Below are 54,474 nucleotides of genomic sequence, written 5' to 3'. Positions count from 1 at the left end.
CGCGTCTACAACGAGGCGAACATGCCGCCGTGGTCGCTGCCGGCGGCGGCGACGCAGATGGGCTTTTTAAGCCGCTCAAAGGACGGCACGCCGGATAACGCGAACGCGCTGCGCTTTGAAGACAGGGCGGGCGAAGAGCAGGTGTGGATCCAGGCGCAGAAGAATATGGATACCAACGTCAAAAATGATGAAACCTGCACGATAGGCGGCAACTCGACCTTACAGGTTGGACAAACCTACAACGCTAAGATATTCGGCTCCTGTTTTAACACCACGCAGTGCGAACACTATGAGCTGGTCGGCTGGGATTACACCATCAAAGCGGACGGAAGAGCGCAGCTGGTCTCCAGCAAAAGCATCAGCCTCGTCAGCGGCGACAGCAGCATCACCCTTGATGCCAACGGCACCATCTCAATAAATTGCAATAACATCCAGATCAACGCCCAGGAACAGGGCCAGATCAACACCGGCGGCACGCTCGATCTGAATATCAACCAGCCGGGCAAAGCGGCGCCGTCAACGTCCACGGATATTGCCAGCGAAATCAAAAAAGAGCTCTTCGGCAAAGGGAACAGCGCATGACACAGGAATACTGGCTAACGGAAGGAAAGCTGCGCCTGCCGGAAACTACTCAGGACCAAAGCATCACCATCCTCAGATTGCCGCAAACGCGCGCCACGCTGGTCGTGACCCGCGCGTGGGAGATAAAACCAGGCGAAGAAGAAAACTACCTGCAACAGCAGCTGGCGAAGGTCAGGCGCGATATGAAAAAGTTCGCTGCACAAGCGCCGCAGGAAACGCTTTTCGGCGATTTGCCTGCACGAGAAGTCGCCATGCGTTTTGAAAACCAGGGCGTGGCGGTGGTGCAAAGATTGCTGATAGTCAAAATGCCGACCCATTTGCTGACGCTAACCTTTAGCCGTGCAGGCTCTTTAGAGGCGGATGCGCTGCTGGTCTGGCAGGAGATAAAAAAAGGGTTTATTCCTGCTGCGGGCGTGGAGGCCTGAGTCATGTCGAACCCGATCGCAGCTCGTTTAGACGATCCTTTAGTTCATAGCTCCGCGCTGGCCGACCTTGTCGGTGGCCTGGCGGAAGGCGCTGTCTACACCGGCATTCTGGTTGGCGCCAGCCTGCTGTTCGCCGCTAACCCGCTGGCTGGAATCGCCGTCGGCGCAGGCCTGGTGATTGGCGCGATGGCCTCCGGCTACCCTGAAAAACTCGGCAACATGGCCAGCGAGGCCGTAGATGGCCTGTTGGATATGCTGGGCATGCGCGGGCCGCCGGATGCGGTTATCACCAGCGGCTCCGATAACGTAAAGATCATGGGCAAACCGGCTGCCCGCGCGGCGGGTACGGTAAATCGCGACTGGCTGGCCGCGCCTCATCAAGAGAGCGAAAGCGAGCCGGGCCTGAAGGATATCGCCATGGCCGTGGCTGGCGGCATCGCTTCAACCCTTCGTCATCCGGGCGAGGCGGTCAGCGCCGCGCTGGACAAAGTCAGCCATCTCAGCGCCGCTTCCGTAGGTAGCTGGCTCGGCGGTGTCTGGGACGACCTGGTGCAGCCGACCGTCGCCAGCGCCAGCCCCTACGCCACGCCCGCCGACAAAGATACCGTCGCCTGTAGCAAAGGCCATCTGGCGGAAAACGCCAATTTCCTGGCGGAAGGGTCAAAAAAAGTCTTTATCAACGGCCATCCTGCCGTGCGCAACGGCGACCGCAGCACCTGCGAAGCCACTGTTCAGGTTAGTGAAAATCCCCGCGTACGCATCGGCGGCGACAGCATTGTGGTGCGCGATATCCGCAGCGGCAAAAACATGCTGGCTTATGCTATCGGCGGCCTGCTGAGCGGCGGCATCGGCAAAGGCGGCCAAATGCTGCTTAAGCAGCTGTTCACGCGTATAGCGGCAAGGCGAGCGCTAAGACAGATCGCCTGTACCATCACCTTCGAGGCGGGCGCGGCAGCAGCAGGCGCGATAGCCACGGCGGCCATGCAAAGCGCCCATCCGGTTAACTACGCGACCGGCGCTAAGATCCTGGCAGACCAGGACGACCTGGATTTTGTGCTGGAAGATCGTATCTCGCTTTACTGGCAGCGCATCTATCACAGCCGCAACCTGACCTCCGGCATGTTCGGCACCGGCTGGATGATGCCGTTTGAAACGCGCCTGATCCGCTTTCAGGACGAGCGCGGCGCCTTTCAGTTAGCCTGGCGCGACATCACCGGCCAGGAGCTGGGGCTGGGAGAAATCGAGCCGGGCGACGTAGTCCGCTTTGATGAGGATGGCTTTACGCTCTACTGCTCGCTACAGGGCGTGTTTGTGATGCAAACCGCGCAGGGCGAATTCCATCTGTACGAGCCGGATCCGCTGCGCGAAGGCGAATGGCGCATCAAGCGTATTTACGACCGCCACGAAAACTGCCAGCACTTTAGCTGGAACGAAGCCGGGCAGCTAATCGCTATTTCGGGCGATAACGAGGCGCTGGATATCCGGCTCAGCTATGAGCCGCTGCATAACAGAGTCACGGCGATAGACCAGGTAGTGGGTAAAGAGCTGCACCCGCTAATGCGCTACAGCTACAACTCGCAGGGCCAGCTGATCGCCGTACAGGATGCGGACGGCGTCGTAACGCGCCGCTTTAGCTGGGATCGCGCCAGCGATTTAATGGCGTCGCACAGCTATGCCACCGGCATGAGCGTCGACTATCTGTGGCAGCCAGGCAGCGATCCGCGCTACTGGCGGGTTTATGAATATCGGGTGCTTGATGAGAGCCAAAACTGCCTTGAGCACTGGCTGATAGACGCTGACGAAGAGGCCCGCCGCGCTACGGTAACCCGTTTCTCCGGCGGCAGCACGCAGCATCGCTGGGATGAGCTGTGCCGGATTACCGACTACGTAGACAGCTATGGCGGACACTGGTCATATCGCTGGGCGGAGCAGGGCGATTTGCTGATGGCGACGCAGGCGCCAGGCGATCGGCTTTGGCAATATGATTACGACGATCGCGCCAGGCTAACCATGGTGCGCGATCCTGCCGGGCGAACCTCAACTACCGTCTGGCATCCTTCCTATGCGTTTCCGCTGAAAGAGGTACAGCCCGACGGCGCGGCGTGGGAATACCAGTATAACGATGCCGGAGACGTGGTAGCCGTAACGGATCCTCTCGGCGGTATAAGCCGCTTCAGCTGGAACGACCAGGGCGATCTGCTTACGCGTACCGACGCGCTGGAGAATACCCATCGCTTCTGGTGGAACGAACGCGGCCAGATACGGCGCGAAGAGGACTGTTCCGGCTATCAGAGCCACCGCCGCTATGACGAAGCGGGCAGACTGGTGGGCAGCACGGATGCGGAAGGCAACACCACGGGCTATTGCTGGAGCAAAGCGGGCCGCCTGCTGGTGCTGACGCGGCCTGACGGACGCAAGACAGAATATAAGTACGACGAGCACGGCATGCTGGTCGGGGAAAACATCGACAGTTTCACGGAACGTCGCGTGACGCGCAACGTGCGCGGGCAGATAACCAGCGAGACAGATCCGGCGGGGCATATTACCCGTTATCAGTACGATCGTCTTGGGCGGCTAAAGAACCTGGTAAACCCCAACGGCGACCGCTGGCAGTTTGATTATGACAACGGCGAGCGCCTACTGGCGCAGACCGACTATGCCGGACGCAGGAAAACCTACGGCTACGACGCGCTGGGCCAGGTAACGGAAATCGTTCAGCATCCGCTGGCCGCGGAAGATGAGCCCTCCCGCACGCGGTTTGAATATGATGTGGTGAACCGCCTGACGGCGAAAACCACGGCGCAGCACCGTACCGAATACCGCTACGGTCTGCGCGGCGTGGAGATCAGGAAAATGACGCTGGCGGCGTGGCAGCAGGCGCAGGCGGAGGGTAAAGAGGCCGCAGCGGAAGTCCTGACCTTTACCAGCGACGCGTTGGGCAACCTGCTCAGCGAAGAAAACCACGGCGGGCTGTTTGCGCACCGTTACGACGCGCTGGGTAACCTGGCGGCCAGCACGCAGCCGGACGGGAGCGAGCTGAGCTGCCTGCGCTACGGCAGCGGGCACCTGCTGCAAATGAACCTGAAGCTGCACGGTATACAGCAGGAAATCGCAGGCTGGCAGCGCGACAGGCTACACCGCGAAGTGGATCGCACCCAGGGCCCGCTGCATCAGGAAACGCGCTACGATCCGGCGGGGCGTATCGTGATGCGCCGCAGCGGCTTTCCCGACAGGGCGGGCGTGGTGCTGGAGCGGCGCTACAGCTGGGACAGCCTGGATGTAATACTGCAACAGCTGGTGGCGGACGGCGTGCTGGCGGAAAACGAGCGGCAGCGCTTTGGCTACGACGCGGCAGGCCGGGTCACGGCAGGAATACGCGGCAGCAGAGAAGAGCACTACAGCTGGGACGCCGCCGGAAACCGGACGGAAAAGCCGGGCGAAACCCTGTGGCGCAACCTGCTGCTGAGACTGAAAGGCGCGCGCTGGGAATATGACGGCTTTGGCCGCCTGAAGCGGCGAAAAGCCTCGTCGGACGAGGCGGAGCAGTACTTCAGCTATGACGACGAGCACCGCATCAGCGAAGTACGTTTTGAGGGCCACAAAGAATTCAGCCGGGCGGAATACCGCTACGATGCGCTGGGGCGGCGCACGCAGAAAATCCTGCACCGCCACGATAAAGAACCCGAGGTAATCACGTTCCAGTGGAGCGGGCTGCGAATGGTGGGCGAGAGCAGCAGCCTGAAGCCCAAATGCAGCACGCAGTATATCTATAATGAAGGAGGCTGGGAGCCGCTGGCGCGGGTGGACAGCACGGGGAAATATTCAGAAGTATTCTGGTACCACACGGAGCTGAACGGCCTGCCGGAGCGCATGACCGACCACCGTGGCGATGTAATATGGCGCGGGCGTTTCTCCCTCTGGGGCGAAACGGAGTATGAGAACAGTGGCGTCTCGCTGAATGTGCCACAGAACCTGCGTTTTCAGGGGCAATACCTGGATCGTGAAAGCGGGCTGCACTACAATCTGTTCCGGTATTACGATCCCGCAGGCGGTAGATTTACCCAGAGCGACCCGATTGGGCTGGCGGGCGGGTTAAATACCTATGCCTACGTGGGCGATCCGCTAACCTGGGTGGATCCGTTGGGGTTAAAGGGTTGTTCGACAACGCTAGGAAAAAACATGATGGAATCGATGGGCTTACCACGTTCCACGACCTGGAAAGGATATCAGGCTCATCATATATTGCCAAAAGAACTAGCCGACCATGCTGCACTCAAAAGAATTAATTATTATATTGACGATGCGTCTAATGGGATTTTTCTTAGGAAAACAGATATCACAACCAGTACAATGTCTCGACATCAAGGTAATCATCACGGCTACACTGATGCCATCAGAGATGCTCTGGATGGTATAAATTTAGATCAATCAAAGCAGGGGATTGCCAGAGATATTGCAAATCTGCAAAATAAAGCAAGAACTGGTATGCTAAATGGTTTTCCATTAAGATCAAAGGATATGTACAATTCTGATATTTTTGGAAAAGACTTAGGTCAGATTGGTAGGGAAAAAGTTTATAATCTTTGGTCTGATATACTTAGGTGACAATATGTTGAATGAAAAAGTAAATTTTTTTATGGAGCCAGCGTTATTTGCAGATAATGCCGTTTTTTTATCAGGAAATAAAAGCGACATTATTGGTTACCCATCTATTGCAAATAAAGATGAAGCATTGTCTTTGTTGTTTGATCAGGATGTTCCTGAGGGGTATTTTATATGGAGTGATTTCTTCTCAAGTAAAATATCCGATCTACTGCTTCATGAGGATTACCGGGAATCACAAGATGAAATAAGAAAAAACCTATTGGTAAATAACAATGAGCGGGTAAAAGACAGCATCAGAAAAAGAAAGGCTTTTCTTGTAAAAAAGAAAAACGGGCTCGTAGAAAACGAAAATTATGAGGGGTTTATTAAAGATGTATCTGATGAATCCATTTACATGCTAAACATGGTGGCAACGCAAAGATATATATATGGTGAAATCAAAGAGTCTTTTCTTGAGCAAGTTTTTTCAATATATAAACATGGGGTTATGCCATGCGGTATATTGAAAGAAAAAGAAAAGATTGTTGTATTTAATCCAATCTCTCTTAGAGAGTAATGATATTATCTGCAGTTAGGTGAGGTTAAATGCTTCACCTTTGATATTTCAAGGGTGTTCGAGTAGAAAATATGCAAATTATATTGGTATCAAAATATATGCTAATTAACGCATTTAGCTGCCTTTGGTTATTTCGCTGGATTGAAAGGCTTAAAATTATGATGAGTTATAATTTCTTTTAAATCTTAGATGTTTTAAGTGCTCATTGAAATAATTGAGCTTTAAATTTAAAATCACGGTTATTACATAGAAGGTATGATGGCTAAATCTTGTCAGGATTTCTATGTCATGGAGTATTTACCTGATGATGCAGGTTCTCCGCATTTTATGGATAAAAACTGGAGTCCGGAATTACCGGATTATGATATTTTCACATCACCGCCTGAAGAGCATAGTTTTTCAGAAAACTATAGATTAAAAGCATCAACTGAAGAACTTGATTGTGACTTTTCATTCATAGATAACCTCGCATCTTCGGTTTTTATTGAATTATGTAATAAATATGGGGTAAGTTATCTTTGTAGAAACCTGAACATCTCTTTGCTTAAAAGAAAAAAACCAGAAAAAGAGTACTTTCTTTTTTATTTAACAGATTATATTGAAATTCTTGATAAAGAAAAATCAAAATATATTATTTCTCAGGATATTTATACAGGGCTGCCTGATACAACTGATTCAAGAGGGCTATCAAAAACTTATTATGATGAAATAAGTAATTTTGTAATTAAAAAAGATTTGAAAAAAGATCTTTTCTTTTGCCAGGAGCTTTCCCGACCCGTTTGTTCTCTTAAATTTAAAGAGGATTTTGAAAGCCGAAACCTTAAAGGAATTGAATTTATAAATATAGATGATAACTTTAAATACAATGCCTGGCAAGGTTGGTGACATATTGAACGTGATTTGAAAGAGACACAGCCATGACAACATTTATCCGGGGGCTTCTGTAACTTTCTTCCGGATTTTTATAGGCTGTTATTTTATTTACCTCCAACGGCGAGCGCCTGCTGGCGCAGACCGACTATACCGGACGCAGGAAAATCTACGGCTACGACGCGCTGGGCCAGGTAACGGAAATCGTTCAGCATCCGCTGGCCGCGGAAGATAAGCCCTCCCGCACGCGGTTTGAATATGGATTTTGGTAAAGGATCATGATTGTTGATTCACCTGTTTATGTCGACGGTAATCTTATGAATGGAGGTTATAACTTGATCGATTTTAGTACTGCAATTTTATCTTACCGTTCTGTTGGTAATGTTTTTTTAAATGAAAATATAAGTATTTATATCGATGAAATGTATTCTCGCTTCAATGTTGAGGTGAAGAAATATGCTCTACCTGATGGGGATGAACGGATAGCTTATTTTCTTGACAGTACTATGACTATTGCAACAAAATCAGATGGTATTATATTTTCGGTTGGGTGTAATAATAAATATAAAGGTGGGTATAAAAAAATAATATATCCTGGAGACACTATAGGTAAAATAATCAATTTTACTGAAAGACAGCGTATATTTAATGGTTCTCTGATCATTGATAACGATTTTGGAATATCTTTCATCTTACCTGCTCCTTATGATGAAATAGCGGATAATCTAAATGATCTTCCTCTCGGGTTAGAATTTAAAGAAATATATGTATCTGATTATTCCTCATGGAATACAGTAGGTTAAATATAAACCAGAACAGAAATATATACTTTTCATCTTATCTTATCCGGACTGTATATACAGTCCGATTAAACAAGATAAGCTGACAGATTAGATCTTGATATCTATGCAAGCTAATTACCGTTAGAGCGAAATGGTGCCTGTATTATGAATGAAAATATGATGGAAAAGATATCTGAAAATCTCAGAATTAAGTTTGATATTGTATCGTCAACTTTATCTGCCAGAGAGGAGTTGGTCGGTAAAATTAAAAAAATACATACCTGTGATAACAAAAATATATTATGGTCAAAAACTAACGCGTTTAGCATTATACCTTTTTATAATGAGCTGATGGGCTATAAGTCTGGCAAAATGCAATTCAAAAATCCACGGGCTAAAAAAAATACATATTGCTATTTTGCAAGCGATGAAAATATAGATAAAATAGTTAGCTATAACTCGAAAGGAGAGGTTGGTGACGAATCTTTTATTGTTAGAGAAAATAATGAGGTTATGGAAATTAGACGAGAAGCAAATGGCGAATTTATCGCACTTAGTCAAGTTTTTTTGGATGAACTTAAGCGCCCACTGACTGCCTACTTTGTCAATGATGAAGGAGATATTACTGGGTATCATTATTTTTATGATGGAGCGTTTATAAAAAAAATTCTAACAGTAAGCAATAACTCCCCATTGAAATTTGTAATCTTATCATGTGATTATAACACCGATGGTGTAATTGATAGAATTTATTTTATTAATAAAGGACGCGAAGTGGTTATATATCCGCGTTAAATTAAAATGCGGAAGTGGTTTTTTAATCTAATGTAACCTATGGATTTATAAAATATATGGTTGCTGGTTTTTAGTCTTCCATGATTTTATTATTAATATTGTTACGATACAATTAATTGCTGCGCTGCTCATCAGGACTAGCTGCGATTGGTGGGCGAGAGCAGCAGCCTGAAGCCCAAATGCAGCACGCAGTATATCTACAGTGAAGGCGGCTGGGAGCCGCTGGCGCGGGTGGACAGCACGGGGAAATATTCAGAAGTATTCTGGTATCACACGGAGCTGAACGGCCTGCCGGAGCGCATGACCGACCACCGTGGCGATGTGATATGGCGCGGGCGTTTCTCCCTCTGGGGCGAAACGTAGTATGAGAACAGTGGCGTCTCGCTGAATGTGCCACAGAACCTGCGTTTTCAGGGGCAATACCTGGATCGTGAAAGCGGGCTGCACTACAATCTGTTCCGGTATTACGATCCCGCAGGCGGTAGATTTACCCAGAGCGCCCCGATTGGGCTGGCGGGTGGATTGAATATCTATACCTATGGGCCTAATCCTTTAAGTTATATTGATCCGCTGGGGCTAACTACTTGTTCTGTTGAAACTCTGAGGAACGCAAGAAGAAATAACTACGCTATTTCACCTTCTCAAAGACAGGGGATTATTGATTCTATAGATAACAATAGACTTAAAAGTATTTTCTCTGAATTATATCGTCCGGGGGCAAATATTCCTGATGGAGGTACAGCAGCATCCATATTGCATACAAAAATCACTGGGCAGTTAGTAGGAGGTTCAGATCATATTGCTAAAGGAGTAAGCTATTTAGAAGCGCTGAAGAAACTTACGAGTGGTACTGGAAAATATAAGGGAGAAGTGCTCAGCAGTTCTGATAGAAGTTTGGCTAGTTATATAATGAGTGATCTAAATGAGGCCTTGAGGTTAATTCCATGATAATAAATGCTGCTGTTCATAAATTGAAAGAACGCTTTCCTGTTTTTGATGAGACTTATGACGGAGAGGATGATGTTTATCTGATGTATGGTGCCTTTGGCTCATTTTCATTAGACGTTATTAATTTATATATGCTTGATTTCACATCTCCTCAAAATTATTTTTATTGTGATTTAAAAAAAATATATAGAGATGCTGATTTGGTCGAAAATGAAATAAATAAAATATTCTTATTTATAGACGAAATGTTTTTGCTAAATGACGAATCCATGAATGATGTTCTAAATACCTGTATTTTTGAATCTCTGATGGGTAATGATTATAGTTATAATTTATCCCGTAAATACTTTAGCAAGGATACATACAACCATTACCTTGAAGTAACTAAAAGAGTTATTTAGTATTAAGCGATTTCAGGGGTTTTTTACAGTCAAGAAGCCGGAGTTATTAACTAAATCCGGCTTCGAAACGGTAATTGCAATTTTGTAATTTCCTAAACAAAGTACGTCTTGAGGGCCACAAAGAATTCAGCCGAGCGGAATACCGCTACGATGCCCTGGGGCGGCGCACGCAGAAAATCCTGCACCGCCACGATAAAGAACCCGAGGTAATCACGTTCCGGTGGAGCGGGCTGCGATTGGTGGGCGAGAGCAGCAGCCTGAAGCCCAAATGCAGCACGCAGTACATATATGGCGAAGGCAGCTGGGTGCCGCTGGCACGTGTCGACAGCATAAGAGAACAATCTGATATATTCTGGTACCACACCGAGCTTAACGGCCTGCCGCAGCGCATGATCAACGAGCAAGGCGAAGTGGTCTGGCGCGGGCGCTTCTCCACGCGGGGAGAAACAGAGCGGGAAACCGCAACAGGTTTCCAGTCGGTGCAGCAGAACCTGTGCTTGGAGCTTATTTATTGGGGGTAAATGTTACTCCTGTAAAAGCTGTTGATTTAGTTGAAAAATGGATTTTGAACAAGGGCTTATTCAATGACCGTAAATAAATTAAATGACATTTTCATAAAAATATCTGTTGCAACATTTTTCGATTTTTTGAAAAAATTAGACATTGATGAATCTCTGGATGCCAGGGATGAAGATCCTTTCGATAGTCAATGGATGGATAATTTTAACAGGCTTGAGAATGAATCATTCGATAAAGATGATTTAAATATCATCAACAAAATAAGAGAGTACGTTTTCAAAGAGTCTTTCAGGGTTGTTGAAAGTGATGAAATTTCTGCCAGAATATCAGATGACTTTGAATTAATAGCTAAAGACTTAGCCTTAAATGAAAAAAATAGTTGGCCTGTCAACTATTTATGGAAGTCGTATGAGGCTGGGATCTTTCCAGTATAATCTTTGAGAATAAGCCGGAAGCGATCCCCGTGATTCCTCCGGCTTTATTTTTAGCCGCCGACCTGGGTCAGCAACGCCAGCGCCTACTGGCGGGTCTGCTGCATTTCCCGCCGCTGTCGTGCAAGCTGCGCTGCTCGTGACGAAGCCTCGTCTCCTCGCAGCTGTCGGGGAGCAGCACCAGACAGCCCAGTCCGATCAAACAAGGCAAGCTGACAGATTAGATCTTGATAGCTACGCAAGCTAACTACCTTGAGAACGAAATGGTGCCTGTATTATGAATGAAAATATGATGGAAAAGATATCTGAAAATATCAGGATTAAATTTGATATTGTATTATCAACTTTATTTGCCAGAGAGAAGTTGGTCGGTAAAATTAAAAAAATAAATATCTGTGATGACAAAAATATATTATGGTCAAAAACTAACGCGTTTAGCATTATACCTTTTTATAATGAGTTGATGGGTTATAAGTCTGGCAAAATGCAATTCAAAGAGCCACGAGCTAAAAAAATACATATTGCTATTTTGTAAATGATGAAAATATCGATAAAGTAGTTAGCTATAACTCAAAAGGGGAAGTTGGTGACGAATCTTTTATTATAAGAGAAAACGATGAGCTTATGGGAATTAGACGAGAAGCAAAAGGCGACTTTATTGCACTTAGTAAAGTCTTCCTGGATGAACTTAAGCGCCCGTTGACTGCCTACTTTGTAAATGATGAAGAGAATATTACTGGGTATTATTACTTTTATGACGGGGATCTTATAAAAAATATTCTAACAGTAAGCAATAGTTCCCCATTGAAATTTTTAGTTTTATCATGTGATTATACCGAGGGTGGTGTAATTGATAGGATTTATTTTAATAATAAAGGGATGGAGGTTGTTATCTATTCGCGTTAAATCAATAGGTGAAAATAAAGTTTTTTGATTTAACTTGGTTTTTATGAAGTATAGTGTTGAAGAAATTTGGTTATTTATAATTTTATAATTTGTGATGTTGCGATATAAATAATCACTATGCTGCTTATCATAACCAGTTGCGGATCATGGGCGAGGGCAGCGGCCTGACTGCTAAATGCAGCGCGCAATTCATCTACGCCGCAGCCAACATATCAGCAAACCCGCTAGAAAGACAGAAAGGCAAAGAGGCGGAAGCGGAAGTACCGACCTTTGCCAGCGGCGCGCCGGACAACCTGGTATAGGGCGTGCCAGCCCATCACTGTAACCAGGCTTAACAGTCACCTTCTTTTTTCTGTGGGTTTCATCTATATTCGATACTGCTCAGGCGCTGAGTTGCTAAGGGATACGCCTGCGAGGCAGGGAAGACGGTATAAACCCAGGAACAGAGGAGAAGGAGGGACAATATGAACTATATGAAAGCGTCTTCCGCCCATACGGTTGAAGAGACTAAGTCGACAATTGTTATCGCCAGGAAAAAAGAGACCCGCTGCGACGAGTTTAATCATATCGTTGAAGCGGTGCTGGCCGAACATCCCGATGCCAAAACCCATATCGACAGCGAGAGCGGCGGCTACGACAGGATTATCGTATTAAAGTAGTAACGCGCGAGGGGGCGTAAGCCCCCTCGAGAAAACCTTCTGCCGGTTCGGGTTCCCCGCAGGCCTGCTTAATCAGCCACTTAACGAAAGCTCTGCCTTCTGATGATAAGCAGGCTATTAATCTCTTTAAAAATCAGTCGCTAAGAAATGTGCTCGGGCGCACAGATTAAGATAATTCTTAATATTTTACCCCGGTTCATGGCTGAAAGTTGTTCACTTCGCCTTAGGATTAATCTTATAATGGCCTCACTACAACAAGAGAGGTGATGTATGATCGATTTAGAACTGGGGAACTGGAAAGACTTTATCGAAGCGATGTTGACTCGTAAGTAACACATTCATAAAGAAAAGCTCGGCGACAACATCAATCAGCTTTACTTTCAGTACCCGAATAAACAAAAGGCAGCCCTCTGGCTGCCTTTTCCCATTTATGCGATCGGCTTCTCTTTTAGCGGAAAGCGTCTTCGCACCATCACAAAGAAAATCGGCACAAAGAATAATGCCAGTACGGTTGCCGCGATCATACCGCCCATTACGCCCGTTCCCACCGCATGCTGGCTGCTCGAGCCTGCGCCGTTGCCGACAGTCATGGGCAGCACGCCAAAGATAAAGGCCAGCGAGGTCATCAGAATCGGGCGCAGGCGCTGGCGAGAGGCTTCCAGCGTTGCTTCCAGCAGGTCGCGGCCTTTGCTGTTCATCTCGTTGGCGAACTCCACAATCAAGATGGCGTTTTTTGCCGAGAGTCCTATCACCGTCAGTAGCCCAACCTGGAAATAGACATCGTTTTCCAGCCCGCGCAGCCAGGTTGCTGCCAGCGCGCCCACTACGCCCAGTGGCACAACCAGCATTACCGAGAAAGGCACTGACCAGCTTTCATAAAGCGCGGCAAGGCAAAGGAAAACCACCAGCAGAGATATGGCGTAGAGCGCAGGCGCCTGCGAGCCGCTCATCCGTTCCTGGAACGATGCACCTGTCCACTGTACGCCGAACCCGGTTGGCAGTTTGCTGACCAGTTGCTCCATGATATCCATCGCTGTACCGGTACTGACGCCTTGCGCCGCTTCACCAACAATCTCTACTGCCGAATAGCCGTTATAACGTTCCAGGCGCGGCGAACCCGTTTCCCATCTTGTACTGGCGAAAGCAGAGAAGGGCACCATGCCGCCGCTGCTGTTGCGCACATACCATTTATCGATATCGTCCGGCAGCATGCGGAAAGGCGCGGCTGCCTGTACGTAGACTTTTTTCACGCGACCGCGATCGAGGAAATCATTAACATAGGTCGAACCCCAGCCGGTAGTAAGCGTATCGTTGATATCATCTACGGAAACGCCGAGTGCCTGAGCTTTGTGCTGATCGATATCGACACGCAGCTGCGGCGTATCGTCCAGGCCATTGTGGCGCACGCGAGCCAGCGAAGGATTGTTCTCTGCCATCGTTAATAGCTGGTCGCGTGCCTGCATTAGCGCGTCATGGCCCATTCCTGCGTGATCCTGTAGCTCCATATCAAAACCGGCGGAATTACCCATACCGGTGATGGCTGGCGGGCTGCTGGCAATAACGCGGCCTTCGCGGATCTTTTTAAAAGCCTCGGTAGCGCGTTCGATAATAGCGAACGAACTGTTTTCCGCGCCCGGGCGATCCTGCCAGTCTTTCAGCCGCACAAACATACGCGCCACGTTCTGGCCGTTGCCGCCAGGCCCGGCGCCGATAGTGGAAAACACCGAGAGCACATTATCTTTTTCCTGCGTCAGGTAGTACTGCTCAACCTTATTCACGACCTTATTGGTCTGTTGCAGCGTCGAACCCGGCGGCAGCTGTACCTGAGTGGTAAAGACGCCGCGATCTTCCAGCGGCAGAAAAGAGGTTGGCAGATGCAGAAACAGCAGCGCCATTCCGGCGATAATCACTACATAGAGCACCAGCCAACGTCCGGCTTTCGCCACGATTTTGCCTACACCGCGCTCATAGCGATCCGCGTTACGGTTAAAAGTGCGGTTAAACCAGCCGAAAAACCCGCGCCGCTCGTGGTGTTCGCCCTGCGGCAGCGGTTTTAACAGCGTGGCGCAAAGGGCAGGCGTCAGAACCATCGCCACCAGCACGGAAAGCACCATGGCAGAAACGATAGTAATGGAAAACTGCCGATAGATAGCGCCGGTGGTGCCGCCGAAAAACGCCATCGGCACAAACACGGCGGAAAGCACCAGCGCGATGCCGACCAGCGCGCCCTGGATCTGCCCCATAGATTTTCGCGTCGCCTCGCGTGGCGACAGGCCTTCCTCACTCATTATTCGCTCGACGTTTTCCACCACCACTATGGCATCGTCTACCAGCAGGCCTATTGCCAGCACCATCGCAAACATGGTTAGCGTATTAATGCTGAAGCCGCAGGCGGAAAGAATGGCGAAAGTGCCAAGCAGCACGACGGGAACGGCAATAGTTGGGATCAGCGTGGCGCGGAAGTTTTGCAGGAACAGATACATCACCACAAAAACCAGGGCGATAGCTTCCAGCAGCGTTTTTACTACATCCTCAATAGAGGCGACCACAAAAGGCGTGGTCTCATAGGCGATTTCCGCTTTCAGGCCAGGCGGAAAATAGTGGGAAAGCTCATCGATACGTGCCCTGACAAGCTTATCGGTTTGCAGCTCGTTTGCGCCCGAGGCCAGCTTGACCCCAAGGCCGGAAGCGGCCTGGCCGTTGTACTGGCTCAGATAGTCATATTTCTCCGCGCCCAGCGCGACCTCCGCCACGTCGCCGAGGCGTACCTCCGAGCCATCCTGGTTTACCCGCAGCGTGATTTTGCGGAACTGTTCGGGCGTGGTCAGCAGCGACTGGGAATTGATCGTAGCGTTAAGCGCCTGGCGCTCTACGGAAGGCAGGCCGCCCAGCTGGCCTACGGCGACCTGGCTGTTTTGCGACTCGATCGCGCTGACGATATCAGAGGTAGTCAGCGCGTAGTTAATCATCTTATTGGGATCGAGCCAGATGCGCATGGCGTACTGCGAACCATAGGCGTCTACCTGGCCTACGCCATCGATGCGGCTCAGCGGATCCTGCACGTTACTGGCAACGTAGTCGGCAATATCCTGCTTATCCATACTGCCGTCGGTAGAGACGAAAGCCACCATCAGGATATTGGTATCGCCGGTTTTGGTCACCGTGACGCCCTGAGACTGCACCGCCTGCGGCAGCTTACGCAGCGCCGTTTGCAGCTGGTTTTGCACCTGCTGGCGCGCCTCATCGGGATTGGTGCCCGCGACAAAAGTTAGCGTAATCGTCGCCTGGCCGGTGTTGCTGCTTTGCGAGGACATATACATCAGGTTATCGATGCCGGTCATATTCTGCTCGATAACCTGGGTCACGGTATTTTCCAGCGTCTGTGCGGAAGCGCCAGGATAGTTTGCGGTAATGCGTACGTTAGGCGGAGCCAGCGCGGGGTATTGCTCAACGGGCAGGGAAAAAATGGCCAGCGTGCCGGTCAGGCAGAGCAAAATCGCTATCACCCACGCAAAAATGGGGCGATCGATAAAAAAATTCGCCATTGCAGACTCCAGGCAATTTCAGGGAAAGAGGCGACCGGCAGACGCCGCACGCGAAGCGTTATGATTATTTGGATCCTTTCACTTTACCCGGCCCCTCAGAGTGAATCGTGGAGAAATTGAGGATTAAGTGTAAATTATCGTGCGAAATCGTGGGGATTTTGTCCGGCAGCACAGTTATTTACTCTCAGCGGCAAACCGTAGCGAAACCCGCGTACCGCCATATTCTGTCTGGCCAATCTCCAGCGTTGCGTCGAGGCTTTTAGCCCGCTCCTGCATGATAGCCAGCCCATAATGACCCGGTTTCGCGCCGGGCTGGCTAAACCCCTGGCCGTTATCATTCACCTCAATCTGCAAGAGTTTTTCATCTGGTCGCGCCACGCGCACCTCAATCTCGCTGGCTTGCGCATGGCGAATGGCATTCAGCAGCGCTTCACGCACAATCTGAAGAACATGTACCTGCTGGTGGGCATTAAGATGCTGCGGCGGCGCGTCGCCAGTCAGATGGATTTTCGCTTCCGTTTGCGGGCGAAGCTGCGCGATAACCTGAGCAAGCGCGGTGGCTAAATCAGCTGGTTCAATCGACAGGCGGAAAGTGGTCAGCAGTTCGCGTAGCTGGCGGTTGGCTTCGGCAAGCGCGGCATCAACCTCGCTGACGATAGCTGCCGGAGCCGACTCCTTGCCGACTATCCGCTTCAGGCGCGTCATCTGAATACGCAGATAAACCAGCGACTGCGCCAGCGAATCATGTAGTTCCCGGGCGATAGTGGCACGCTCTTCCATCAGCAGCAGATGACGCACTTTTTCTTCCGCTTCGTCTAACTGTAGCGAGCGCGCCAGCATGCTTGCTAATCCTTTCATCAGTTGCGGTTCGCTGGCGCTGGCCTGCCAGCGCAGCACGCCGCCGATGGTTTGCTCCAGCGGCAAACTGTGCCAGGCCAGAGCCGTATCTTCCTGACCAACGGACAGCTGCCAGCGAGGCGGAGCGCTCAGGGCTACGGCCGATAAATTCTCATGCTCCTTTGCCAGCGCCAGCGCACGGGAATAGGCTTTATCGTGGCCGCGCAAAATCTCCGAGCACTGATAAAGTAGCTTCAGCCTGCGGTTCGCCTGGCGCAGATGGGCGGTTTTCTCTTTGACCGCCTGCTCCAGCCACAGGTATTGCTTTTCCAGCTCGCCCGACATCCGACAGAAGGCTTTGGCCAGCAGCAGGATGGCGATAAAACTTAGCAGGCAGGCACCAACCACCAGCTTCATTTTCAGCTCTGCCCAGCGCTGTAGCGCCAGCACGAAACTATCTATCTGCTCAACATAGAGCGAGACATTCTGCTGAAAGCGGCGGCTATCGCCGGTTTGCAGTTCCGGTTGCAGGCTTTGCCAGCTCGCCAGCAGCTCACGGTAGCGGGCTTTTACGCTGTCGGGCACCCAGGCATGGCGCAGCGCAAGCAGAGCGGGCGACTGAACCGAACGCTGATAGCTGGCGATATCTGCGGCCAGCGCGGCCGGATGGGCGGATGCGTCCCAGGCCAGACGGTAGCTCTGCATGCGCAGCGAACCGGCCATGTTAAGCGCTTCGGCGTCGCGCTGGCTGGCGGAAAGCGTTAGCAGCGACAAAAGCGAACAGAAAACGGCGAGCAGCACAATGGCGAACAGGGCGCGCGCCAGGCTGCGGGTAACGGAACGTTCTGACATGGAAAACTCCCTGAAAGGCGGCGCGCCGGCCATTTTGACGCTGCCATAGCGGCAGAATAGCGCGGCTGAAAAGAAGATCCCACCTTTGCAGCCCCAGGCTGCCTCTGTTAAGGTGGAGTCTATGTTTCCTGAATCGGCTTAAAATAAATGCATGGTTACAATGTGCAGAAAAAGTAACTTTAATTGACGATTCTTTTGATTGCTATTTACCTCTGTGACATTCATTTAACGCTTTTACCCTGGCTTTACCCTGGTTTTCATCCCGCAGGTCATAGTTAACCTCGTTACTATTTTTCAGAACCCGATGAGGAGTTCACTATGAGCAAATTACCCGCAATTATCGCCGCCGCTGTGCTGGCCGCCACCTCTTTTTCAACGCTGGCCGCCACGCAAGTCAGCGAAGAACAGAGCCAAAATTTGCAACAAATGGGCACGGTTTCCGTTACTGGCGTCAACGGTTCATTAGATGATGCCACCGCCCAGCTGGCGCAAAAAGCCGAAGAGATGGGTGCCAATCATTATCGTGTTATCCGCGCCGACACCCCCGGCGACTCCAGCCTGTGGAGCGGCAACGCCGAGATTTACCGCTAAGCCAGCCCTGTCCATGTAGCCTTCTCCCCAGCCAGAGAACCGACCGTCTTAAGCGGTCGGTTTTTTTCTGCGTCCTCTGATGAAAGTCACAAAACCTCACGATTTCCGCTACAGATTTTTTGCGTCGGCTTGACATAACGGTTAGGATGCATCGCCGTGATTTTCCCGTCTCCGTCAACACTATAACTACAGGATTCGGGTAAAACGTCCGGACGATTGCATGGCAACGCAATCGTTTGGTCAGCGCAATAAAAATCAGGTCGCCCGGGAACGGTAGCCGTAACACTGTGGACAGGATAATAGGAAAGAAAATGAAAGCTGATAAAAAAGCGGTTGCAGACAAGCGCGCCGCAAGACGACGTTGGTTAAATTCTCATGATTCCGGCTATCACAAAGCAATGGACAACCGCCATGTGCAGATGATTGCTATCGGTGGCGCTATTGGTACTGGCCTGTTCCTCGGCGCGGGTGCCCGCCTGCAGATTGCCGGCCCGGCGCTGGCTATCGTTTACCTGGTATGCGGCATCTTCTCCTTCTTTATACTCCGCGCGCTGGGCGAGCTGGTATTACATCGTCCTTCCAGCGGCAGCTTCGTTTCTTACGCTCGTGAATTCCTTGGCGAAAAAGCCTCCTATGTCGCAGGCTGGATGTACTTCGTCAACTGGGCGATGACCGGTATTGTGGATATCACTGCCGTGGCGCTCTATATGCACTATTGGGGCGCGTTTGGCGATGTTCCGCAGTGGGTCTTCGCGCTGGGGGCGTTAGCCATTGTCGGCACCATGAATATGATCGGCGTAAAGTGGTTTGCCGAAATGGAATTCTGGTTTGCGCTGATCAAGGTGCTGGCTATCGCTATCTTCCTGATCGTGGGCGTGGTGTTTCTTGGCAGCGGCAAGCCGCTGGACGGCAACGCGACCGGCTTCCATCTGATTAGCGACAACGGCGGCTTCTTTCCGCACGGCCTGCTGCCAGCGCTGGTATTGGTACAGGGCGTGGTCTTCGCCTTCGCCTCTATCGAACTGGTAGGAACGGCGGCAGGCGAGTGCAAAGATCCGGAAACCATGCTGCCAAAAGCGATCAACAGCGTTATCTGGCGTATCGGCCTGTTCTACGTTGGCTCGGTAGTGCTGCTGGTGCTGCTACTGCCGTGGAACGCCTATCAGGCGGGCCAGAGCCCGTTTGTAACCTTCTTCTCTAAGCTGGGCGTGCCTTATATCGGCAGCATCATGAATATCGTGGTGCTCAGCGCGGCGCTTTCCAGCCTTAACTCCGGCCTCTATTCTACCGGCCGTATCCTGCGCTCAATGTCAATGGGCGGCTCGGCGCCGAAGTTCCTCTCTAAAATGAGCGGACAGCAGGTGCCTTACATGGGGATCCTGGTCACGGTAGGCGTTTATATTGTCGGCGTCTGGCTGAACTACATCGTGCCTTCGCGCGTGTTTGAGATCGTCCTGAATATCGCCTCTCTGGGCATTATTACTTCCTGGGGCTTTATTGTGGTTTGCCAGATGCGTCTGCGTAAGGCCATTAAAGAAGGCAAGGCGGAAGACGTTAGCTTTAAGCTGCCGTGGGCGCCGTTCACCTCATGGCTGACGCTGCTGTTCCTGGTCAGCGTGCTGGTACTGATGGCGTTCGATTACCCGAACGGCACCTACACCATCGCCGCAATCCCTCTGATTGCTGTGGTTCTGGTTCTGGGCTGGTTTGGCGTGCGTAAACGCGCCCATGCCATTGCTCAAACCGAGCACGATCACGAAGAAGAAGCGGCCAAATAACGCGAATGCAGCTTCAGAAGGCAGCCCCGGTGGCTGCCTTTTTTTATATCTGCCTTTCAGATAGTTTTCGCCGCGCGCAGGCTTTATGATGGCTGACTTCCGCTTAAGGCAACGGAGTCTGTATGTCAGTCAAAGTAGAAGTGATTAAAGATAAAATCCTGTCGGAAAACTGGTTTCTCCTGCGCAACTTTACCTATGACCTCACCACTAAAGAGGGCGTGACTTTACGCCACAAACGCGAGGTTTACGATCGCGGCGATGGCGCTACCATCCTGCTCTACAACCGTGAAAAAAATAGCGTAATCCTGACCCGCCAGTTCCGTATCGCTACCTGGCTAAACGGCAATGCCAGCGGAATGCTGATTGAAGCCTGCGCGGGCCTGCTGGACGATGACGAGCCGGAAGAGTGCATCCGCAAAGAGGCGATAGAAGAAACCGGCTACCAGCCCGGCAAAGTAGAGAAAATCTACGATCTCTATATGTCGCCTGGCGGCGTCACCGAACGGCTGCATTTTTTTGCCGCCGAATACCACGATTCGCTACGGGCCACGGCGGGCGGCGGCGTTGACGATGAAGATATCGACGTGCTGGAGCTGAGCTTTCCCGAAGCCTGGGCAATGGTAAAAGCGGGAAAAATCAAAGACGGCAAAACGGTAATGCTGCTTCAGCACGCACTGATTTCCGGCTGGCTGCGGCCTGCGTAATAACGCCTTTTGCCTGCCATTAATAAGTTAAAAAGAATGTCGAATAAGTAAAAATTACTCGAAAAGGAGTACCGTTATTTTTAACTATTTAAAAGTGACTTTATTATTTATTCGGCATCTCTTCTTCGGTGGTAACACAAATATAAGTTAAACGTCTCCATTAACTGCATAATGTTTGCTGAAAAAAAAGAATACTGCGTGCGGACGCAAACGAGCAATCTGCTGGCCCGGCAGCATTTTTTGCTGTTTAATCTTAATCGGACAGGGCGCAACCGTGGTAAAAAGTGATGGCGCTCACAATATAGCATTCTGCTTAAACGGCCTGAGACGATAAGACTTTATTTTCCACCGCGAATAAGCGATTTTTCTGTCGCCTGCGGCGCACGGCTTTTCTTGTCCGATTTATCTGATTGAGCGGCCCGCTGGCAAAGGTCATGATGGAACGCAAATAAGGTTCGTCGACGCACTTTTTTATTTCCGGCGTTCGGACTATTCATGCCGGGCGGCAACCGCTATGCTTACTGCTTAACTGTCATTCGGGGATATGGGCTATCAATGCATTACTGGATAAAGTTACCTTTGGCGCTGCTTTTTTTCACCGCCGCACTGCATGCCGAACCCCTGCAAAAAAGCTTTTCTGACTGGCAGATTACCTGCAATAACCAGAACTACTGCGTAGCGCGCAGCGTGCCTGGCGTTAACGGCCTGGTGATGACCCTGAGCCGCCACGCCGGCATTGACGATCGTCCTTTTTTACGCATCGACTACGGCAGCCGCTACACCGGCAAGCTGAACGGTGCGCCGCTGCAGGACAACCTGCTGCTGGACGGTCAGCGGCTAAAACCCGATCTCAAACACTGGGATGTGCAGCCGCATCATCTCTCTACCGGCCATGCCATCTCTATTAACGAATTTTTATCGCTGGTGATGGAGGCCGATAATCTGCAGCTGCTCTATCGCCCGCGCGCCACCGTCTCGCTGCACGGGCTCAAGGCAGCGCTGCTGCTGATGGATGATATCCAGGGAAGAGTCAACACCCTGAGCGCCTGGATAAAAAAAGGCGAGCGCCCGGCAAGCGAAGTACCGCCGCCGCCAGCTTTACCTGTGCTTCCCCGCACGCCGCCTGTACCTCCAGCCCTGACGCGCGAAGAAACTACCGGCCTGCTGGATTACGGCACCTGGCGCGTCAATACCGATCGCTGCTCGCTGGATCCCCAGCGGCGACAAGTCAGCGTTGCGCCGCTTAACGACCGTAAAGCGCTGCTGCTGGTAAGCTGTGAAATGGGCGCCTATAACGTTATCGATCTGGCTTTTGAAGTGACGCGCAGCCAGCCTTATATAGCCCGGGGATTAACGCTGACGCTGCCTTTTACGCCGCCGCACCGTAGTGAAAGAAAACTGGATCTGATTAACGCCGACTATGACGCCAGCAAGGGCGAGCTGCTGACCTTCAGTAAGGGAAGAGGGCTGGGCGACTGCGGCACCGCTACGCGCTGGCAATACGATGGTCGCCAGTTCGTGCTGGCAGAATATGCCGAAGAGGGCGCCTGCGACGCCTGGCACGGCAGCGACGACTGGCCGACGCTGTGGAGCAGCAAAAGAGAGCTGCCACCGCAGCCAGACCAGACGGCGGCGAACCGGCCCTGAGGCGCGGTTTGTACCGCCGCCGCTGCCTCGCGGCAAGGCCTGTTAGCTACCGCGATAGGTAGAATAGCCATACTGGCTCAGCAGTAGCGGAACGTGATAGTGCTCGCTGGTGCTGCTGATATGAAATTCCACCGGAACTTCAGGAAAAAAGCTCTCCTGCTTTTGCTGTTTGAAATAGTCGCCGGTTTTAAAAACCACCCGGTAATCGCCTGCGGCTGCGGGCTGGTCAGGCCAGAATGCTTTGATGCGTCCATCCCCGTCGGTGGTAGCCTTATTGATAAATTTCCAGCCCGCTTCCTGTTTCTGCTCCAGCGTCACCTCAACGCCCGGCGCTGGCTTGCCGGTCTGCTGATTCAGTACGTGCACGCTCAGCAGGTTTTGTGCGGCGGCAGCGCCCGCAGAGGCAGCCAGCGCGGCGGCCAGTACGGCTGTGGCAAAATATTTTTTCATGGTCGATTCTCCTGTAGTCATCACCCTTTCTTTATAACCCGTGACCAGGGCAGCTAACCTGACGCCAGCATGACAAAAATGTCATCCTGAACGAAGCGCAGGGACAAATTAACAGGCTCATGGCAGACTGGCGTTTATGAAATTATTGCTGATTGAAGATAATCAAAAAGCCAGCGACTGGCTTGCCAAAGGCCTGCGCGAGGCAGGATTCGTCGTGGACAGCGTAACCGATGGCCGCGACGGGCTGCACCTGGCACTAGGCCAGCACTATGCCCTGATTGTGCTGGATATTATGCTGCCGGGCATGGATGGATGGCAGGTATTGCGCTCGCTTCGCACCGCCCGGGCTACGCCGGTGATCTGCCTGACGGCCAGAGATTCCGTTAACGATCGGGTTAAAGGGCTGGAGCTGGGCGCCAATGACTACCTGGTGAAACCTTTCTCTTTCGCCGAGCTGCTGGCACGCATCAGAGCGCAGCTGCGGGATAATCATCCTGCTGAAGCCGTGCTGACCGTGGGCGATCTGGTCATGGATTCCGTACGCCAGACCGCCAGCCGCCAGGGCGAAGCGGTTGCGCTGACCCGCCGAGAATTTGCCCTGCTGTGGCTTCTTGCCAGCAGAAAAGGCGAAATTGTCCCCAGAACGCTGATCGCCAGTGAAGTCTGGGGCATTAATTTCGACAGCGAAACCAACACCGTCGATGTAGCCATACGCCGTTTGCGCCGCAAAATAGACGATCCCTATGAGCCTAAGCTCATTGCTACCGTACGCGGCATGGGATATCAACTGTTATGGCCCGGAAAGCAGCATGCGTAAGCCTTCGCTGACGGTTCGGCTGACGATTATTTTCGTGCTGACGATGGCGGCGGCCTGCGCTGGCATTGCGCTTACGCTTTACGGCGCGCTGCGGCACGAGCTTATCTGGCGCGATGACACAACGCTGATTAACCGCGCGGCGCAGCTGCGCCAGCTGCTGCAGGACGGCGCTAAGCCAGAGATGCTGCCGCTCTACTTTAATCGTATGGTCGATACCCGCCAGGATATTTTGCTGATTCAGCCAGTGAACGGGCCTGGCGTCACTATTAACCACACGGGCGCTACGCTGGCTTCATCGCCTGCGCCCGGCGAGCTTCACCGGCAGCGCACCAAAGAAGGCGAGGAGCTGACTATATACAGCCTGAAGGGCCAGACGGATAGCGGCGCTGTGACCCTGACCGTAGCGCGCGTGGCGCGGGAAAGAGCCCGTATGCTGGCGCAATATCGCTGGCAGAGCCTGCTGGTGTGTCTGGCGGCGCTGGCGGCCTGCGCCATTCTGAGCCCGCTGTTCATTCGCCGTGGCCTGAAAGCCATCGGCGCGCTCAGCAAAATTACCGCCGACACCAGCACCGACAGGCTCAGCCAGCCAATTCCGCTGCATAATTTACCTCGCGAACTGTTACCGCTTGGCGAAGCCCTTAACCTGATGCGTAGCCGCCTGGCGGATGATTTTACCCGTCTGACCCGGTTTGCCGACGATCTGGCCCACGAACTGCGCACGCCGATTAACGTGATGCTGAGCCAAAGCCAGGTCACGCTGGGACAGAGGCGTACTGTGGATGAGTATCAGCAGCTGCTGGAAGGCAATATTGAAGAGCTGGAAAACCTTTCCCGTCTGATCGACAACATCCTTTTTCTCGCCAGGGCGGATCACCATAACGTAGCGCTCAGCAAAGAACGCTTTTCTCTGTCGGATATGCTGGAAGACATTACTGATTTTCTGGAACCATTGGCAGAAGAAAAAGCGCTCTCTTTTTCAGTGCAGGCGCAAGGCGACCTTCAGGCGGATAAACTGCTGTTCCAGCGAGCCATAGTTAATCTTATTACCAACGCGATTCGGCACGCGCCGCCGGGTACCTTAATCAGCATCGAGACAGAAATCTGCACGGACGGGGTCAATATTGCCATAGGCAACCAGGGCGAGCTTTTAACGGCAACGGAAAAGTTGTTTGAGCGCTTCTGGCGGGGCGACGAGGCGCGTCACAGCGCTGGCACTGGCCTGGGACTGGCGATGGTTAAGGCGATTGCGGAATTACATGACGGCGAGGCCTGGTATCGGCATCGTCAGAGCAGGAACTATTTCGGTATCAGGCTGCCAGGATAAGCTCCTGCCCGCGCAGCGCGGGCAGGAGAGGGGACTTAACTTAGTGCGGCTTCAGCAGTTTTTCCGCATGGCTGACGATGTTTTCCACCGTAAAGCCAAACTCGTTAAACAGCTTCTCTGCCGGAGCGGATTCGCCAAAGGTGGTCATGCCCACGATAGCGCCGTTCAGGCCGACATATTTGTACCAGTAATCTGCGATGCCTGCTTCCACAGCTACGCGAGCGGTTACGCCGGAAGGCAGTACCGATTCGCGGTAAGCGAGATCCTGCTTATCAAACAGATCGGTTGAAGGCAGCGAAACTACGCGTACTTTGTGGCCGTTAGCGGTTAATTTTGCTTCCGCGCCCAGCGTGATTTCCACTTCTGAACCGGTCGCAATCAGGATCACTTCCGGCGTCCCTTCGCAATCTTTCAGCACGTAGCCGCCGCGGGAAATATTTTCCAGCTGCTCTTTGGTGCGTTCAGGCTGCGCCAGGTTCTGACGGGAAAGGATCAGCGCGGTCGGACCATGATGGCGCTCAATCGCGTGTTTCCAGGCTACGGCGGTTTCCACCTGGTCACAAGGACGCCATACGCTCATATTTGGCGTCACGCGCAGGCTGGCGATCTGCTCAACCGGCTGGTGCGTTGGGCCATCTTCGCCCAGGCCAATAGAGTCGTGGGTATAAACCAGGATCTGGCGCGCTTTCATCAACGCAGCCATACGCACCGCGTTACGCGCGTACTCTACGAACATCAGGAAGGTCGCGGTATAAGGAACGAAGCCGCCGTGATGCGCGATACCGTTAGCGATAGCGGTCATACCAAATTCGCGCACGCCGTAGTGGATATAGTTGCCCGCCAAATCGTCTTTGATCGATTTGGAGCCAGACCAGATGGTCAGGTTGCTCGGCGCCAGGTCGGCGGAGCCGCCCAGGAACTCCGGCAGCAGTTTACCGTAGGCTTCCAGCGCGTTTTGTGACGCTTTACGGCTGGCGATTTTTGCCGGATTAGCCTGCAGCTCGGCGATAAATTTCTGCGTTTCCTGCTGCCAGTTTTCCGGCATGCCGCCATCCATACGGCGGGAATACTCTTTTGCCAGCTCCGGATAAGCCGCTTTATAAGCTGCGAACTTGTCGTTCCAGGCTTGCTCCAGCTTCTGGCCCGCTTCTTTGGCATCCCACTGCGCGTAAATATCCTGCGGGATAACAAAAGGCTCGTGGCTCCAGCCCAGCTGTTTGCGGGTCAGCGCGATCTCTTCATCGCCCAGCGCCGCGCCGTGCGCTTCTTCTTTACCGGCTTTGTTCGGCGAACCGTAGCCAATGATGGTGCGGCAAATGATCAGCGAAGGCTTATCGGTCACGCTCTGCGCTTCTTTGATTGCTTTCGCTACCGCCTCGGCATCGTGGCCGTCCACTTCGCTGATAACGTGCCAGTTATAGGCCTCAAAGCGTTTGGCGGTGTCATCGCTGAACCAGCCTTCCACTTCGCCATCGATCGAAATACCGTTGTGATCGTAAAAGCCGATCAGCTTGCCAAGGCCCAGCGTACCGGCCAGCGAGCAAACTTCGTGCGAAATCCCTTCCATCAGGCAGCCGTCGCCCATAAACACATAGGTATGGTGATCGACGATTTCATGATCGGGACGGTTAAACTGCGCGCCCAGGGTGCGTTCGGCGATAGCCAGACCCACAGCGTTAGCCAGGCCCTGACCCAGCGGGCCGGTAGTGGTTTCTACGCCAGGCGTATAGCCAATCTCCGGGTGACCTGGGGTTTTAGAGTGCAGCTGACGGAAGTTTTTCAGCTCTTCAATTGGCAGATCGTAGCCGCTGAGATGCAGCAGGCTATACAGCAGCATGGAGCCGTGACCGTTAGAAAGAATAAAACGGTCGCGGTCGGCCCAGGCCGGGTTAGTCGGGTTGTGGTGCAGGAAATCGCGCCACAGCACTTCGGCGATATCCGCCATACCCATTGGGGCGCCCGGGTGGCCCGATTTGGCTTTCTGTACCGCATCCATACTCAGCGCGCGGATTGCGTTAGCCAATTCTCTACGTGAAGACATATTTTTCTCCCTGATTTTTTTTGGGGAACAACTGGACGAATAAACGTCGGGCACTTTCCCCGACACGCGCCGGGGAGGCCCATCAGCGAAATTACAGTTTAGCGGCCAGGACGTCTTCCAGATGCTGCTGGTCGACGGCGAACTGGCGGATACCGTCGGCGAGTTTCTCTACCGCCATCGGATCCTGGTTATGCTCCCAGCGGAACTCTGCTTCAGACAGCGGTGCCGGCTGGTGGAAGGCTTCTGTGGAAGGCGTCAGCTTGCGCTCGACCGGCGCGTTGCTGGCCTGGAGTTCTTCCAGCAGGTTAGGGGAAATAGTCAGGCGATCGCAGCCCGCCAGCGCGATAATCTGCTCCGTTTTACGGAAGCTGGCGCCCATGATGATGGTGTTATAGCGATGCTGCTTGTAGTACTCATAGATTTTACGCACGGAAACCACGCCCGGATCTTCATCCACCACATAAGGGTCAAGCGGTTTGCGGCTGTTGTACCAGTCATAGATACGGCCGACGAAAGGCGAAATCAGAAATACGCCCGCTTCCGCACAGGCGCGCGCCTGGGCAAAGGAGAACAGCAGCGTCAGGTTACAGTTGATGCCGTTTTTCTCCAGCTCTTCCGCTGCACGGATGCCTTCCCAGGTAGAAGCCAGCTTGATCAGAATACGGGAGCGGTCGATGCCGTTGTCTTCGTACATTCTCACCAGCTTTTCCGCTTTGGTAACGCACATGCCGCGATCGAAAGACAGGCGAGCGTCCACCTCGGTAGAAACGCGGCCCGGCACGCTTTTCAGGATTTCCATCCCCAGGTTGACGTTGACTTTGTCGCTGGCATTAATGATCTGCGTTTCTTTGCTGCCGCCCTGTTTTTTGGCGTAGTCGATAGCGTCGGTGATCAGGTGCTTGTAGGAATCGAGGCTGGAAGCTTTCAGGATCAGAGATGGGTTAGTGGTGGCATCTTCTGGATGATAGTTACGGATAGATTCGATATCGCCACTGTCAGCCACCACGGTGGTGTATTGTTTCAGTGCGTCTAGCTGGTTCATCTCATGGCTCCTTGATGGGCAATCTGCAAAACAAATGATAACCGTGCCGAAGGGTCGGCGGACATCGTGCCCTGATGACGGGAAAGCCGAACTGACCGGTCTGAAATCCGCAGAATGGCAGGGAATCGGCTCCCGGCACGGTAGAATATTCTCAGGCCAAACATTGCATCAGACGTCCGGTAATAGAAATGCGTTTTCTCTGATTGTTGCAATGGGTTAGCCCAATGAACGGGGTCTGGCGCATAAAATGCCGCACCCGAAAGTGTAGCACTTCTTTAGCATGGCGGCGGATAACAGCACGGGTTGCCACATTTTGCCGGCACGGGCGCGCGTAAAAAAACGCCCGTACCGCCAGGGTGGCGGCTAGTGTTTAACGGCGGGAGAAGCCGGGGGGCTTTTTAACACGGTTTTTTCCTGGCAAAGCTAATTGTCAGCTCTCAGCGCAGGATAACGGATTTTTTGTTGATGAAATTCTTCAACTTTTTGACGCACATCTTCACGTAATATACGCATCGCAGCTGGATCTGCTTTTTCACGCCCAAACTCACCAAACATACGTTTATGGGAAATAAGCGTGTGAATAATTACACAATGCGTAATAGATTCATCTTCCACCTTCACAGGTTCAAAACTTATGATGATCATGGGATCGTAAGTCGAACTGAATACATGAACATGGAAAAGCCCAACATAGTAAGGCGAGGAGGCATACACAGAGTTTGAATCTTTAGCCCTCGCCTAATCTTGATATCTGTCATCGTCAAATATTTCGACGTAACCTTGTGCACGCCAGTGCTCAGCTATGCTGTGAACCGGATAGAAAAGCTTTATCTTGTCCTGGCGAGAATAACCGAAGTAATCACTGGCAGCGCCAAAGGAACTGCTTACCTTAACCGAAGCGATAGTAACCGGCTTCATGCTCTGAGAATCCTTCCGGCATTTCTTCGCCTACCATGGCTTTGTAGAGCTGAGCCATACGCTCATGTTCGGTTTTGCCATCCAGCGTAGTGGCAGGCGCATGGCGCAGAAGCTGCATTGCTTCATCAACTTCAGTTGAGGCCTGGGGTTGGAACTTGTGCATAGGTCCACCTTTAATTACTCGTGCAGTATAAACTGTAACCAATGAGTGAGCATAGGTATATTTACAGGTGCCTCGTTATTCCAGGATAAGCATAAACAGGCGTGTGGCCGCCGGGCTTTGTCGGCGCTTCATGCTGGTCTAAATCTGTTTTCATAATGTCTGACATAATATCGGTGAGCAGTTTCGCATCGACGTCAATTGCCAGAGGTTGATTCCATAAGTCCATTTCTGCCTCACTCAGTACAAACAGGTTCAGGCCTGTCAGAGTATGACAGGCTGAGAGCAAGTAACAGCAGTAGAGCTTAAGTTTTGGAGCGGTCTCGCATAGCGGCTGAGGTGATTAAATCCACGCCTTAACCGGCAGGAAATCAGTATAAAGGGCGGCTTCCGGCGTGCCGGGCTGCGGCTGATAGTCATATTCCCAGCGCACCAGCGGCGGCATCGACATCAGAATAGACTCGGTGCGGCCGCCGGTTTGCAGGCCGAACAGCGTGCCGCGATCCCACACCAGGTTAAACTCCACATAGCGGCCGCGACGGTAAAGCTGGAACTGGCGCTCGCGCTCGCCCCACGGCAGCGCTTTACGGCGCTCGACCACCGGCACATAAGCTTTCAGGAAGCCTTCGCCAACCGCCTGGGTAAAGCGGAAACAGTGGTCGAAATCCGGCGTATTCAAATCATCAAAAAACAGGCCGCCGATGCCGCGCTGTTCGTTGCGGTGCTTGATAAAGAAATAGTCGTCGCACCACTTTTTATAGCGCGGATAAACCTCTTCGCCAAAAGGCTGGCAAAGATCGGCGGCGGTCTGGTGCCAGTGCACCGCGTCTTCCTCAAAGCCGTAGTAGGGCGTCATATCAAAGCCGCCACCGAACCACCATACCGGATCCGCGCCCGGCTTTTCGGCAATAAAAAAGCGCACGTTGGCGTGGCTGGTGGGCACATAGGGATTTTCCGGATGGATGACCAGCGATACGCCCATTGCTTCAAAACTGCGGCCAGCCAGCTCGGGCCGATGCGCGGTAGCGGAAGCGGGCATCTGGTCGCCATGCACATGCGAAAAATTCACGCCGGCCTGTTCGAACACCGCGCCGTTACGCAACACGCGGCTTCTGCCGCCGCCGCCAGCTTCGCGCGTCCAGCTATCTTCCGCAAACTGCGCCTGACCGTCGGCCTGCGCCAGCTGCTGGCAAATCGTGTCCTGTAAATGAAGCAGAAACTGCTTTACCTGGGCGATATCGGGTTTATTCATAGTTTTGCCTGACAGTAAAATGACGCGCGAAGTATACGCCAAAATACCTTAGCTGGGGCGCCGGTTGTTGGCGTCGAACTCATTAAAATAACTGATAACGCCGCTGACTATGGCGCTGGCAATTTTACGCCGAAAAGCGGTAGTGCCCAACAAACGCTCTTCGGCTGGATTAGTAATAAACGAGGTTTCCACCAGCACCGAAGGAATAGAAGGCGATTTTAAAACGGCAAAAGCGGCCTGCTCGGTATGCTGGCTGTGTAAATGATGCACGGGCCGGATCTGGTTAAGCACGTGCTTGCCCAACGTCAGACTATTTTTAATGGTATCTGTCTGCACCAGATCGAACAGCACCTGTTGCAGATAGCGATCCTTTTGCGCCACCTTCACGCCGCCCACCTCATCGGCAGCGTTCTCTCGCTGGGATAAATAGCGTGCCATGCGGCTACTTGCACCCCGGTTGGAAAGAGCAAAAACCGACGCGCCGTTGGCTGCCGGGCTGGTAAAACCGTCGGCGTGAATCGACATAAAAAGATCCGCGCCATGACGATGAGCGATTTCGACACGTTCGCCCAGCGGGATAAAGTGATCGCTTTCGCGCGTCAGCTTCGCTTCTATATGCGGATGATCGCTCAGCATCTGGCGAATATAGCCGGCGATCTCCAACACCACGTGTTTCTCTTCCGAGCCTTCTTCGCCCACTGCGCCGGAATCTATGCCGCCGTGGCCGGGATCGATCATCACCAGCTTCTTGCCGTTAGTTTTAGGCACTGACGCATGTGGTTTGCTGCGAGGCGTCGTCAGCGGCGCTTCTTTCGCCCTGGCGGGTTTATTTGCCAACAGCGCCAGCGCCAGGCCAGAAAGCAGCAGCTGGCGGCGGGAGGTCAGCGGAGTCATGGAGCCAAATTTTTTCATTACAACATCCTCAGGGCGCAAAGTGCCTACTGTTATATCGTAACAATCAGGCGGCCGCGAGACGGGAACTATTTCAACAGTTTACTTTTTATTGCAGCTCGCTAACGGCACGGCTTTTTCCCTGCCTGTGCGCTCTCCAGGCCAGTCCGCTCGCAGAGAAGCTGAGCATAAAGGCTGCTTCAGCAGCGTTTTCACGCAATTATCGCGGCGGATGCTTGCGCCAGCGAAAGAATCCGCGATAATCAGCGAATTATGGTTAACCTCTGGGGCAACGCTATGGAAATTCGCGTATTTAGCCAGGACGATTTCGAAGAAGTTATTACATTGTGGGAGCGCTGCGACCTGCTGCGGCCGTGGAACGATCCGGAAATGGACATCGAGCGCAAGCTCAACCACGATCCCGACCTGTTTCTGGTTGCTGTTGTAGGCGGCTCCGTAGTCGGTACTTTAATGGGCGGCTACGATGGCCATCGCGGTTCGGCCTATTACCTGGGCGTCCATCCTGATTATCAGGGCAGGGGCTTTGCTAATGCGCTGATCAACCGGCTGGAAAAAAAGCTGATCGCGCGCGGCTGTCCAAAAATCAACGTGATGGTGCGGGAAGAAAATGACGCGGTGCTGGGTTTCTACGAGAAGCTGGATTACGAAATGCAGGACAGCGTGCTGCTCGGCAAGCGCCTGATAGAAGATCGCGAATATTGAGCAATCTGCCGGTCCGCATGAATTTTTATACTCCCGACGACTATGACGCCAAAGGCCAGCTAAAACTGCCGCTGGCTTTCTGGGGCGTGCTGCTGCTGCAGGCCCGCACCTGGCTGCTGTTTATTATGGCTGGCGCTTCCCGGCAACAGGGCACGGCGCTGCTGGAGCTTTTTTATCCCGATATCCGAGCTTTCTGGACAGGCATCGCGCTGGGCGTGCCTGCGGCGCTCGGGCTGCTGCTGACCGGTTACCGGCAGCGTCTGCCGCGCCTCTGGCAGGCGTGGCGCTGGGTACTCTGCCTGTCGCTGGCCGCCATGCTTTGCGTGCAGTTCGCCAGTCTCTGGCTGGGCGAAGAAGAACTCTCGCCGTGGATGATTTTGTTTACGGGTTTCGATCTGCTGGCGCTTGGCTGGTTCAGCTTTAGCGCGCGCCTGCGCGACTGCTTTATTCCCGAGCTGAATGCCGGATAAAACTTTTCTGTGGATCCGTACTCCAACCTCTCTTTGAGGCTGCCGTAAACCCTGGAGCGGTGCCGCATCTCTTTTTTGTCAGGAGTCTTCATGAAAACCCTTCGTCCTTTAGCTCTCGCCGCCGCCGTCATGCTGGCTGGCTGCGCCAGCTCCGGCGCTTCAGCCCCGGCCAGCAGCGGCGCCACCTGGTGGAATCCGCTCACTTACTCATGGTCAAGCCTGGCGCCCTGGCACTGGTTTGGTTCTTCCATCGAGGTTAGCGAGCAGGGCGTCGGCGGCCTGAACGGCACGACCGCCATGAACGAGCAGGCAATCGGCGATGCGCTGAACGGCGATTATCAGTTGCGTAAAGGGATGCGCGGCGAAAACGGCAGCGTGATTACTTTCTTCCAGGCGCTGGACGGGAAAGAAGTGAAGCTGGAAATCCAGGGCGACACTAAAGTGAGCCAGGTTAAAGTCATGGATAGCGATATCAAAGCGGCTGCAGGCGTAAAAATCGGCACGCCTTTCAGCGATCTTTATAGCCGCGCCTTTGGTTCATGCCAGAAGGCTTCGGGCAGCGACGGCGTAGAGTGCAAAGCGCCGGACAGCCAGCATATCAGCTACGTCTTTACCGGCGAATGGCACGGGCCGGAAGGGCTGCTGCCTTCGGACGATACGCTGAAAAAATGGACGGTCAGCCAGATTATCTGGCGGCGCTAGCTCTGTCGCGGCTGACCTCGCTCCATGAGGCAGCCGCCATACCTGCTATTTCCGCCTGCCGCATAAGCTCTGCCGCGCGCTTATAGCTTTTTAAACTTCCAAATCACCAAACGGTATATAAAACAGTTACTGCTTTTCGTGTGGTTATAAATAAACTGAAGCATCTCAGGCCGTGGGCCGGGCCATCTTTCCGGGATGAACAGCATGACCACATTAAAAAAAATCTTCAGCGGCGCCGCGCTGCTGCTGCTGGCCGGCTCAGCCCAGGCAACAGAGCTGCTTAACAGCTCTTATGATGTCTCACGCGAGCTTTTTGCCGCCCTGAACGCGCCTTTTGAACAGCGCTGGGCGCAGCAGAACCCCGGCGACAAACTTACCATCAGGCAGTCGCATGCCGGTTCTTCCAAACAGGCGCTGGCTATTTTGCAGGGGCTGAAAGCCGATGTCGTCACCTATAACCAGCTAACCGATGTGCAAATCCTGCACGATCGCGGCAACCTGATCCCGGCAGACTGGCAGCAGCGTCTGCCCAACAACAGCTCGCCTTTTTACTCCACCATGGCTTTTTTGGTGCGTAAGGGCAATCCAAAGAAAATCCACGACTGGCGCGATCTGGTCAAAAACGACGTGAAGCTGGTTTTCCCTAATCCGAAAACCTCCGGCAACGGGCGTTATACTTATCTGGCAGCCTGGGGCGCAGCGGATAAAGCGGACGGACACAATAAAGCGGAAACAGAACGCTTTATGACGCAGTTTCTCAAGAACGTCGAGGTCTTCGATACCGGCGGACGCGGCGCGACCACCACTTTTGTCGATCGCGGTCTGGGCGATGTGCTGATCAGCTTCGAATCGGAAGTAAACACCATTCGCAATCAGTATCCGCAGCAGGAATTCGAAGTGGTAGTGCCGCACAGCAACGTGCTGGCAGAGTTTCCGGTAGCGTGGATTGACAAAAACGTAGCGGCTAACCAGACGGAAAAAGCCGCCAAAGCCTATCTGAACTATCTCTATACGCCTGAGGCGCAGAAAATCATCACCCAGTATTATTACCGCGTAAATAATCCTGAGCTGATGGCGCAGCAGAAAGCGCGCTTCCCGGCCGTCGATTTGTTCCGCGTGGAGCAGGTTTTCGGCAGTTGGGAGCAGGTTATGAACACGCAGTTCGCCAGCGGTGGCGAGCTGGATAAGTTGTTAGCAGCGGGACGTCAGTAATGTTTGCCATGAAAAGTAAGCGCGTGCTGCCCGGCTTTGGTTTAAGCCTGGGAAGCAGTCTGTTTTTTACCTGTTTAATTCTGCTGCTGCCGATCAGCGCGCTGTTGATGCAGCTCTCTAAAATGACGCTGGCGCAGTACTGGGAAGTGGTGACCAACCCTCAGATGGTCGCCGCCTATAAAGTAACGCTGCTGGCGGCGGGCGTTGCCTCGCTGTTCAACGCCTTTTTCGGCATGCTGATGGCCTGGATCCTGACCCGCTACCGTTTTCCGGGACGCGCGCTGCTGGATGGCCTGATGGATCTGCCGTTTGCGCTGCCGACAGCGGTGGCGGGCCTGACGCTGGCGGGGCTTTTCTCCGTTAACGGCTGGTACGGCCAGTGGCTGGCACAGTTCGATATCAAGGTCTCCTACACCTGGATCGGCATTGCCGTAGCGATGGCATTCACCAGTATCCCTTTTGTGGTGCGTACGGTGCAGCCGGTGCTGGAAGAGCTTGGCCCGGAATATGAAGAAGCAGCCGAAACCCTGGGCGCAACGCCGTTTCAGAGCTTTCGCCGCGTGGTGCTGCCGGAAGTTGGCCCGGCGCTGCTGGCCGGTACGGCGCTCTCTTTCACCCGTAGCCTGGGCGAGTTCGGCGCGGTGATCTTTATCGCGGGCAATATTGCCTGGAAAACCGAAGTCACCTCGCTGATGATTTTTGTCCGTCTGCAGGAGTTCGATTATCCGGCGGCCAGCGCCATCGCCTCGGTGATCCTGGCGGCCTCGCTGCTGCTGCTGTTCGCGATTAACACCTTACAGAGCCGCTTTGGCCGTCGTCTTGGAGGTCACTAATGGCTGATATCACCCAACTGAACGGCGTGGGGCGCAGCCGCGCTAGCTGGGGCAAATGGCTGCTAATTGGCACGGGCATGATTATTTCGCTCGGCCTGCTGGTAGTGCCATTAATCGCCATCTTCGCCAGCGCCTTTTCCGATGGCGTGGTGGCGATGTTCAGCAACCTGAAAGATGGCGATATGCTGCACTCTATCTGGCTGACTATTTTAATGGCGCTGATCACCGTGCCGGTCAACCTGGTGTTCGGCACGCTGCTGGCCTGGCTGGTTACGCGCTTTACTTTTCCGGGCCGCCAGCTGCTGCTGACGCTGTTCGATATTCCTTTTGCCGTATCGCCGGTGGTGGCGGGGCTGATGTATCTGCTGTTCTGGGGCGTGAACGGCCCGGCAGGCGGCTGGCTGGATGAGCATAACATCCAGCTAATGTTCTCCTGGCCCGGCATGGCCATGGTCACCATTTTCGTCACCTGTCCATTTGTGGTGCGCGAGCTGGTGCCGGTAATGCTGAGCCAGGGTAGCAACGAAGATGAAGCGGCGGTACTGCTGGGCGCTTCCGGCTGGAAAATGTTCTGGCGCGTAACGCTGCCGAATATCCGCTGGGCGCTGCTGTACGGTCTGGTTTTAACCAACGCTCGCGCGATTGGTGAATTTGGTGCGGTCTCGGTGGTATCGGGATCGATTCGCGGCGAAACCTATACGCTGCCGCTACAGGTAGAATTACTGCATCAGGATTACAACACCGTTGGCGCCTTTACCGCCGCCGCGCTGCTGACCCTGATGGCGATAGTCACGCTGTTTGTGAAAAGCGCGCTGCAATGGCGTTTAGAACGCCGCGCGCATCAGGAGGGGGAACAATGAGCATTGAAATCAGTAACATCAACAAATCCTTTGGCCGGACGAAGGTGCTGAACGATATCTCGCTGGATATCCCTTCTGGTCAGATGGTGGCGCTGCTGGGGCCGTCCGGTTCCGGTAAAACCACGCTGCTGCGCATTATTGCCGGGCTGGAAAGCCAGAACAGCGGCCGCCTGAGCTTTCACGGCAACGATGTCACGCAGCTGCACGCCCGCGACCGCCGCGTCGGCTTCGTGTTCCAGCATTATGCGCTGTTCCGCCATATGACGGTATTCGACAACATCGCTTTTGGTCTGACCGTGCTGCCGCGCCGTGAGCGGCCTTCTGCAGCGGCGATCAAAGAGAAAGTTACGCGCCTGCTGGAAATGGTGCAGCTTGGCCATCTGGCAGGACGTTTTCCCGCGCAGCTTTCCGGCGGCCAGAAGCAGCGCGTGGCGCTGGCTCGCGCGCTGGCAGTCGATCCGCAAATCCTGCTGCTGGATGAACCTTTTGGCGCACTGGATGCGCAGGTGCGTAAAGAGCTGCGCCGCTGGCTGCGTCAGCTGCATGAAGAGCTGAAATTTACCAGCGTCTTTGTAACGCACGATCAGGAAGAAGCGATGGAGGTTGCCGATCGCGTCGTGGTAATGAGCCAGGGCAATATCGAGCAGGCTGGCGCGCCGGAAGAAGTCTGGCGCGAACCGGCAACCCGTTTCGTGCTGGAATTCCTCGGCGAGGTCAACCGCTTCGATGCCGCCGTGCATGGTTCGCAGTTCCACGTTGGCGCCCATCACTGGCCGCTGGGCTATACTCCGGCGCATCAGGGCGAAGTCGAGCTTTTCCTGCGTCCGTGGGAAATTGACGTCAGCCGTCAGAGCAGCCTGGAAACGCCGCTGCCGGTGCAGGTACTGGAAGTCAGCCCGCGCGGGCACTACTGGCAGCTGGTAGCGCAGCCAACGGGCTGGGGTCAGCATCATGAACCGATCACCGTGGTGATGGAAGGCGAGCAGACAGCGCCGATTCGCGGCGAGCGGCTTTTTGTTGGCTTGCAGCATGCGCGGCTCTATAAAGGCGATACGCCGCTGCGGCAGGTTGCCTTTGCGCAGAGCGCCTGATATTTTCTACCGCGATACGGGTCAGGCTTGCCCGATCTGAGGTTGATGACAAACCCCAGGTCGCGTTTAAATCTGTGAAAGAGCAGCAGAGGCAGATCGGAACACGGACACGCCGTAGACCCGTCCATGGGGGCTCGTTTCGCGCGTCCATGCGCGAAAACGGTCCGCTTATCCGCTCAGCCTCTGCCGCTATTAAGCTGCCGTATTGCTGCAAAAAACAGAGGCTCGTCCGAGCTTTTTTAACTTTGTCAGCAGTCTGGGGTCAGGCTTGCCTGGCCTTTTTTATGGTGCTAAGGCCTCTTTCAGGAAACGCAACTTGACCACGCTCGAACAAACCATCGGCAATACGCCACTGATTAAACTTCAGCGGCTGACGCCGGACAACGGCAGTGAAATCTGGCTAAAGCTGGAGGGCAATAATCCCGGCGGCTCGGTGAAAGATCGTGCTGCGCTGTCGATGATCCAGCAAGCGGAACTCCGTGGCGAAATTCGGGCTGGCGATCGGCTAATTGAGGCGACCAGCGGTAACACCGGTATCGCGCTGGCGATGATTGCGGCGATGAAAGGCTACCGTCTGAAGCTACTGATGCCGGACAATATGAGCATGGAGCGCCAGGCAGCTATGCGAGCCTATGGCGCTGAATTAATTTTAGTCAGCCGTGAGCTGGGCATGGAAGGCGCGCGCGATCTGGCCCGCGAAATGGAAGCGCGCGGTGAAGGCAAAGTCCTCGACCAGTTCAATAATCCCGATAATCCGCTGGGCCATTACGCTGGCACCGGCCCGGAAATCTGGCGGCAGAGCGCCGGACGCCTGACGCACTTCGTCTCCAGCATGGGGACGACCGGAACCATTACCGGCGTGGGCCGTTTTTTGAAAGAGCAGAGCACGAGCGTGCAAATCGTTGGCCTGCAGCCTGCGGAAGGCAACAGCATTCCCGGCATTCGCCGCTGGCCGGAAGCCTATCTTCCCGGCATCTATCGTCCTGAACTTATCGACCGCATCCTGGATATGACCCAGCTGGAGGCCGAGGAAACCATGCGCCTGCTGGCCCGTCGCGAAGGCATCTTTTGCGGCGTCAGTTCCGGCGGCGCGGTGGCTGGCGCGCTGCGTATCTCCCATGAGCAGCCCGGCAGCATCATCGTGGCGATAATTTGCGATCGTGGCGACAGATACCTTTCTACCGGCGTACACAATTCGCCTCTTTAGCGCGCCGATTTTTCGGGCCGCTTTATTCTTTTCTTTTCAGCCTCTCACTCGCGGTTACACTGTAAGGATTGGGTAAAACCTGCTGCTATTCTTTGAGCAACAGGTGAAAATAGCGCCTGGTCTACAGAGAGATGACGCATGAAAATTTTACTGGTTGATGACGATCTGGAGCTGGGCACCATGCTCAGCCAGTATCTGATTGCCGAAGGGTTCGACGCCACCCTGGTGCTGAGCGGCAAAGCAGGTATCGAAGGGGCGCTGTCGGGCGACTACAGCGCGATGATCCTGGATATTATGCTGCCGGATATGAGCGGCATCGACGTGCTGCGTCAGGTACGGCAGAGCGGCCGCCTGCCGGTAATTATGCTCACCGCGAAAGGCGACAACATCGATCGCGTAATCGGCCTGGAAATGGGCGCCGACGACTATATGCCCAAACCCTGCTACCCGCGCGAGCTGGTTGCCAGACTGCGTGCAGTGCTGCGCCGGGTCGAGGAACAGCCGGTAATAGTAGAGAATAAAGAAGTGGCCAGCTGGGGGGCGCTGACCCTTAACCCGGCAACGCGTATCAGCGAATGGCAAAAACAGCCGTTTGACTTAACCGCTTCAGAATTTAACCTGCTGGATCTGCTGCTGCGCTCGCCGGATCGCGTGGTTTCCAAAGATGAGCTGTCGGAAAAAGGGCTGGGCCGCCCGCGCGAAGCCTACGACCGTAGCGTGGACGTGCATATCAGCAACATCCGCCAGAAGCTTTCTGCCTTAACCAACGATGCGATCACCATTGAGACCGTGCGCAGCATAGGCTATCGCATCCGATGAGGGCGGGTTTTCGCGGGCTGCTGTTCTGGAAAATCCTGCTGGGCTTCTGGCTGACCTTCCTGATCATGAGCCAGCTGCTCTGGCTAAGCTTCTCCGTTTACGGCAAGCACCGCGAGCCGCCGGAAAACCTTGCCGCAAGGCGCATCGTTAATTTGCAGATGACCTCGGCGGTTTCGGTACTGCAGCGCGGCGGCATGGAGGCGCTCAACGATATGATGGCGGACTGGTCGGATAACGATCGCCGCTTCTTCTCCGTGCAGCTAATGAAAAGGCCGCCGCAGGAGCTGCCGCGCGGCGATCTCAATCGCGATTTGCGTCCCGGCGAATTTCCTAAAGAAGTTATCGAATGGGTAACCGGCGCCGATGGCAGGCAATACCAGCTGCGCTACGACGTACAGGCGCTGCGTGAAGACAGCAATATGACCGGCGGCCACCGGAGTTTCCTGAACATCCCGGAGCCGATGCTGTTTATGGCCGGTGGCGGCGGCCTGCTGTTCAGCCTGTTCCTCGCCTGGAACCTGACGCGGCCGATGCGCCAGCTGCGCGAAGGTTTCGATCGCGTCTCCAAAGGCGATCTTTCCGTACGGCTCTTTCCTAAAATGCGCCGCCGTCACGACGAGCTGTCGGTGGTGGCGCAGGATTTTGATGCGATGATCGAACGCCTGGCGGTGCTGGTCAGAGCGCGCGAAGAGCTGCTGCACGATGTCTCTCACGAACTGCGCTCGCCGCTGGCGCGCCTTCAGCTGGCTACCGGGCTGGCACGGCAGACGCCGGAATCGGTAGGGCAGTCGCTGGACAGAATCGACGAAGAGGCCCGTCGGCTGGATAAAATGATCGGCGAGCTGCTGACGCTGTCGCGTGCCGAGCACCTGAGCGTGCCGGACGAACAATATTTTGATCTGCTGGGCCTGCTGGAAGCGGTAGCCAATGATGCACGCTACGAAGCTCAGGTGCCCGGCGTGGAAATCCTGCTTTATGCCGACCAGAACAGCGACTATACGGTAAAAGGCGACGCCAAGCTGATCCGTTCAGCGGTGGAAAACGTGGTGCGTAACGCACTGCGTTTCTCCGTCCAGGGACAACAGGTTAAAATCTCTCTGCATCAGGAAAGCGGCTGGCTGACAATTAACGTTAGCGACCAGGGGCCGGGCGTGGATGCCGACAAGCTTTCCAGTATTTTCGACCCCTTTGTGCGGGTTAATTCACCGCTTTCCGGCAAAGGCTACGGGCTGGGGCTGTCTATCGTGCGCAAGGTTATCCTTGCTCACCAGGGCGAGGTCAGCGCGGTCAACGGCAAAAATGGCGGGCTGGAACTCACCATCAAATTGCCACACTGGGTGGTTTAGCTTAATAAGGATGTTATTATTGCCTGAAACGTTTTATTCATATTTATGAGGTAAAAGATGAATAAAGCAGCACCCAGTAAGCAACAGGAAGTGCAGCGTATCGTCGATGCAATATCTAATGCGATCGCTCAGCATCGGCTTAAGCCAGGCACACGGCTGATTGAAACTCAGGTGGTCGAAGTGCTGGACGCGAACCGTAATCATGTGCAAAGCGCGCTTCAGCGCCTGGCGATGCAGCATATCGTAACCATAGAGCCGCATCGTGGCGCTATGGTCGCCAAACCGGAGGCGCGCGAAGCTCGAGAGGTCTTTACCGCACGCCGTGCGGTAGAGAGCGCAATTATCGCCGCTATCACGCCAGAGAACATGCAGCGTCATCAGCAGGAGCTGGCCAAACAGCGCCTGGCAGAAAAAGAAGCTATCGCCAACAGCAATCGGCTGGAGATCGTGCGGCAGCTCACGCAGTTTCATCTGCTGCTGGCTAAAATCAGCGATAACCGGGTACTCAGCGAAATCCTTGCCAATCTCACGGTGCGCAGCTCGCTGATTGTCGCGCTCTATCAACGCAATGAAAACCCCAGCTGCCACTGTGAACAGCACAGCTCGATCGTCGCCGCGCTACAGGAAGGGGATATCGACAGCGCACAGCGGCTGATGGCGCATCATATGGACGAAATGGAGCAGCAGCTGGCGCTGGATGAAGAGCCGGAGACGCCCAGCCTGTGGGAGGCGCTGGCCTGAAAAAAAAGGCCGCCCGATTGCTCTGGCGGCCTTTATCTTTACGCGGCAGCTTACTTTTTGATGCGGATCACCGGGGTTTCGCCAACGGTAACGCTACCCGTCAGTTTCACCAGCTCTTTGATCTCATCCATATTGGAAATCACTACCGGCGTCAGCGTGGATTTCGCTTTTTCTTCCAGCAGAGGCAAATCAAACTCGATGACGACGTCACCTTTCTTCACCTTCTGGCCTTCTTCAGCGATACGCTTAAAGCCTTCACCCTTCAGTTCAACGGTATCAATCCCGAAGTGAACGAACAGCTCAATGCCGCTGTCCGATTCAATGGAAAATGCATGATTGGTTTCGAAGATTTTACCAATGGTGCCGTCCACAGGCGCCACCATCTTATTGCCGGCAGGTTTGATAGCGATACCGTCGCCAACAATTTTCTCCGCGAACACCACGTCCGGCACATCTTCGATATTAACGATTTCCCCGGATAGCGGTGCTACGATCTCAATGGCGCCAGATGCGGTGTCTGACTTATCGCCAAAAAGTTTTGAAAACAAACCCATGATCTTCTCCTAAGCAGTAATATTTGGCCAGCGCTTCTGGATCTCAGCAGAGTGTTTTTTCTTCAATGAACTTGTTGACCAGATTCATTAACTCTTCCGCTGTGGGTTGAGCCAGAGCCTGTTCTGCTAACGCCTTAGCATCTTCAAAATTCGTATTACGAATAATTTTTTTGATGCGCGGGATAGAAATGGCACTCATGCTGAATTCGTCCAGCCCCATTCCCAGTAACAGTAGTGTAGCACGTTCATCGCCCGCCAGCTCGCCACACATCCCTGTCCATTTCCCTTCAGCATGAGAAGCATCAATAACTTGCTTGATCAGCGTCAGCACGGAAGGGGTCATTGGATTATACAAATGCGAAATTAAATCGTTACCGCGATCCACCGCCAGCGTGTACTGGGTCAGGTCGTTGGTACCGATACTAAAGAAATCTACCTCTTTTGCCAGGTGGTGCGCAATGGCGGCTGAAGCCGGTGTTTCCACCATGATGCCTGCTTCGATCTTCTCGTCGAAGGCTTTGCCTTCCGCGCGCAGCTGCGCTTTTAGCGTTTCCAGCTCTGCTTTCAGCGCGCGAACTTCTTCAACGGAAATTACCATTGGGAACATGATGCGCAGTTTGCCGAAGGCCGAGGCGCGCAGAATGGCGCGCAGCTGGGCGTGCAGGATTTCCGGACGATCCATCGCGATACGGATCGCGCGCCAGCCCAGGAAAGGGTTGTCTTCTTTCGGCAGGTTCATATACGGCAGGTCTTTATCGCCGCCGATATCCATGGTGCGCACGATAACCGCCTGAGCGCCCATTGCTTCCGCCACGGCTTTGTAGGCCTGGAACTGCTCTTCTTCGCTTGGCAGCGAGTCGCGATCCATAAACAGGAACTCGGTACGGTACAGGCCCACGCCTTCCGCGCCGTTGCGCTCTGCGCCCGCTACGTCACGTACGGTGCCGATATTGGCGCAAACTTCCACCTGATGGCCGTCAAGCGTGATGGCTGGCAGATCTTTCAGCTTGGCCAAATCGTTCTTTTCAGTCACATACTGATTATGGATAGCTTTTAATTCGTCGATCTGCTCCGGCGTTGGATTAACATAAATATGGTTGTTTACGCCGTCCAGAATCAGATAATCGCCATTCTTCACCTGGGAAGTAACATCGCCGGTACCGACGATAGCCGGCAGCTCCAGCGAGCGCGCCATGATTGAAGTATGGGAAGTGCGGCCGCCCAGGTCAGTGATAAAGCCCAGTACCTTATTCAGGTTCAGCTGCGCGGTTTCAGAAGGCGTCAGGTCTTTGGCGACCAGCAGGACCTCTTCCGCGATGGCGCTGAGATCGACGATATGCAGGCCCAGGATGTTCTGCAGCAGGCGTTTGCCGATGTCGCGCACGTCCGCCGCACGCTCTTTCAGGTATTCGTCGTCCAGTTCTTCCAGCGCTTTGGCCTGGCCTTCGATCACCGAGTACACCGCCGCGTCCGCAGAGGCCAGCTCGTCTTTAATCAGGGCTATGATTTCCTGCTCAAGCTCTTCGTCTTCCAGCAGCATGATATGGCCTTCGAAGATGGCCTCTTTCTCTTCACCAAAGGTTTCTCCGGCTTTGGTTTTGATCGCTTCAAGCTGCGCGGCGGCTTTGCTGCGGCCTTCGAGAAAACGCTGAACTTCCTGCTCAACCTGGTCGGTAGTAATTTTTTTCCGGTTAATGACAATCTCATCTTCTTTCAGCAGAAGCGCTTTGCCAAAAGCGATACCCGGTGATGCTAAAATACCTGAAATCATAACCCTACCTTTTTTAATAACTGATTATCGCGAGCGAGAAACCCGGCGGCCACCCGCAGTTGACCGACGCTCTACTGTATGAAAACAACAACGCGGACATGCTGTCCGCGATCAAGAATGTTGCAGTAAAGTGGCGGTCGCGTAGATAAAGCTAACGCTTATTCGAGTTCGGCCATCAGTTTGACCAGGTGCTCAACGGCTTTCTGCTCGTCTTCGCCTTCTGCGGAAAGCGTTACCACGGTGCCCTGAGTCAGGCCCAGCGTCTGCAGCTTGAACAGGCTTTTAGCGCTGGCGGATTTGCCGTTAGAGGTCACGGTGATTTCAGAGACGAACGCCTTGGCTTCTTTAACAAACTGAGCGGCAGGACGAGTGTGCAGGCCATTTGGCGCGGTGATGGTAACTTCTTGCTGGAACATGTTGTTTCCCCAACTTAAATTTATTTGGTTTAGTCGTATCCAAAGTCTAGCCTGGCGGCGGAACTTTGGCCTGAATCTCTTGCGCAGGCTTGCCTGTGGAAACGCGCTGAAAAGAGACAGATAGCGCGCGATCGAAACCGGCTACCGGCTGCGCTTTTACCATCCTCATTATGCCGTGCTTTGGGCAATCGCGCCAAATCGGTAAATCGATTCAGCTAAGGGCAATTCGCGCGGCGATTAATTTTGAGGTGTGAAATAATTGGTTGCTTAGATACCAGACCCGGGCGGGTAAAAGCAATGTGGAAGGTGGTAAAAGTTTGACGCGCTCCACAAAAAAGCACCCTTATGGGTGCTTTTTCAGACAGTTTTTAGCCTACTGCTGCAGTTCTTTCTCGGTAAAGAGATCGGCAAACAGGGCGGTACTCAAATAGCGTTCGCCGGAAGAGGGCAGGATCACCACGATATTCTTGTTGGCGAAAGCTTCATCTTCCTGCAGTTTCAGCGCGGCGGCAACGGCAGCGCCGGAAGAGATACCAGCCAGGATGCCTTCTTCTTCCATCAGGCGACGCGCCGTGGAAATAGACTCTTCATTGGTGATCGCTACCACGCGGTCAACCAGATTCAGATCCAGGTTGCCCGGAATAAAGCCAGCGCCGATGCCCTGGATTTTATGCGGGCCAGGTTTGATCTCTTCGCCAGCCAGCGCCTGGGCGATAACCGGGGAATCCGTTGGCTCTACGGCTACCGAGATAAGATCTTTTTTACCTTTGGTGTTTTTGATATAGCGGCTGACGCCAGTCAGCGTACCGCCTGTGCCTACGCCCGCGATAAATACGTCAACCGCGCCGTCGGTATCTTCCCAGATTTCCGGGCCGGTGGTTTTTTCATGAATTTCCGGGTTGGCCGGGTTGCTGAACTGCTGCAGCAGTACAAACTTGTCCGGGTTGCCCGCGACAATCTCTTCTGCTTTAGCGATAGCGCCCTTCATGCCTTTGGCGCCTTCGGTCAGGATCAAATTCGCGCCCAGCGCTTTCAGCAGCTTGCGACGCTCTACGCTCATGGTTTCGGGCATGGTCAGCGTCAGCTTATAGCCACGCGCGGCGGCTACATAGGCCAGGGCAATACCGGTGTTGCCGCTGGTCGGCTCGACCAGCTCAACGCCGGGTTTCAGAATGCCGCGCTTTTCCGCGTCCCAAATCATGTTCGCGCCGATGCGGCATTTGATGCTGAAGCTCGGGTTACGGGACTCGACTTTGGCCAGAATGCGTCCGTTACCAATGCGGTTCAGGCGAACCAGAGGCGTATGACCGATTGTTAACGAATTGTCTTCATAGATCTTACTCATAACCCGTCCTTAACTGTATGAAAAATGTGAACGGTCACAGCATACCCGGTTCACTTTTTCAAGGAAGTGAAGAAATAGTATATACATATGTTTTGCAGCAATAAGGGTTAAGCAAAAGGCATAAGCCCTATTTCACCAGCCCCAGCGAGCCACGGTAGCGGTCAACCCACATGGCGGTGGCCCCGCAAACCGCCACCGGCATAATTGCCAGATTCAGGATTGGGATCATCGTAAACAGGCTGACCAGCGCGCCGAACTGCATCACATCCGTTTTATGCTGCTTCAGCGCCGTGCGCATCTGCCGGAAGCTCACTTTATGGTTGTCGAAAGGGTAGTCGCAGTACTGGATAGAGAGCATCCAGGCGCTGAATAAAAACCACAGCACGGGCGCAACCGTCTGGCCGAAGCCGGGAACGAAATAAAGCAGCAGCAAGACCAGCGCGCGCGGCAGATACCAGGCCAGCTTTTGCCACTCGCGCTTCATAATACGCGGCATATCTTTCACCATGCCCATCCAGCCGCTGTCAGGCATGGGCTTGCCGGTAAGTTTTGCCTCAAGCTGCTCGGCCAGCAGCCCACAAAAAGGCGCGGCTATCCAGTTAGCGATCGTTGAAAAGAAATAGCTGAACACCAGCAGGATAAAAATAACCGTCAACGGCCAGAAGATATAGTTCAGCCACTGTAGCCAGTCAGGCACGTAAGCCATCAGCTCAGGCAGCCAATGGCCTAACTGAAAAAACAGCCAGATAAAAGCGCCGCCCATCAGCAAAAAATTGAGTACCAGAGGCACGATCACAAAGCGGCGGATGCCGGGCAGCCGGATCAGCTGCCAGCCAGCGGTAAAATAGTGGATTCCGTTGCCGGAAGCGCCAGTACGGTGAGTAGCCATGTTCTGCTTTCCTTAATTTAGCGACCTGAGCGCGGCTATCATAACTCAGCACTTTGCGCGGGTCAGAAGAGATTTGCGCGAAAAAACAGCAAATAAGCTTGTCGTTTTACGCTTATTTGTCAGAAAATACTGCACGGACTTGCACTTGTGCAGCGGGGCAAATACAGTTAAGGGATAAAGTTTGCCGCGGTGGCAAGGTATTGGAACAACAGAGAATACAATGATGCAGGATTTGCGTCTGATATTAATCGTTGTTGGCGCGATCGCTATAATAGCGCTACTGCTTCACGGCTTCTGGACCAGCCGTAAAGAGCGCTCATCCGTTTTTCGCGATCGTCCTCACAAACGTTTAAAACAGGATAGAGAAGAAGCTTTTAACGACGTCGATAGCGACGAGGAAGCGCCGCGCGCCAAAACGCCGCGCACGCGCAAGGCAGAAGAGGAGCCGGTGGTCGGCAGCTTCGAAGAGCAGGCGCCGCCGCGCCCGGTGAAGCCGCGCGCCCAGCCTGAACCCGTTCGTCATCAGCCCCACGTAGAGGAATCTCCCGAGCTGGATCCGCTGTTCGGTGGCGATCTGCCACAGGAAGCCGACTATGACGACGAGCCGCATGCGCCCGTAGGCCGCAGAGAGCCGGAAGCGCCGCGCGCGCCTCAGGTTCAGCAGCCCGTGCCGCAGCAGCCTTCGCCAGTACAGCCGCAGCAGGTTGACCCACAGCCTGCGCCGGAACCTGAGCCAGCCCCTGAGCCGCAGCCGGAACCTCAGCCAGAGCGTCCGGTAGCGCCGCAGGAGAAACCCAAAGAAACGGTGCTGGTGCTGCACGTTAGCGCGCACGCTGGCGGCATGCTGAACGGCGAGGCGCTGCTACAGGGCGTGCTGCAGGCAGGCTTCCAGTTTGGCGAAATGAACATCTTCCATCGTCATCTCAGCCCGGCGGGCAGCGGCCCGGTGCTCTTCAGCCTGGCGAACATGGTGAAGCCCGGCTCGTTCAATCCTGACGAAATGACGGATTTCTCCACGCCTGGCGTCTCTATCTTTATGATGGTGCCTTCCTATGGCGACGCGAATCAGAACTTCAAGCTGATGCTGCAGTCCGCCCAGCGCATCGCTGACGATGTCGGCGGCGTGGTGCTGGATGATGAACGCCGCATGATGACGCCGCAGAAGCTGGAGAGCTATAAAAACCGCATTCGTGACGTTATTGAGGCGAACGCCTGAGTTAAGCTCCACCCTCTTTTCTACAAAACCCCCGCCAGCCGGGGGTTTTTTATCTCTATGGTGCCGCTATGGAATCCGTACAAGACAAAATTATCGCGCTGCAAACCACGCTTCGCCATTATGAATACCAATATCACGTGCTGGACGAGCCGGTGGTGCCGGACGCCGAATACGATCGCCTGATGGGCGAGCTGCGCAAGCTGGAAGCCGAACATCCCGAACTGGCCACGCCCGATTCGCCTACCCAGCGCGTAGGCGCCGCGCCGTTAAGCGCATTTGAGCAGGTGCGGCACGAAATCCCTATGCTCTCGCTGGACAACGCTTTCGATGAAGAGAGCTACCTGGCGTTTAACAAGCGAGTGCAGGACAGACTAAAAAGCGTTGATGAAATCACCTTCTGCTGCGAGCTAAAGCTGGATGGCCTGGCGGTCAGCCTGCTGTATGAAAATGGCCTGCTGGTAAGAGCAGCCACGCGCGGCGACGGCACTACGGGCGAAAATATTACTTCAAACGTTCGTACTATCCGCGCCATCCCGTTACGGCTGCATGGCGATAATATTCCGGCGCGCGTAGAGGTGCGGGGCGAAGTCTTTATGCCGCAGTCGGGCTTCGAGGCGCTGAACGAAGAGGCGCGCCGCACCGGCAGCAAGGTTTTCGCCAATCCGCGCAATGCGGCGGCGGGTTCGCTGCGTCAGTTGGATCCCCGTATTACCGCTAAGCGCCCGCTGACCTTCTTTTGCTATGGCCTGGGCCTGCTGGAAGGCGGCGAGATGCCGCGTAGCCATTTGGGCCGTCTTGAACAGTTTAAAGCCTGGGGCCTGCCGGTCAGCGATCGCGTGCGCCTGTGCCATACGCCAGAAGAGGTGCTGGCCTTTTACCGTAAGGTCGAACAAGACCGCGCCACTTTGGGCTTCGATATCGATGGCGTGGTCATCAAAGTCGACTCGCTGGATCTCCAGGAGCAGCTGGGCTTTGTGGCACGCGCGCCGCGCTGGGCAATAGCTTTCAAATTCCCCGCGCAGGAGCAGATGACGCACGTGCGCGACGTTGAGTTTCAGGTTGGCCGTACAGGCGCGATTACGCCGGTAGCCAGGCTGGAGCCTGTACAGGTTGCAGGCGTGATGGTCAGCAACGCTACGCTGCATAATGCGGATGAAATCGACCGTTTGGGTTTACGCATCGGTGACCGGGTAATAATCCGCCGCGCGGGCGATGTTATCCCGCAGGTCGTTGGCGTTATTGAAGCCGAACGGCCGGAAAACGCCCGAGAGGTCGTTTTCCCTACGCACTGTCCGGTTTGCGGCTCAGACGTAGAGCGAGTGGAAGGCGAAGTAGTGGCGCGCTGTACCGGCGGTCTGATCTGCGGCGCGCAGCGCAAAGGCGCACTAAAGCACTTTGTCTCCCGCCGCGCGATGGACGTAGACGGCATGGGCGATAAAATCATCGACCAGCTTGTAGAAAAAGAGTATGTCAAAACGCCAGCCGATCTCTACAGGCTGACGGCAGGCAAGCTGACCGGCCTGGATCGTATGGGGCCGAAATCGGCGCAAAACGTAGTGGACGCGCTGGAAAAATCAAAGCACACCACGCTGGCCCGTTTTCTCTATTCGCTGGGTATCAGCGAAGTAGGCGAGGCGACGGCAGCCAATCTGGCCGCGCATTTTGGCTCGCTGGAAAGCATCATGAACGCCGATCTGGAGGCGTTGATTGCTGTACAGGACGTAGGTAAGGTGGTAGCCGCCCATGTGCGCAATTTCATGGACGAGGAGAGCAACCGTGAGGTTATCCGTCAGCTGGTGGAAGATGCTGGTATCAGCTGGCCAGCGGTTGCTGTAGTGAAGCCGGAAGAGATCGACAGTCCCTTTGCCGGAAAAACCGTAGTGCTTACAGGTTCGCTGACGCAGCTATCGCGGGACGAAGCCAAAGACAAGCTTGCCGCGCTGGGCGCGAAAGTAAGCGGCAGCGTCTCGAAAAAAACCGATTTGGTCATAGCAGGCGAGGCCGCCGGTTCCAAGCTGGCGAAGGCGCAGGAGCTGGGCATTGCGGTCATTGACGAAGCGGAGATGATTCGACTGCTGGGTGAATAAATGGAAAAAGAACACCTGATCGAAATAGCCAATACCGAAATGCCCTTTGGGAAATACAAAGGGCGTTCGCTAATCGATTTGCCAGAGCCTTACCTGCTGTGGTTCGCCCGCAAGGGCGAATTCCCGGCGGGCCACCTGGGCGAGCTGCTGCAAATGACGCTGGCGATAAAAATCGAAGGCCTGGAAGGGCTGATTAAGCCGCTGAAAAAACCCTGAATAAAGGGGGAGCTGTTCCCCCGTACTCTATTTCTGCGATTCAATAACCGCCTTGCCGGTTTTCTTCTGGCTCTCCGCCTGTTTTTCGCCCGCCTTTTTATAGCGCTGCGCCAGCATTGAGCAAACCATCAGCTGCACCTGATGGAAGATCATCAGCGGCAGCACGATAATCCCCACGGCGGCGGAAGGAAACAGAATGTTCGCCATCGGCACGCCGTTCGCCAGGCTCTTTTTCGAGCCGCAAAACAGAATGGTTATCTCATCCGCGCGATTAAAACCAAACAGGCGGGCTGCCAGCAGATTAATCGCCAGCGCCACAAATAGAATGCCAAGGCTACCGATCAGAATATAGAGCAGGGTAAGCGCGCCAACGCGATGCCAGATACCATTAACTACGGCTTCGCTAAAGGCAGAGTAAACAACCAGCAGAATCGAAGCCTGATCCGTTTTGCCAATCAGCCCGCGATGTTTCTCCACCCACTCCGCAATCCAGCGGCGCGAAATATGGCCCAGCACAAAGGGTACCAGCAATTGCAGCATAATACTGCCGATCTGCGACAGGCTACCGCTGGCAGCATCGTTATGCACATTCATCACCAGCCCGACCAGCAGCGGAGAAATAAACACGCCCAGCAGGCTGGAAGCCGAAGCGCTGCAGACTGCCGCCGCCACGTTGCCGCCTGCCAGCGAAGTCAGCGCAATAGCGGATTGAACGGTAGCGGGCAGAATGCAGAGATAAAGAAAGCCGGTATAGATTTCCACGCTGACCGGCAGCGGATGCCACCAGACAAACAGCAGGCCAAGAATAGGGAAGATCACAAAGGTACTGATCATTACCCATAAATGCAGCCGCCAGTGGCCGCCGCCCGCAATAATTTTTTCACGCGACAGTTTGGCACCGTGCATAAAAAACAGCAGCGCGATAGCGGCGGTGGTCAGCCATTCAAAGAAAGAAACAAAGTGGCCCCGCGCGGGCAAAAACGTCGCCAGCAGCACGGTGATAATCAGTTTAACCATCATAGGGTCAAGCCGGAGAAAACGCATTGTTAACGCCTCGTTAAAAAAATCATGGCGCTATTGTGCGTCAGCCGGGTTTAGAAATAAAATTGATTTATTGAATTCATATATGAGCCGAATAGATGAATTACACCCTCAGACAGCTGCGCGTTTTTGTCGCCGTTACGCAGCAGGGCAGCTTTAGCCAGGCGGGACAAATGATCGGCCTCAGCCAGTCGGCGGTCAGCCACAGCATCAAAGAGCTGGAAAGCGAAATGGGCATCCGTCTGCTCGATCGCACCACGCGTGAGGTAGTCCTGACCGAAGCGGGCGTACAGTTAGCCAGCCGTCTGGAACGTCTGCTGGAAGAGCTCAATACCACGCTGCTGGATGTTCGTAGCTATGGACACCAGCGCAGCGGCACGGTAAGGGTGGCTGCCAGCCAGACGATATCCGCGCATCTGATGCCGCAGTGCCTGGCCGCCAGCCAGTTAAATTACCCCGAAATCAAAATCATGCTACGCGATCGGCCACAGCAATGGGTGCTGCAAAGCATCCGCAATGCGGAAGTAGATTTCGGCATCGCCATCGGGCCGCTTCAGGTAGAGGATTTAGAGTGCGAGGCAATTCTGGACGAGCCTTTTTTGCTGCTCTGTCGTCAGGACGATCCGCTGGCCGCCGAACAGACAATCCGCTGGCAGATGCTCAATCAGCGGCTGCTGGTGCTGCAGGATTACTCTTCAGGCAGCCGGGTACTGATCGACGAAGCGCTGCGTTTACAGCAGGTACAGGCGGAAATAGTGCAGGAGATAGGCCATCCGGCCACGCTTTATCCGATGGTGGAGGCGGGCATAGGCATCAGCATTTTACCCGCGCTGGCGCTGCCGCTGCCGCAGGGACGGCCGCTGATGGTAAGAAGAATGACGCCGGAAATTAACCGCTCAATTATGCTGGTCAGACGGAAAAACCGCTCGCTGACGCCCGCAGCGGAAGCGATTTGGCAGGAAGTGCGCCAGCAGGCAGCCCTGCTGACGCAGCAACGGGAACTCGCGCCAGCGTTTTAAATATAAACGTTAAGCGAGTTGGTCGCGGTCGGACGGTTTACGCCGTCGGCGACCTTGCTGTAGGCCGAGGCAGAATCCTGCTTAGTTTCCTGCTTATCCTGAGCTTTCTGCGTCTGAGCCTGCTCAAGCTGGGCAATCTGCGCTTCAATCATCTGGATCTGGTTTTTGATCAGCTGCTCCTGCTCCGTTTTCTGCTCGTCGGTAAGCGTAGTGTCCTTATCCAGCGTTTTCAGCTGATTCTGCAGGCTAACCACCTGCTTATTCAATGAGGCGATTTTAGAAGTAGAGGCGCTGCCCGACCCGCCGGAACCAATGGAAGTGTTTGTACTGGTAGTAATAGTTGTCATTGCTATCTCCTTTGTAATAGACCAATACGGTTATCGGTAGGCAAATCAGGAGACTTGACCACGCAAATCGTAAAAGAAGTGATAAGAATTCGAAAGCGAAGCGGGAAGAGCCCTGCACGGATAAGTATTCGTGCCCGAACAGCGGTTAAACTCACAGCGGGTTCTGCGCAATATTTCATATTTATAGTTACGCTCGTCTGGTCGCTACAGAAGTCAGTTCAATATGAAATAACATAAGAAATATTACTTCAGTCTCAGTTTTAGTGATTTTATTTTATCAGGGTAAATATTCCTTATAGTAACTATTAAAACCTCATCTTTCCTCGTGCCTGAAGATGCCGCCGAACTTTAATCAAAATACCCTCACCATATTATTTGCTAATAGCCTGTTCTTTTATAAAAATCGCCGTAAAACAGAATAATTATTTAAATAAGGTGCTTTTGGGTTTTTGTTATTGATTCTTATACTTTTTTATTGATATCCCCGTCTTAATACCCTAAGGAAAATCCGATAGGATGCGTACGCAATTGACTGATTTATAAGGGAATTGTTATACCTTAACTCGAGGTCAGTAGTGCTGTTGTTTTTCAGGGATTACCTGTTTGTGACGCTAATAACCAGGCGTGAAAATAATATTTTAAAGGGACGGTGTTATTTGGGCTTTTCTGTGCCGGGGTTTTCAATGGAAGGAATTAGCAGGCCATAGTCTTGCTTGTTAGCAACGGATGCTATGACAAATAGAAACATAAATATGGGGAGGAGATGATGGTATAGAAATATGACCTGAGTGGAGTTGTCGTCACCTGCAAACCGGGCCGGTTTATCAAATCGGAACCGTAAAATTAAATACTTTTATCTCAATTAATAATGATCGAGGAGTTACCTATGTCTTCTACTTTAACGCAATCTATTTTGTCTCTTAACACCATTACCTCTGCGCTGAAATCAGTAACCAGCGGCGGCAGCGACAGCTCTGTCACCCAGCTGCAAAATACCCTGGCCCAGATCACTTCTGTTGTGACTAATCTGCAGAACGAAGGCAAGGAATTTGTCACCTCTACCACTGAGGCGCTTAGTAATATCAAGCCGGAAGATGCGACAAAGCCTTCTACCTACAGCGATCTGTTGAAAGAAAACGTGGCTAATTTTTCAGCGACGGTGGACAGCGCTATTCAAACCATCGCGCCGCTGAAGGATTCGGTGGCAAGTTCAGGCAATCTGCTGCAGAACACCATCAGCGGACTGACCTCACAGCTTACTTCGCTACAGGGTACGCTTGCCGGCAACCAGGCTTCTCTGGATAAAGCGCAGAAAAGCTATAGCCTGCTGAGCGGCCTGGGCGCTTTGGGTGGTTTGTCTGGCCTGGCCGGAGCGCTGGAGCTGGTGAAAAAATGGCAGAGCGTGCTGGCTGGCAATCAGCAGACTTTCCAGGATCTGCAGACGACGCTGGCGGAAAAAACCAAGCTGGTTGACCTGGTGGGTTCTGCCAACGGCTCTACGGCGGATATCTATAACATTCTGCCGGGTCTGTCGACTATTCTGCATTTCCTGCAGAATGATTTAGTCAGTCAGATCGCCAATATTAACGAAGACTCTGCAGCCGCGGCTGTGCCGGTTATCGTTAGCACCATTACCGGCGCGCTGTCTGAAATTAGTGGCTCGCTGAGCTAACTAATTTATTAGCTACAACCCAGGGCCCAGGCTCTGGGTTTTTTTTTGCCGCGCCGCCAGTAGATTAAGGTGGTGGCATAGCAAAAAGGCGCCTTTAGGGCGCCTCCAGACTGCTGACAAAGCTAAAAAAGCTTGAGTGAACAACTGTTTTTTTACAGCAACTCTGCAGCTTGATAGCGGCAGAGGCTGAGCGGATAAGCGGACCGTTTGGCGCATGGACGCGCCAACCGAGCCCACAGGGACCGTGTTCACGGCGTGTCCGTGTTCCGATCTGCCTCTGCTGCTCTGCCACTGATTTAAACGCGACCTGGGGTTTGTCATCAAACCTTTTTACACTGGTGGGTCGTGCAGGATAACCTGGCTAAAGCCTCGCCCTTCGGGTCATTGCTTTCAGCAACGCTGTCTCCCTTTGGTCGACTCGACCTGCTGCAGGTTCGAACCCTGCCCGCATTACGCATAGCAAAAAGGCGCCTTTAGGGCGCCTTTCTACACTGGTGGGTCGTGCAGGATTCGAACCTGCGACCAATTGATTAAAAGTCAACTGCTCTACCAACTGAGCTAACGACCCG

At 53.5% G+C, this 54,474-nt stretch carries 53 protein-coding genes, 1 tRNA gene, 1 other RNA gene and 2 pseudogenes; 38 read left to right on the top strand and 19 right to left on the bottom strand.

The features are described from left to right. From ACETPC_RS22980 to ypfM, 16 genes and pseudogenes are all read left to right on the top strand, one after another. Nucleotides 1-582, top strand: a pseudogene (locus tag ACETPC_RS22980) (type VI secretion system tip protein VgrG); the annotation flags it as partial. Continuing rightward, nucleotides 579-1,007, top strand: coding sequence for a DcrB-related protein (locus tag ACETPC_RS22975; RefSeq protein ID WP_380184780.1), 429 nt, complete (start codon nucleotides 579-581; stop codon nucleotides 1,005-1,007). The pseudogene ACETPC_RS22980 and the gene ACETPC_RS22975, both read left to right, overlap by 4 nt. 3 nt (nucleotides 1,008-1,010) lie before the next feature. Next, entirely contained in the window at nucleotides 1,011-5,612 is a 4,602-nt protein-coding gene (locus ACETPC_RS22970; protein ID WP_380184779.1) for an RHS repeat-associated core domain-containing protein, read from the top strand. A gap of 4 nt (nucleotides 5,613-5,616) precedes the next feature. After that, the gene (locus tag ACETPC_RS22965; RefSeq protein WP_380184778.1) at nucleotides 5,617-6,168 is read left to right on the top strand and encodes a hypothetical protein; all 552 of its coding nucleotides are present in this window, start codon (nucleotides 5,617-5,619) and stop codon (nucleotides 6,166-6,168) included. Nucleotides 6,169-6,456: 288 nt separating this feature from the next. Further along, the gene (locus ACETPC_RS22960; RefSeq protein WP_380184777.1) at nucleotides 6,457-7,053 is read left to right on the top strand and encodes an imm11 family protein; all 597 of its coding nucleotides are present in this window, start codon (nucleotides 6,457-6,459) and stop codon (nucleotides 7,051-7,053) included. A gap of 89 nt (nucleotides 7,054-7,142) precedes the next feature. Beyond that, nucleotides 7,143-7,310, top strand: a complete 168-nt coding sequence (locus ACETPC_RS22955) for an RHS repeat domain-containing protein (RefSeq protein WP_380184781.1) — start codon at nucleotides 7,143-7,145, stop codon at nucleotides 7,308-7,310. A 45-nt stretch (nucleotides 7,311-7,355) separates the two neighbouring features. Beyond that, nucleotides 7,356-7,841: a hypothetical protein gene (locus tag ACETPC_RS22950; protein ID WP_380184776.1), complete on the top strand. Its 486-nt coding sequence runs from the start codon at nucleotides 7,356-7,358 to the stop codon at nucleotides 7,839-7,841. A 144-nt stretch (nucleotides 7,842-7,985) separates the two neighbouring features. Continuing rightward, a complete protein-coding gene (locus ACETPC_RS22945; protein ID WP_380184775.1) occupies nucleotides 7,986-8,615 on the top strand; it encodes a hypothetical protein in 630 nt (209 codons plus the stop codon). A gap of 141 nt (nucleotides 8,616-8,756) precedes the next feature. Further along, nucleotides 8,757-9,200 (top strand): annotated as a pseudogene (locus ACETPC_RS22940) (RHS repeat-associated core domain-containing protein); the annotation flags it as partial. Between the two features lie 359 nt (nucleotides 9,201-9,559). Continuing rightward, entirely contained in the window at nucleotides 9,560-9,964 is a 405-nt protein-coding gene (locus ACETPC_RS22935) for a hypothetical protein (RefSeq protein ID WP_380184774.1), read from the top strand. Between the two features lie 74 nt (nucleotides 9,965-10,038). Then, entirely contained in the window at nucleotides 10,039-10,485 is a 447-nt protein-coding gene (locus tag ACETPC_RS22930) for an RHS domain-containing protein (RefSeq protein ID WP_380184773.1), read from the top strand. 63 nt (nucleotides 10,486-10,548) lie between these two features. Then, the gene (locus tag ACETPC_RS22925) at nucleotides 10,549-10,917 is read left to right on the top strand and encodes a hypothetical protein (RefSeq protein ID WP_380184772.1); all 369 of its coding nucleotides are present in this window, start codon (nucleotides 10,549-10,551) and stop codon (nucleotides 10,915-10,917) included. A 274-nt stretch (nucleotides 10,918-11,191) separates the two neighbouring features. Further along, complete coding sequence (locus ACETPC_RS22920; protein WP_380184771.1) at nucleotides 11,192-11,449, top strand: hypothetical protein; 258 nt, start codon at nucleotides 11,192-11,194, stop codon at nucleotides 11,447-11,449. A gap of 517 nt (nucleotides 11,450-11,966) precedes the next feature. Continuing rightward, nucleotides 11,967-12,122, top strand: coding sequence for a hypothetical protein (locus tag ACETPC_RS22915; protein ID WP_380184770.1), 156 nt, complete (start codon nucleotides 11,967-11,969; stop codon nucleotides 12,120-12,122). A gap of 162 nt (nucleotides 12,123-12,284) precedes the next feature. After that, nucleotides 12,285-12,479: a hypothetical protein gene (locus tag ACETPC_RS22910; protein WP_380184769.1), complete on the top strand. Its 195-nt coding sequence runs from the start codon at nucleotides 12,285-12,287 to the stop codon at nucleotides 12,477-12,479. 270 nt (nucleotides 12,480-12,749) lie between these two features. Beyond that, on the top strand, nucleotides 12,750-12,812 hold the full coding sequence (gene ypfM, locus ACETPC_RS22905) for a protein YpfM (protein ID WP_152601344.1): 63 nt from the start codon (nucleotides 12,750-12,752) through the stop codon (nucleotides 12,810-12,812). Nucleotides 12,813-12,907: 95 nt separating this feature from the next. On the opposite strand, the gene acrD is transcribed toward ypfM, so the two are convergent. Together acrD and ACETPC_RS22895 are read right to left on the bottom strand one after the other, a co-directional pair. After that, a complete protein-coding gene (gene acrD / locus ACETPC_RS22900) occupies nucleotides 12,908-16,024 on the bottom strand; it encodes a multidrug efflux RND transporter permease AcrD (RefSeq protein ID WP_380184768.1) in 3,117 nt (1,038 codons plus the stop codon). 174 nt (nucleotides 16,025-16,198) lie between these two features. Then, nucleotides 16,199-17,713 (bottom strand): type IV pili methyl-accepting chemotaxis transducer N-terminal domain-containing protein, encoded by a 1,515-nt coding sequence (locus ACETPC_RS22895; RefSeq protein ID WP_380184767.1) that lies wholly within the window; start codon nucleotides 17,711-17,713, stop codon nucleotides 16,199-16,201. A 318-nt stretch (nucleotides 17,714-18,031) separates the two neighbouring features. Between ACETPC_RS22895 and ACETPC_RS22890 the strand changes: the two genes are divergently transcribed. The 4 genes from ACETPC_RS22890 to ACETPC_RS22875 all read left to right on the top strand — a co-directional run bounded on the left by ACETPC_RS22890 (nucleotide 18,032) and on the right by ACETPC_RS22875 (nucleotide 22,433). Then, entirely contained in the window at nucleotides 18,032-18,304 is a 273-nt protein-coding gene (locus tag ACETPC_RS22890) for a YdgH/BhsA/McbA-like domain containing protein (RefSeq protein WP_380184766.1), read from the top strand. A 311-nt stretch (nucleotides 18,305-18,615) separates the two neighbouring features. After that, a complete protein-coding gene (ansP, locus tag ACETPC_RS22885; RefSeq protein ID WP_380184765.1) occupies nucleotides 18,616-20,082 on the top strand; it encodes an L-asparagine permease in 1,467 nt (488 codons plus the stop codon). A 122-nt stretch (nucleotides 20,083-20,204) separates the two neighbouring features. Then, nucleotides 20,205-20,786 (top strand): GDP-mannose pyrophosphatase NudK, encoded by a 582-nt coding sequence (gene nudK / locus ACETPC_RS22880; RefSeq protein WP_380184764.1) that lies wholly within the window; start codon nucleotides 20,205-20,207, stop codon nucleotides 20,784-20,786. Nucleotides 20,787-21,341: 555 nt separating this feature from the next. Beyond that, nucleotides 21,342-22,433 carry a DUF1176 domain-containing protein gene (locus ACETPC_RS22875; protein WP_380184763.1) on the top strand — a complete coding sequence of 364 codons (1,092 nt, stop codon included), beginning with the start codon at nucleotides 21,342-21,344 and terminating at the stop codon, nucleotides 22,431-22,433. 42 nt (nucleotides 22,434-22,475) lie between these two features. Here ACETPC_RS22875 and hiuH read toward each other — a convergent pair whose 3' ends face one another. Beyond that, nucleotides 22,476-22,883 carry a hydroxyisourate hydrolase gene (gene hiuH, locus ACETPC_RS22870; RefSeq protein WP_380184762.1) on the bottom strand — a complete coding sequence of 136 codons (408 nt, stop codon included), beginning with the start codon at nucleotides 22,881-22,883 and terminating at the stop codon, nucleotides 22,476-22,478. Nucleotides 22,884-23,019: 136 nt separating this feature from the next. On the opposite strand from hiuH, the gene hprR reads away from it, so the two are divergent. Then, nucleotides 23,020-23,700: a response regulator transcription factor HprR gene (gene hprR / locus ACETPC_RS22865; protein WP_380184761.1), complete on the top strand. Its 681-nt coding sequence runs from the start codon at nucleotides 23,020-23,022 to the stop codon at nucleotides 23,698-23,700. Then, nucleotides 23,693-25,024 carry a heavy metal sensor histidine kinase gene (locus ACETPC_RS22860; RefSeq protein ID WP_380184760.1) on the top strand — a complete coding sequence of 444 codons (1,332 nt, stop codon included), beginning with the start codon at nucleotides 23,693-23,695 and terminating at the stop codon, nucleotides 25,022-25,024. Before hprR ends, ACETPC_RS22860 begins: the two co-directional genes overlap by 8 nt. A 40-nt stretch (nucleotides 25,025-25,064) precedes the next feature. Here ACETPC_RS22860 and tkt read toward each other — a convergent pair whose 3' ends face one another. The 6 genes from tkt to amiA all read right to left on the bottom strand — a co-directional run bounded on the left by tkt (nucleotide 25,065) and on the right by amiA (nucleotide 31,349). Beyond that, entirely contained in the window at nucleotides 25,065-27,065 is a 2,001-nt protein-coding gene (gene tkt / locus ACETPC_RS22855; protein WP_380184759.1) for a transketolase, read from the bottom strand. Between the two features lie 91 nt (nucleotides 27,066-27,156). Beyond that, entirely contained in the window at nucleotides 27,157-28,107 is a 951-nt protein-coding gene (gene tal, locus ACETPC_RS22850; RefSeq protein WP_380184758.1) for a transaldolase, read from the bottom strand. A 423-nt stretch (nucleotides 28,108-28,530) separates the two neighbouring features. Beyond that, a complete protein-coding gene (locus ACETPC_RS22845; protein ID WP_380184757.1) occupies nucleotides 28,531-28,728 on the bottom strand; it encodes a hypothetical protein in 198 nt (65 codons plus the stop codon). A 268-nt stretch (nucleotides 28,729-28,996) separates the two neighbouring features. Beyond that, nucleotides 28,997-29,188: a hypothetical protein gene (locus tag ACETPC_RS22840; protein ID WP_380184756.1), complete on the bottom strand. Its 192-nt coding sequence runs from the start codon at nucleotides 29,186-29,188 to the stop codon at nucleotides 28,997-28,999. Between the two features lie 340 nt (nucleotides 29,189-29,528). Next, nucleotides 29,529-30,437: an oxygen-dependent coproporphyrinogen oxidase gene (gene hemF / locus ACETPC_RS22835; protein WP_380184755.1), complete on the bottom strand. Its 909-nt coding sequence runs from the start codon at nucleotides 30,435-30,437 to the stop codon at nucleotides 29,529-29,531. Between the two features lie 48 nt (nucleotides 30,438-30,485). After that, a complete protein-coding gene (amiA, locus tag ACETPC_RS22830; RefSeq protein ID WP_380184754.1) occupies nucleotides 30,486-31,349 on the bottom strand; it encodes an N-acetylmuramoyl-L-alanine amidase AmiA in 864 nt (287 codons plus the stop codon). Between the two features lie 276 nt (nucleotides 31,350-31,625). Between amiA and ACETPC_RS22825 the strand changes: the two genes are divergently transcribed. The 11 genes from ACETPC_RS22825 (at nucleotide 31,626) to ACETPC_RS22775 (ending at nucleotide 41,332) form a co-directional block, all read left to right on the top strand. After that, nucleotides 31,626-32,051, top strand: a complete 426-nt coding sequence (locus tag ACETPC_RS22825; RefSeq protein ID WP_380184753.1) for a GNAT family acetyltransferase — start codon at nucleotides 31,626-31,628, stop codon at nucleotides 32,049-32,051. Between the two features lie 17 nt (nucleotides 32,052-32,068). Further along, entirely contained in the window at nucleotides 32,069-32,521 is a 453-nt protein-coding gene (locus ACETPC_RS22820) for a DUF2919 domain-containing protein (RefSeq protein WP_380184752.1), read from the top strand. Nucleotides 32,522-32,611: 90 nt separating this feature from the next. Beyond that, a complete protein-coding gene (locus tag ACETPC_RS22815; protein ID WP_380184751.1) occupies nucleotides 32,612-33,223 on the top strand; it encodes an RpoE-regulated lipoprotein in 612 nt (203 codons plus the stop codon). Between the two features lie 195 nt (nucleotides 33,224-33,418). Continuing rightward, nucleotides 33,419-34,435 carry a sulfate ABC transporter substrate-binding protein gene (locus tag ACETPC_RS22810; protein ID WP_380184750.1) on the top strand — a complete coding sequence of 339 codons (1,017 nt, stop codon included), beginning with the start codon at nucleotides 33,419-33,421 and terminating at the stop codon, nucleotides 34,433-34,435. Continuing rightward, nucleotides 34,435-35,268: a sulfate/thiosulfate ABC transporter permease CysT gene (gene cysT / locus ACETPC_RS22805; protein WP_380184749.1), complete on the top strand. Its 834-nt coding sequence runs from the start codon at nucleotides 34,435-34,437 to the stop codon at nucleotides 35,266-35,268. Before ACETPC_RS22810 ends, cysT begins: the two co-directional genes overlap by 1 nt. Beyond that, on the top strand, nucleotides 35,268-36,128 hold the full coding sequence (cysW, locus tag ACETPC_RS22800) for a sulfate/thiosulfate ABC transporter permease CysW (RefSeq protein WP_380184748.1): 861 nt from the start codon (nucleotides 35,268-35,270) through the stop codon (nucleotides 36,126-36,128). Before cysT ends, cysW begins: the two co-directional genes overlap by 1 nt. After that, nucleotides 36,125-37,219: a sulfate/thiosulfate ABC transporter ATP-binding protein CysA gene (cysA, locus tag ACETPC_RS22795; RefSeq protein WP_380184747.1), complete on the top strand. Its 1,095-nt coding sequence runs from the start codon at nucleotides 36,125-36,127 to the stop codon at nucleotides 37,217-37,219. Before cysW ends, cysA begins: the two co-directional genes overlap by 4 nt. Before the next feature lie 316 nt (nucleotides 37,220-37,535). After that, nucleotides 37,536-38,426, top strand: a complete 891-nt coding sequence (gene cysM / locus ACETPC_RS22790; protein ID WP_380184746.1) for a cysteine synthase CysM — start codon at nucleotides 37,536-37,538, stop codon at nucleotides 38,424-38,426. Nucleotides 38,427-38,564: 138 nt separating this feature from the next. Beyond that, nucleotides 38,565-39,245, top strand: coding sequence for a response regulator transcription factor (locus tag ACETPC_RS22785; protein WP_380184745.1), 681 nt, complete (start codon nucleotides 38,565-38,567; stop codon nucleotides 39,243-39,245). After that, nucleotides 39,242-40,591 carry an ATP-binding protein gene (locus ACETPC_RS22780; protein ID WP_380184744.1) on the top strand — a complete coding sequence of 450 codons (1,350 nt, stop codon included), beginning with the start codon at nucleotides 39,242-39,244 and terminating at the stop codon, nucleotides 40,589-40,591. Before ACETPC_RS22785 ends, ACETPC_RS22780 begins: the two co-directional genes overlap by 4 nt. 57 nt (nucleotides 40,592-40,648) lie before the next feature. Further along, a complete protein-coding gene (locus tag ACETPC_RS22775; RefSeq protein WP_380184743.1) occupies nucleotides 40,649-41,332 on the top strand; it encodes a GntR family transcriptional regulator in 684 nt (227 codons plus the stop codon). A 50-nt stretch (nucleotides 41,333-41,382) separates the two neighbouring features. Here the strand turns inward: ACETPC_RS22775 and crr are convergent, their stop codons facing one another. The 6 genes from crr to cysZ form a co-directional block, all read right to left on the bottom strand. Then, on the bottom strand, nucleotides 41,383-41,886 hold the full coding sequence (gene crr / locus ACETPC_RS22770) for a PTS glucose transporter subunit IIA (RefSeq protein WP_336144195.1): 504 nt from the start codon (nucleotides 41,884-41,886) through the stop codon (nucleotides 41,383-41,385). Nucleotides 41,887-41,929: 43 nt separating this feature from the next. Continuing rightward, nucleotides 41,930-43,657, bottom strand: a complete 1,728-nt coding sequence (ptsI, locus tag ACETPC_RS22765) for a phosphoenolpyruvate-protein phosphotransferase PtsI (RefSeq protein WP_380184742.1) — start codon at nucleotides 43,655-43,657, stop codon at nucleotides 41,930-41,932. Between the two features lie 158 nt (nucleotides 43,658-43,815). Further along, complete coding sequence (ptsH, locus tag ACETPC_RS22760) at nucleotides 43,816-44,073, bottom strand: phosphocarrier protein Hpr (protein ID WP_125289603.1); 258 nt, start codon at nucleotides 44,071-44,073, stop codon at nucleotides 43,816-43,818. A gap of 46 nt (nucleotides 44,074-44,119) precedes the next feature. Further along, entirely contained in the window at nucleotides 44,120-44,242 is a 123-nt protein-coding gene (locus ACETPC_RS22755; protein ID WP_380184741.1) for a hypothetical protein, read from the bottom strand. 204 nt (nucleotides 44,243-44,446) lie between these two features. After that, a complete protein-coding gene (gene cysK, locus ACETPC_RS22750) occupies nucleotides 44,447-45,418 on the bottom strand; it encodes a cysteine synthase A (protein ID WP_380184740.1) in 972 nt (323 codons plus the stop codon). A 127-nt stretch (nucleotides 45,419-45,545) separates the two neighbouring features. Beyond that, nucleotides 45,546-46,307 (bottom strand): sulfate transporter CysZ, encoded by a 762-nt coding sequence (cysZ, locus tag ACETPC_RS22745; RefSeq protein ID WP_380184739.1) that lies wholly within the window; start codon nucleotides 46,305-46,307, stop codon nucleotides 45,546-45,548. Between the two features lie 220 nt (nucleotides 46,308-46,527). Here cysZ and zipA point away from each other — a divergent pair, with 220 nt between their 5' ends. The 3 genes from zipA to ACETPC_RS22730 all read left to right on the top strand — a co-directional run bounded on the left by zipA (nucleotide 46,528) and on the right by ACETPC_RS22730 (nucleotide 49,826). Further along, entirely contained in the window at nucleotides 46,528-47,523 is a 996-nt protein-coding gene (gene zipA / locus ACETPC_RS22740; protein ID WP_380184738.1) for a cell division protein ZipA, read from the top strand. Nucleotides 47,524-47,591: 68 nt separating this feature from the next. Further along, nucleotides 47,592-49,610 carry an NAD-dependent DNA ligase LigA gene (ligA, locus tag ACETPC_RS22735; protein WP_380184737.1) on the top strand — a complete coding sequence of 673 codons (2,019 nt, stop codon included), beginning with the start codon at nucleotides 47,592-47,594 and terminating at the stop codon, nucleotides 49,608-49,610. Then, the gene (locus ACETPC_RS22730; protein WP_380184736.1) at nucleotides 49,611-49,826 is read left to right on the top strand and encodes a DUF3820 family protein; all 216 of its coding nucleotides are present in this window, start codon (nucleotides 49,611-49,613) and stop codon (nucleotides 49,824-49,826) included. A 27-nt stretch (nucleotides 49,827-49,853) separates the two neighbouring features. Here ACETPC_RS22730 and ACETPC_RS22725 read toward each other — a convergent pair whose 3' ends face one another. Further along, the gene (locus ACETPC_RS22725) at nucleotides 49,854-50,870 is read right to left on the bottom strand and encodes a bile acid:sodium symporter family protein (RefSeq protein WP_380184735.1); all 1,017 of its coding nucleotides are present in this window, start codon (nucleotides 50,868-50,870) and stop codon (nucleotides 49,854-49,856) included. A 95-nt stretch (nucleotides 50,871-50,965) separates the two neighbouring features. Between ACETPC_RS22725 and ACETPC_RS22720 the strand changes: the two genes are divergently transcribed. Next, nucleotides 50,966-51,886 carry a LysR family transcriptional regulator gene (locus ACETPC_RS22720; RefSeq protein WP_380184734.1) on the top strand — a complete coding sequence of 307 codons (921 nt, stop codon included), beginning with the start codon at nucleotides 50,966-50,968 and terminating at the stop codon, nucleotides 51,884-51,886. On the opposite strand, the gene ACETPC_RS22715 is transcribed toward ACETPC_RS22720, so the two are convergent. Further along, on the bottom strand, nucleotides 51,883-52,233 hold the full coding sequence (locus tag ACETPC_RS22715) for a FlxA-like family protein (RefSeq protein WP_380184733.1): 351 nt from the start codon (nucleotides 52,231-52,233) through the stop codon (nucleotides 51,883-51,885). The genes ACETPC_RS22720 and ACETPC_RS22715 overlap by 4 nt on opposite strands. 886 nt (nucleotides 52,234-53,119) lie before the next feature. On the opposite strand from ACETPC_RS22715, the gene ACETPC_RS22710 reads away from it, so the two are divergent. Further along, a complete protein-coding gene (locus ACETPC_RS22710; RefSeq protein ID WP_380184732.1) occupies nucleotides 53,120-53,905 on the top strand; it encodes a hypothetical protein in 786 nt (261 codons plus the stop codon). A 336-nt stretch (nucleotides 53,906-54,241) separates the two neighbouring features. On the opposite strand, the gene ACETPC_RS22705 is transcribed toward ACETPC_RS22710, so the two are convergent. Continuing rightward, nucleotides 54,242-54,366: non-coding RNA, RtT sRNA (locus ACETPC_RS22705), on the bottom strand. A gap of 31 nt (nucleotides 54,367-54,397) precedes the next feature. Next, nucleotides 54,398-54,473: transfer RNA gene (locus ACETPC_RS22700), tRNA-Lys, on the bottom strand. Nucleotide 54,474 lies beyond the last annotated feature (1 nt).

The organism is Pantoea sp. sgz302252, from assembly GCF_042610525.1.
In the GTDB taxonomy this organism is placed as follows: Bacteria; Pseudomonadota; Gammaproteobacteria; order Enterobacterales; family Enterobacteriaceae; genus Erwinia.
The sequence above is the reverse complement of the archived record's forward strand: the minus strand, read 5'-3'. Positions and strand labels throughout refer to the sequence as shown.

What these genes read in the sequence shown, in the direction of transcription:
- ACETPC_RS22975 (WP_380184780.1), top strand. Translation starts at nt 579, where the DNA reads ATGACACAGGAATACTGGCTAACGGAAGGAAAGCTGCGCCTGCCGGAA.
- ACETPC_RS22970 (WP_380184779.1), top strand. Translation starts at nt 1,011, where the DNA reads ATGTCGAACCCGATCGCAGCTCGTTTAGACGATCCTTTAGTTCATAGC.
- ACETPC_RS22965 (WP_380184778.1), top strand. Translation starts at nt 5,617, where the DNA reads ATGTTGAATGAAAAAGTAAATTTTTTTATGGAGCCAGCGTTATTTGCA.
- ACETPC_RS22960 (WP_380184777.1), top strand. Translation starts at nt 6,457, where the DNA reads ATGGAGTATTTACCTGATGATGCAGGTTCTCCGCATTTTATGGATAAA.
- ACETPC_RS22950 (WP_380184776.1), top strand. Translation starts at nt 7,356, where the DNA reads ATGAATGGAGGTTATAACTTGATCGATTTTAGTACTGCAATTTTATCT.
- ACETPC_RS22945 (WP_380184775.1), top strand. Translation starts at nt 7,986, where the DNA reads ATGAATGAAAATATGATGGAAAAGATATCTGAAAATCTCAGAATTAAG.
- ACETPC_RS22935 (WP_380184774.1), top strand. Translation starts at nt 9,560, where the DNA reads ATGATAATAAATGCTGCTGTTCATAAATTGAAAGAACGCTTTCCTGTT.
- ACETPC_RS22925 (WP_380184772.1), top strand. Translation starts at nt 10,549, where the DNA reads ATGACCGTAAATAAATTAAATGACATTTTCATAAAAATATCTGTTGCA.
- ACETPC_RS22920 (WP_380184771.1), top strand. Translation starts at nt 11,192, where the DNA reads ATGAATGAAAATATGATGGAAAAGATATCTGAAAATATCAGGATTAAA.
- ACETPC_RS22915 (WP_380184770.1), top strand. Translation starts at nt 11,967, where the DNA reads ATGGGCGAGGGCAGCGGCCTGACTGCTAAATGCAGCGCGCAATTCATC.
- ACETPC_RS22910 (WP_380184769.1), top strand. Translation starts at nt 12,285, where the DNA reads ATGAACTATATGAAAGCGTCTTCCGCCCATACGGTTGAAGAGACTAAG.
- acrD (WP_380184768.1), bottom strand. Translation starts at nt 16,024, where the DNA reads ATGGCGAATTTTTTTATCGATCGCCCCATTTTTGCGTGGGTGATAGCG.
- ACETPC_RS22895 (WP_380184767.1), bottom strand. Translation starts at nt 17,713, where the DNA reads ATGTCAGAACGTTCCGTTACCCGCAGCCTGGCGCGCGCCCTGTTCGCC.
- ACETPC_RS22890 (WP_380184766.1), top strand. Translation starts at nt 18,032, where the DNA reads ATGAGCAAATTACCCGCAATTATCGCCGCCGCTGTGCTGGCCGCCACC.
- ansP (WP_380184765.1), top strand. Translation starts at nt 18,616, where the DNA reads ATGAAAGCTGATAAAAAAGCGGTTGCAGACAAGCGCGCCGCAAGACGA.
- nudK (WP_380184764.1), top strand. Translation starts at nt 20,205, where the DNA reads ATGTCAGTCAAAGTAGAAGTGATTAAAGATAAAATCCTGTCGGAAAAC.
- ACETPC_RS22875 (WP_380184763.1), top strand. Translation starts at nt 21,342, where the DNA reads ATGCATTACTGGATAAAGTTACCTTTGGCGCTGCTTTTTTTCACCGCC.
- hiuH (WP_380184762.1), bottom strand. Translation starts at nt 22,883, where the DNA reads ATGAAAAAATATTTTGCCACAGCCGTACTGGCCGCCGCGCTGGCTGCC.
- hprR (WP_380184761.1), top strand. Translation starts at nt 23,020, where the DNA reads ATGAAATTATTGCTGATTGAAGATAATCAAAAAGCCAGCGACTGGCTT.
- ACETPC_RS22860 (WP_380184760.1), top strand. Translation starts at nt 23,693, where the DNA reads ATGCGTAAGCCTTCGCTGACGGTTCGGCTGACGATTATTTTCGTGCTG.
- tkt (WP_380184759.1), bottom strand. Translation starts at nt 27,065, where the DNA reads ATGTCTTCACGTAGAGAATTGGCTAACGCAATCCGCGCGCTGAGTATG.
- tal (WP_380184758.1), bottom strand. Translation starts at nt 28,107, where the DNA reads ATGAACCAGCTAGACGCACTGAAACAATACACCACCGTGGTGGCTGAC.
- ACETPC_RS22840 (WP_380184756.1), bottom strand. Translation starts at nt 29,188, where the DNA reads ATGCACAAGTTCCAACCCCAGGCCTCAACTGAAGTTGATGAAGCAATG.
- hemF (WP_380184755.1), bottom strand. Translation starts at nt 30,437, where the DNA reads ATGAATAAACCCGATATCGCCCAGGTAAAGCAGTTTCTGCTTCATTTA.
- amiA (WP_380184754.1), bottom strand. Translation starts at nt 31,349, where the DNA reads ATGAAAAAATTTGGCTCCATGACTCCGCTGACCTCCCGCCGCCAGCTG.
- ACETPC_RS22825 (WP_380184753.1), top strand. Translation starts at nt 31,626, where the DNA reads ATGGAAATTCGCGTATTTAGCCAGGACGATTTCGAAGAAGTTATTACA.
- ACETPC_RS22820 (WP_380184752.1), top strand. Translation starts at nt 32,069, where the DNA reads ATGAATTTTTATACTCCCGACGACTATGACGCCAAAGGCCAGCTAAAA.
- ACETPC_RS22815 (WP_380184751.1), top strand. Translation starts at nt 32,612, where the DNA reads ATGAAAACCCTTCGTCCTTTAGCTCTCGCCGCCGCCGTCATGCTGGCT.
- ACETPC_RS22810 (WP_380184750.1), top strand. Translation starts at nt 33,419, where the DNA reads ATGAACAGCATGACCACATTAAAAAAAATCTTCAGCGGCGCCGCGCTG.
- cysT (WP_380184749.1), top strand. Translation starts at nt 34,435, where the DNA reads ATGTTTGCCATGAAAAGTAAGCGCGTGCTGCCCGGCTTTGGTTTAAGC.
- cysW (WP_380184748.1), top strand. Translation starts at nt 35,268, where the DNA reads ATGGCTGATATCACCCAACTGAACGGCGTGGGGCGCAGCCGCGCTAGC.
- cysA (WP_380184747.1), top strand. Translation starts at nt 36,125, where the DNA reads ATGAGCATTGAAATCAGTAACATCAACAAATCCTTTGGCCGGACGAAG.
- ACETPC_RS22785 (WP_380184745.1), top strand. Translation starts at nt 38,565, where the DNA reads ATGAAAATTTTACTGGTTGATGACGATCTGGAGCTGGGCACCATGCTC.
- ACETPC_RS22780 (WP_380184744.1), top strand. Translation starts at nt 39,242, where the DNA reads ATGAGGGCGGGTTTTCGCGGGCTGCTGTTCTGGAAAATCCTGCTGGGC.
- ACETPC_RS22775 (WP_380184743.1), top strand. Translation starts at nt 40,649, where the DNA reads ATGAATAAAGCAGCACCCAGTAAGCAACAGGAAGTGCAGCGTATCGTC.
- crr (WP_336144195.1), bottom strand. Translation starts at nt 41,886, where the DNA reads ATGGGTTTGTTTTCAAAACTTTTTGGCGATAAGTCAGACACCGCATCT.
- ptsI (WP_380184742.1), bottom strand. Translation starts at nt 43,657, where the DNA reads ATGATTTCAGGTATTTTAGCATCACCGGGTATCGCTTTTGGCAAAGCG.
- ptsH (WP_125289603.1), bottom strand. Translation starts at nt 44,073, where the DNA reads ATGTTCCAGCAAGAAGTTACCATCACCGCGCCAAATGGCCTGCACACT.
- ACETPC_RS22755 (WP_380184741.1), bottom strand. Translation starts at nt 44,242, where the DNA reads ATGAGGATGGTAAAAGCGCAGCCGGTAGCCGGTTTCGATCGCGCGCTA.
- cysK (WP_380184740.1), bottom strand. Translation starts at nt 45,418, where the DNA reads ATGAGTAAGATCTATGAAGACAATTCGTTAACAATCGGTCATACGCCT.
- cysZ (WP_380184739.1), bottom strand. Translation starts at nt 46,307, where the DNA reads ATGGCTACTCACCGTACTGGCGCTTCCGGCAACGGAATCCACTATTTT.
- zipA (WP_380184738.1), top strand. Translation starts at nt 46,528, where the DNA reads ATGATGCAGGATTTGCGTCTGATATTAATCGTTGTTGGCGCGATCGCT.
- ligA (WP_380184737.1), top strand. Translation starts at nt 47,592, where the DNA reads ATGGAATCCGTACAAGACAAAATTATCGCGCTGCAAACCACGCTTCGC.
- ACETPC_RS22730 (WP_380184736.1), top strand. Translation starts at nt 49,611, where the DNA reads ATGGAAAAAGAACACCTGATCGAAATAGCCAATACCGAAATGCCCTTT.
- ACETPC_RS22725 (WP_380184735.1), bottom strand. Translation starts at nt 50,870, where the DNA reads ATGCGTTTTCTCCGGCTTGACCCTATGATGGTTAAACTGATTATCACC.
- ACETPC_RS22720 (WP_380184734.1), top strand. Translation starts at nt 50,966, where the DNA reads ATGAATTACACCCTCAGACAGCTGCGCGTTTTTGTCGCCGTTACGCAG.
- ACETPC_RS22715 (WP_380184733.1), bottom strand. Translation starts at nt 52,233, where the DNA reads ATGACAACTATTACTACCAGTACAAACACTTCCATTGGTTCCGGCGGG.
- ACETPC_RS22710 (WP_380184732.1), top strand. Translation starts at nt 53,120, where the DNA reads ATGTCTTCTACTTTAACGCAATCTATTTTGTCTCTTAACACCATTACC.